Source organism: Bacillus cereus group sp. BfR-BA-01441 (genome assembly GCF_022663075.1).
Taxonomy (GTDB): Bacteria; Bacillota; Bacilli; order Bacillales; family Bacillaceae_G; genus Bacillus_A; species Bacillus_A cereus.
In genome coordinates this window covers 1-51,903 of the sequence record NZ_JAKUEU010000034.1, presented here as the reverse complement: position 1 = coordinate 51,903, position 51,903 = coordinate 1, and the positions used below count along the sequence as shown (strand labels likewise).

Sequence of the window (51,903 nt, the reverse complement as noted above, 5' to 3'; positions counted from 1 at the left end):
GGAAGTACTGGACCTACCGGAAGTACTGGACCTACCGGAAGTACTGGACCTACCGGAAGTACTGGGTCAATAGTTACAACAAACTCTATGTTCGCTAATAATACATTAGGTGGTCCCATCTCTGTGATATTAGGTGGAACTAATATTCCTCTTTCTAATAACCAAAGCCTCGGTAATTTTACAGTTAACGCCTCAAACGATATATTTACAATTCCTGTAACCGGAAGATATTATTTAACCTATCAAGTTAATACGACAACTGCTCTACTCGCTGGAACAAGACTACTATTAAACGCTTCTACTCCACTTCCTGGTTCTATTTTTTCTCCCGCTATATCAACTTCAAATTATAATAATAATTTAATTACTAATTTAATTGCCGGTAATACAATTTCACTTCAATTATTCGGCGTATTATCCATCGTTAATTTGGTTGGAGGTGGTTCAACAGGTGCCTCTCTAACAATTATACGAATCGATTAAAAAATGATTCATTCTTTTTCTAATAAACATTATTAAATACTAAGTCTGTCATAACAAAAATTTCCCAATTATTTCATAAAAGTGATGACGCATTAAAGAACAAATTGCACTATATTCATAGTAGAAACTATCTATACTAAATTTTCCGTATATATATTATCAATTTACACTGACTTCCACCGATGTTACATTAAATATGAAAACAGTTTCTCTTTTACGAACCATCTCAATACGTATTTGAGAAACATACTCCAATCCTATACGCGAGAGCAATACTATGTTGACACTCAGATGAGTGTCTTTTTTTGTGAGTGATAAAAAATAAAAACCATCTCTTATAGATGGTTTTATCTTTTGTTACTATAAATGCACACTCATGCAGTTGGATAATAAATTGTCATGCTTAATCGAGTCAAAGATTCTCCTAAATTATGATAAGAGTGTGATCTATCGGCCTTAAAACGAATTGAATCTCCACTATTTAATGTATATTGACAGTTATTCACTTCTACTGTCAATTCACCTTCAAATACCGTAATAAATTCTTCTGCGCCTTCTTTATGCCCTTCTGAACTTAATTTCCCTTCTGTTTCTATTTCTACTGTATACATTTCAAAATGTCTATCATCTTGAAAAGGAAAAGAAGGATACACTTTATATTTTCCATTGTCTTCAGACAATGCTTGAATATCTTTTCTTAAGATCACTTTCGTATCAGGCTGAGGATTGTTGATTAAAGAGGTAAAAGAAACTTTCAAGCCATTTGCAATCTTCCATATTGTTGTTAGTGTCGGGCTTGATTCGCCTCTTTCAATTTGTCCAATCATCGTTTTACTCACACCTGTTAATTGGGCAACTTTTTCCAAACTTAATTTTTCTTTTTCTCTTATAGTTTTTAAATTTTTCGCCAGTATTAGTTGAATTTCTTCCATAAAAAAACACTCCCATACTATATACAATATAACGACCATTTTGTATAATAAAAAGCATACTTTATATTGTTCTTTTTGATCATTATAACATACACAAATGATTAGGGGGTTTTCACATGCCTATATTTTCTTTTTTATTATTTGTTTTTATAAGTAGCTTCACACCCGGCCCTAACAATTTTTTAGCGATGACATACGCAAATCAACACGGATTAAAACAGAGCATGAAGTTTTGCTTTGGAGTATCTTTCGGTTTTTTCATCCTCACTTCTTTATGTAGTTTCTTTAATGTTGTACTACTTAATATCTTACCCATAATCGAATTCCCTTTAAAAATTTTAGGTGTAGCGTATATGTTATATTTAGCTATTAAAATACTTACTAGTAAAAGCAGTACGAATCCCGGTGAAAAAGATAATAAAAATTTATTCACAGTGGGGATTTCTCTTCAATTCGTTAATCCTAAAGGGATATTATTCGGACTGACTGTAGTATCGACTTTCATAATCCCTTACTACAATTCATATTCAAGTTTTATACTTTTTTCATTATTTTTAGGTGTAGTCGGTTTAATGAGTACATTTAGTTGGAGTTTATTTGGTTCAACATTCCAAAAATTATTAGTGAAACATAACCAATTATTTAACATCATTATGGCCGTTTTATTAGTTTTCAGTGCCGTTTCAATCGTTATACACTAATTCAATGCTCATTTTAGATTTTGCACTTTTTAATACCACTCTTCATCAATCAGACTACTTTATATACTAATCTATCCACATACCCTATATGTTTTAAAACTTTTAAGTGGAAACCTTCTAACAATAGGTTTCCTTCCATATCATATTAAATAAGAAGCAGGTTAAATACGGAGGTGATTTTGATTAAGACTACTCTAATTTCTCATTTTTACAATGAAGAATATTTACTTCCATGGTGGTTAATGCACCATACAAAGCTATTTGATCACGGCATTCTTATTAACCGTGGATCCACTGATCGGTCAGTTGAAATCTGTAAAATATTCGCTCCTAATTGGGAAATACGAAACTCAAAATCACTCGAATTTGATGCTTATTTAGTTGATCAAGAAGTTATGGAAATTGAAAGAGAACTTACAGGATGGAAAATGGTATTAAATACGACAGAATTCCTATGCTGTTATAATAAAGAACAATTTTTTAAATCACTTAACACTATGGGCGGCAATATGTTTTCCATAAGAATGATTATGATGATTGATGAACCGACTCATGACTACACTAATCCAAGATATAGTTCTCCGCTTGTTAAACAACGTTATCATGGCATAATAATTCACCCTAATCCAAATCAACTATATCTTAACGGTAGATTAATTCACAATAATTCGCACGGGAACTATAGAGTCGGAAGACATGGTTCGCATTATCCTTATAGCATTTACATAGAACCTGCTTTTATTTTTAAATTTTTTTATAGTCCATGGAACGATGCAATGAAAAAACGAAAATTACAAATTGGACCGACTCTTTCTCAACACAGTGTACAGCGTGGACTAGGTTCTCATCACTTAACAACAATTGAAAAATTAGAAACAAAATACAAATTCTATGCAACTTTAACTACGGACCTCCGGTTATTCCCAGAATACCAAATTATATTTCCCGACCTTTATCCTTAATGTCATGAATATTTAGTTTCCACATCCATCCGTTTTTTATTAACATACCAACTCCAACTAAATATGTTTCTCTAGTAGAAATCCGAGCTAGGACTCTCGCTGCACGCAGATTCCTCTTATTTAATATCGTATCACCAGCCTATAATCTTTCATACCATTTCATTGAGCACCTGATGTTGGATCAGAAATAAAAAATGGTAATTCATTTGGAAAATTTTAAATTTCAGATTATATACCTTCTAAAACAAAGAATTCAAATAATAGAACCTAAACTAATGTTTTAAGTTATGGCTTTATTTTTTCTTATTATTCACTTTAAAATCTTTTTATAATAATATTGAAAAATACAGTATAATATAAACTACTGTTCTTTGGGAGGGTTATAATGTCTGATAAGTATAAATTTTTCATTCTTATTGTTACCGCATCTTTTTCTTTCTTTTCCTTAATAAAAGATTTCCGAAACACTTCAAAAAGTTTTTTTTGGGGTAGTTTTGTAATTCTTACAAGCTTCATAATACTTTTAACACTCGCTTTAGATTTAAATCAAATACTCCTATATTCAACGCAAATTGCGCTTGAGATTATTACAATACCACGTAAATTATTTCTACCATCTGTCACTGAAGCCGCTATTATTTGCTAAAAAAGTATTTTAATTTTCTTATGTATGCCAAAATATATTTTGGTAAATTTGACACACATTTATATCAAACAAGCATATTTTATTGTATGGTAACTATCTAATAATACAGATTTTAAATTTTTATAAGATTTTTTTATTTTTAATTAAAAATTTACAACATTCTAAAACAGTATGCACATAATATCCTCAATTCCCTTTTTCAACATGAAACTTGTCTCAGAGCGCCTTTAAAAGCGCTCTTTATCTTTAATAAAGGTTTTATTAAAATTTAGGTTAAAAATTAATACCCTATAGTCATGATAGCTATTTACTGTTTCCAAAATAAGTTGCATTAATAATATAGAAATGAAATACCTATAAAAATTATTACTTTACTATTTCTTTAAACATGCTAGTGAGGTGATTTCGATAGATTATCAAAACAAAGATATGTTCATTAACTTTTCACTTTTAGATATTAACCGTATTATTCTCCCACATTCTCCTACTGGACCTACTGGACCTACTGGGCCTACCGGTTCTACTGGTTCTACTGGCTCTACTGGCTCCACTGGACACACTGGCTCTACCGGGACTACTGGGCCTACTGGTTCTAACGGTTCCACTGGACCTACTGGACCTACTGGCTCTACCGGTTCCACTGGGGCTACTGGGCCTACCGGTTCTACCGGTTCTACCGGTTCTACTGGTTCTACTGGTTCTACTGGTTCTACTGGTTCCACTGGTTCCACTGGACCTACCGGGACTACCGGTTCTAACGGTTCCACTGGACCTACTGGGGCTACTGGCTCTACCGGTTCCACTGGGGCTACTGGGCCTACCGGTTCTACTGGTTCTACTGGTTCTACTGGTTCCACTGGACTTACTGGCTCCACTGGACCTACCGGGGCTACTGGCTCCATTGGTTTCACCGGTTTCACTGGTTCCACTGGTTCCACCGGGCCTACTGGGGCTACTGGACATACTGGCTCTACCGGTTCCACCGGGCCTACCGGGGCGGCTAGTGTAGGATTAACAAACTATCTATATGTTTTTGATACTACTAACCAATCAATCGCAGTGGGAAGTAGTGTTACTTTTAACACAAATGGACCTATAACAGGAACTGCTCTTAGTCACATCACAGGTACTGGAAATATTATAATTAATACACTAGGAACATATGTAGCAGAGTTTCAATTACAAGCTTCTCGCGAAAACCAATTCTCCCTCGAACTAAATGGTACACCAATTCCAGGTGGGCGTTTTGGTACGGGGTCACCACATACAATCAATCAAGGTACTGCTGCTTTTACCGTAACAATTGTTCCTTCAACCTTGACTTTAATAAATAACACCTCTTCAGCAGGTACTATCACTCTCTCAAATAGTGATGGTGGCTCTTTAACAAATGTATCTGCAAGTATAAGTATTTTTCAGGTCGGATAATTAATTGGGTTAGAAAAGTGATTCATAAAATTTACAAATATAAAAAATGAGGCTTCTCTTTTCTAGAGAAACCTCATTTTTTATATTAAATTTTAAACTGACTCGTATACAAATCAAAATAAAACCCTTTATCTTCCATGAGAGATTCATGATTCCCTCTTTCTAAAATATTTCCATCTTTTATAACAAGAATTTGATCTGCTTTTTCAATTGTTTTAAGTCGATGAGCGATCACAAAACTTGTGCGACCTCTCATTAAATTATTTAGTCCTGCTTGTATTTGTAATTCTGTTCTTGTATCAATATTTGATGTCGCTTCATCGAGAATTAATATATCTGCATCTGCTAAAATTGCTCGTGCAATCGCAAGAAGTTGTTTTTGTCCTTGACTTAAATTCGATCCTTCTGAAGCAATTTCTGTTTCATATTGATTTGGCAAATGCTTAATAAAAGAATGTGCAGATGCTGCCTTAGCTGCAGTGATAACTTCTTCATCACTAGCATCTAAGCGTCCATAACGGATATTATCCATAATCGAACCAGCAAATAAATACGTATCCTGTAAAACTACTCCTATTTTACTTCGTAAAGAATTAATATCATAATCTTTTATATCTTTTCCATCAATATGAATTTGTCCTTGCTGTATATCGTAAAAGCGAGTTAACAAATTAATGATTGTTGTTTTCCCTGATCCAGTCGGACCAACTAAAGCAATTGTCTCTCCTGGCTGCGCTTTAAGACTCACTTCTTTTAAAATCGTTTTATTTTCTGCGTAGCCAAATGAAACATTCTCAAGTGCAACATGCCCTTGTAAATTTTGTACAACGAATGCGTCTTTTTTATTTTGAATTTCTGGTACCTCATCCATAATTTCAAAAACACGTTCTCCACCAGCAACTGCCGCTTGAATTGTATTCATTAAAGTCGCAAATTGACTTAGCGGTCTTGAGAATTGACGAGAATAATTAATAAAAGCCGCAATAACTCCTACTGTTGTCATTCCGTTTAAGACCATAACTGATCCAGTCCCAATGACAAGGCCCATACCTAAATTATTAATAAAGTTCATACTTGGAAAAATAAAAGCTGAAAATGTATCAGCCTTCGTAGCTGAAACTCTTAGCTGTTCATTAATTTTATTGAAATTTTGTACAGTTTCTTTTTCTTTTCCGTACAACGTTGTAACATCCGCACCTGTAATTGCTTCCTCAATAAATCCATTTAATTCACCTAAATCTTTTTGACGCTTCGCAAAGTTTTTACCACTATATGCAACTAGTTTTTTTGTAACGTAAAACATAATAGGTACTGTAATTAAAGTTACAATTGCTAAAATCCAATTTAAGGCGAACATTGCAATCGTTACACCTATAAAAGTTAATGCTGATGAAATAATTTGTACAACGCTTTGTGTCAAAGCTTGATTCAAATTATCTATATCATTTGTCACACGGCTCATTAAATCACCTTGAGAACGCACATCAAAGAACCGTAAAGAAAGCGTTTGGATTTTCTCAAAAATATCTTGTCGTATTTTTTGAATTGTTTTTAATGCAACGTTAATCATGACAAACGTTTGTAACCATGTTAAAAGTACAGTTACACCATAAATCGCGATAAGTAACATACACATTCTTGCTGTACCACTTAAATCTTTCGGTACAATATATTGATCTATAATAACTCCCATAAAATAGGGACCTAATAATCCAAGTAATGTAGTAACAACGACTAGAAATATAACAAACATAAGAGCAGCTTTTTGATAGCCCATATAGTTCCATACCCGCATTACAGTTCCTTGAGCATTTTTAGCTTTTCCCATCTTTGGGGTGTTTCGTCCACCTTTATTAGCAAATTGCCCTTGAAAATTACGCATGTTCTTCCCCACCTTCTTTATCTAAATTACCACCTTGGGAAAGATAAATTTCCTGATAAACCTCACTTTGTTCTAACAATTGTTCATGTGTACCATTGCCAACTAATTCACCATTATCTAATACAAGTATTTTATCCGCATCCATTATGGAAGAAATTTTAGACGCAATTAATAAAGTTGTTGTGCCTTTATATTTTGTTTTTAAAGCTATTTGAATAGTAGCCTCTGATTTTGCATCAACTGCTGATGTAGAATCATCTAATATGAGAATCGGTGGCTTTCTCACAAGTGCCCTTGCAATTGATACACGTTGTTTTTGTCCACCTGATAGATTTGTCGCGCCTTGTGTTAAATTATATTGATAAGATTCTTCGAGCTTATTGATAAACTCAGTCGCACAAGCTGATGCAGCTGCTACTTCCAGCTCGTCATGTGTTGCATCTTCTTTACCATAACGTAAATTTTCTTCTATACTGCCTGAGAACAACAACGCCTTCTGAGGTACAAACCCTATTGAAGCACGGAGTTTTTGCAAATCATATTTTTTAACATCTATTCCATCTATACATATTTCACCATGATCCACATCATATAGACGTGGTAACAGTTTCGCTAAGGTAGATTTACCACTTCCAGTTGATCCAATAATCCCTACTTTTTCACCTTTTTGTATGCTAAACGAAATATCTTTTAAAACGTATTCATTATTTTTCGTATAGCTATAACTAACATTTTTAAATTCGATATTTCCTTCAATTTTCTCAGGTTCGATCGCATTCGCTTCGCTTATAATATCAACCTCGGTATTTAACACTTGCTGTACACGATCCGCAGATGGAAAAGCTCGCGCAATTTGAATAAATACCATGCTAATCGACATAAGTGACATTAAAATGATATTCAAGTAATTAATAAATGCCAAAATCGCTCCTACTTGAAGCGTTCCATCGAATACTTTTTCTCCACCAATCCATAATGTTGCGACAATCCCGCCACTTACAACTAGCATAATGATTGGCATCATTAAAGAAATAAGTTGCACAGCTCGAATATTTATCTTCGTTAAATTTGTATTTACATTTCCAAATTGAGCGATTTCGTATTTTTGTCTTACATACGCTTTTATAACACGCACACCAGATAAATTTTCTTGTAGCTTTGTATTCACTTTGTCTAATGCCTCTTGCACCTTTTTAAATGTACCACTTGCTTTACTTGCAATTAAAATAATCGCAAGTAATAAAATCGGAACAACTACAAGTAATATTGGAAATAACTCTCGCGCTGTTACAAAAACAATAATTATACTTCCGATAAATAACAGTGGACCACGAACGAGAACACGTAATGTCATCGTCATTGCCGATTGAATGGAAGTGATATCATTTGTCACGATCGTTAATAATTTACCTGTTCCAAATGAGTCCCGATTATTACTAGAAAATGTTTCTATTTTCGCAAACACATCTTTTCGTATGTCTGTAGCGAAATTAACAGCTGCTTTTGTAGAATACATCATACACCCAAGCCCTCCAACTAAACCGAGTGCTGCTGCTCCTATCATAAGAAGCCCCATTTTTATTACATAATTTAAATCCCGATTTGCAATCCCAACATCAATGATATGTTGCATAATAGTCGGTTGAATTAAGTCCATCGCAACCTCAAGTACCATAAATAGCGGCCCAATAATAGCGAAGAACATGTATGGTTTTAAATACTGTAATAACTTACGAAATGATTTCATACATAATCTCCTTTTTCCATGAAATTACCACTGAATAATTCATATCCTTCCTTATTTAAGCTATATATTTTGTAATTTCTTTATTACTTCTATTATATTATGTAAATTAATATTTAACATTATTAAATGATAAGTATTAATGACTTTCTAGTCAATAAATGTGCTTTATATTATATAAATACAAAAACCGCATTCTTAATGAAAAGAATACGGTTTTTCATCTATATTTCTTCAATTGTAAAATGTAAAAACTCAGTCTCAAATCCCTTATTTTTAGAAGGACTACACGTGTAAAAACCTATTTTAACAGGCTCCTTCCCTATATCCTCCATTAAATGAGCGATTCTTATTTGTTCCCATTGATGACCCTTTTTCACATATATTGTATAATCACCGCTTTTTCGAATAATTCGAAAACGAAGTTGTTGCTTAGCTGCTTCAGTTGGATAATCTTGCGTTGACCAGTCAGAATATCCATTATTCGTTACGACAGCACCTAAGTGAGATGGCCCTTCAGGGATATATTCTAAAGATGTTTTTAGCCAACAGTTCTCCGAAATCATAACAAAAAGACCTGCTTGATCGAATTTTGAATTTGGATTCATACGTAACTGAACTTCAGCTTGAAAGTCTGTCATCATCTCATTATAAAATACATGACCATTCATTACTTCAAAACCATAATGTGTTTTAAGCCAAAAATCAGTTTCTGCTTTCGAACGGACAATAAACGCATGATTATCATTAATTTTATAGTATTCAGGTACATTCATTATAGTGAGTTGCTCAATATGTTCTGGTATATACGATATATTCATAGCTCCTCCATAATAAAGCATTTATATAGACATTTAAAACTCCGCTAATACTGGGAATTTATAACCTTTAAAATCTAACTCTTTATCACTTCGAACCATTAAATACTTGCTAGACTGTACTTCTGTAAACTGTACATCCTCAACCCCTAATTGATCCGGAGAAAAATAAAATTCGATTTCCGTAAACCTTTCATTGATTTCTCCACATAATTCATCTAAAACCGGAAGTACTGGCGCAAATACTCCAAATAATTTCAACTTTTCATTTTCTACTTCATAAACGATTAGAGCATCTAGTTTCTCTGAATAATACAATTTCTCATTCCATTCCGAATCATACATATTCAAATAAAATGAAGGATGGAAGTTTAAAGTTGAAAAACTATTTGAAAGTCTTTGGCTACTATCAATAGTTTCATGTATTAACTGTCTATTCTCTATATTATAGTAATCTAACTTTTTAAGTAGTGAATCGTTATTATTAATATTTTTATCATATGGTATAGTCATCAAATATTCCTGCACAACTTTAAATCCAAATGCTGTATATAGTTCAGGGTTTTCCGTAAACAATAATGCACATTCACATTTCTTATCGATTTCTTCTATCATTTTACCCATTAATTGTGTCATTAACCCTTGTCTACGAAAATTAGGGTGTGTCATTACTGATTGAATACCCGCTGCATTTATTTTTTCACCATTAATTAATAATGGGAGTGAAAATGCCGCAACATTTGCAATCACTTTATCTTCTTGTAAAAATGATAAAGCTTTATATGTATCATCCCAATATCCTTTATCCGAAAAATCATTCAATGTTTGAGTTGTAATTCCAAACACTTCTTCAAATAAAGGAAATAACTGCTCTCTTTTCGGTTCTTCTATTAGAAGACTTGCCAATTTTTCAACATTCCCCATGTTGTACCTCCAAATGTTAAATTCCATTAAATTAGATATACTTATATGACCTACTCTTAAAAATAGAGGTCTTACCAATCAATATACTATCACAAAACATAAAAAAAAAGTCTAATTAATTTTATGTTTTGACTATTTGAAAATAAGTCGAATAAAACGATATTAAGATTTCTGGATATTAATTAGTTTATTATACAAAAATAGCGCTTTCTAATTAGCTTTTACTAATAGAAATACACTATTTATAATAAAATATTTTTAGTCTTTTATTCCTTCAAGTCTTTCCTTCGTATTAATTTCTTCTCCACTTATACGCTTTTCAAAAGACTTTCTCCAACTACATGAAAGTGCATTTACTTCTAATATCCTTTTTACCCCTTCAATATTTTGTTTTTCCTTATGCATGATACGATTAGCAAACGCTACTGAAACACCTTTTGGATCAGACTGTAGTTTTTTTAAGGTATCGACTGATGATACCCATCCTTCTTTTAATACACGAAAATAAAATCCTGTATATCCTGTTTCTTGAAAATATAGTGGTAACTTTGGAATATTATATTTTTTTGCTAATTTAAAACAAGGTTGCCTTGGTTGTGTTACCTGTACGATTGCCTGTCCTAGCTCAAACGTATCACCAATACAAACATCCTCTTCGCGCATACTACTAACTGTTATATTTTCTCCGAAAGCCCCATATACAAAATCTTGATTCAATTCTTTTTCCCAATATGGATAGTGATCACCAGTATAAACACAAACTGCTTTATCTACTCCTCCATGATGAACTAAGTCAGCTTGTCCATCCCCATTAAATTTTACAAAGGATAAATATACCGGTTCCTTTACTTGTTTCTTATTTATGCCTGTATGAATTACTTTTCCGCCGTATGTAACCTCTTTTGGTAATCCTATATTTAAAGATAATAATTGATATTCATTAGCCATTCTATTTCCTCCTTTAAAGGTGTTACATGTATTTTCTCTCGATTAATTTTTACAACCCTCTCTGTTACATAAAGATGATTATAAAACCTCTAAAATCATTGTTCAATTCAATTATTTATATAATAATGATAGGTATAACCTATCATTATACTTGAGGTGATTCCAATCGAATTACGACAACTTGAATACTTTTTAGCTGTTTCAAAAGAATTACATTTCACAAAAGCGGCTGAAAAATTAAATATTTCACAGCCTTCACTAAGTCAACAAATACGTGCATTAGAGCATGAAGTAGGAATGCCACTTTTCGATCGAATTGGTAAAAAAATATCATTAACTGAAGCAGGGAAGATTTTATTATCACATAGTAAAACCATTTTTCATGAAGTCGAACAAGCTCGTTCAGCTATTCAAGACCTAAACGGATTACAGCAAGGTTCCTTAACAATAGGGGCTTTGTTAACCGTCGTAAATTATTTACTACCACCAGCTATTTTAAATTTTAATAATTTATATCCTAATATAGAGCTTTCTGTATTAGGGCTTCGTACAGGAGATATTCGTGAAAAATTATTACAAAACGAACTAGATATTGGAATTACATTTCTCCCGGTGCAAGATAAAGAGATTATCTCCATCCCTCTATACAAAAGCGATCTTACATTGGTCGTGCCCACTGGTCATCGATTAGCTGAACGTAATCATGTATCTATTGCTGAATTACAGAACTACCCTTTAATTCTTTTACCTAAAAATTTCTTTTTAACCGAACTAATTACATCTCATTGTCAAAAGTTAAACTTTAAACCAAGGCCAATTTTAGAAATTAGTACGATGGAATCTTTAATCCAAATGGTTTCCAAAGAAATGGGAATTACAGTGTTACCCAAACCATATATAGACTTTTTACAAAATAAAAACATTCAAGCTATTAAAATAGAAAACCCTACTCCAATAATTGAAATAGGGCTAATTTATAGAAAAGATAAATATATGTGTGCTGCAACTCGAGAATTTATTGAGCAACTAAAAATCACAGTACGTTCTTTCCAAAACTAAACAAAAGAGATTATCCTATGAAACCGTTTCACAACAATTTAGTAGAATAATCTCTTTTCAAAACAAAGTAAACATTATATTTAACTCTTATAAACTTTAATGTACCTTTTTAGATATTGGAATATATTTAGTAAAATATGCACCAACTAGCAATAATACAATTGAAAATAACCAAGTAAAAGCACCGCCAAAATGAAACCAATATGCAAACATATTTAAGATTGCAAGTGAAAAGAAGCAAATAGAAGTTACCGCACTTTTCAATCCTTTTATCCCAGACTTTTTTCTCTTTTGATAAGCAATATACATCGCAATGACAAGAAAAAAGATAAGAACAAATGGTAACATAACTTTCAGCATTGGTAATCCCTCCAGTGTAAATGCACTCTTTACATCACCATCTTATCCCATTTATCTTTTAGGTATCAATTCATTCTTATCTTCCTTCCAAAAGTCAGTATAAGTTTTATTTTTAAAGTTCACGTTCACCTCAGAAAACGGCATACTTCCTCCAACTTTCAATGAATACCAGTCGTTTAAAAGTGGTGATCCGAAACAAATCTTCATTGTACGATCATGTAAATCGAATAATACAGAATGTAAAGTTCCAAACCATTCTTCATAGTTATGCACAGTAAGTCCAGCAGGATATTCTTCTTCTACTAACTTTTTTAAAGACTCTATGCTTACTTGTTCACATCTATTTAAATGCTCATGTAAAAGGTAATATCTCTTTGTTGATTGTTCTAATTTCCTATTATTTAATTTCTGAATTGATGAACTAACTGCATGGTTTGTTGATACAATAAAAGCTTGTTTTTCATCATCAATCGTTATTGTGGATTTATGACCGTCCAATATTTCAATATATGCTGCATTTAAAGGATCAGCTATTATTAAATTAATATTACTAGCAATTGGGATTTCTTCTATTAGTAACTTAGCTTCCTGCACATTTTTACATTTCTCCAACAACAATCGAATTACCGCAAAACATTGTAAACCACTCACCATTGGCTTTCTTAAACCTGCAATATTTCCTACTGGTTGACCACATGCTGAAAATGTAACAGCTAATCCATGCTCGTTAACCCCTTCCGTTCGGCCAAAATATTGAGTAGAAAAGCCACTATGTGCATACGCACCTTCAACATGAGTTGAACAAAAACGCATATCATCTATTACTGGTGACAAATCATAATTCCTTAATACATATGTGTGCTCTAAATCGGTCTTTTTAGGTAATACTGCACAATGACTACAACCTGCTTTCAATAGTGTTTGATAGTAATACATCATATTTTTTGAAGGAATTTTTAACACTTCACAAAACCCCTCAATTTCTTCATTTATGCCTGGACAATGTTTGTTTAGTATATTTCTCGATTCTGTCCAATGGTTATTAGATATTACATTTTCTTCGTGTATAAATTGCGGGATGAGATACGGATTTTGTTTCACGAATTCCCCTTGTTGCTTTCCAATCTCATAATAACTTCCTTTTAATGATGAAAAATACCCCTTTACTTGATACATCAAACTCCCCCTCACATTGGATATATCCATATCGTACCAAATGGATTTCATTCATCCTTGATGTTTTTTACTATCTTTCTTTAACACCATCCCATTTTAATATCTCCACTAATAATTATTTACTAGACAATTAAAGTTTTGTTAATATTGCTGTAATAGCTTTATTTCAAAATAAAGTAGTTTGGATATCAAATGAGCAAAATACTTTGTTAAACCCACTTATAAGCAATCATCTAATTCATGAAATCAAAAAACTTATTTATCAAAATAAAAGGAGAATTTATGTATGAGTAGTTGCAAACCAATTGATAAATTAACTATTGAGGACCTAAAACAAAACCCCATTTGGGAATGGGCAATAGATGAAGAGGAAAACGAAGAACATGACGAAACATGGGTAAAACCAGCGACAACTACTAATTTTACAGAAGAATTAAACGGTTCAATCGTACTAGGCGAATTATTCTTACATAATGGTGAAAAATTCCCTATGATGTGTGAAATTGATATTGAAGGTGACGAGGCCGTAATTCGTTCTGTTGTTTATTATAAGGAAGCAAAAAATGAGTATATTGCTATAGAAGATATTGTGAAAACGGTCGAAATGCCGTTATCGATTATTATTAATCTTACAATTCATGCAGAATCCAAAACCTTACGCTTCACTGCACATAAAGTAGACATTTATAAAAATTCAATAACGACTAATTTTAATTAAAGTCGGCCGAAATAAAGAAAACAATTATGAAATACAAACTGGGGAGTCATTAACGATTCCCCAGTTTTTTAAACTATATTAAAGTATCCCCTTTTCCACTAAAGTCTCTGCAATTTGAACTGAATTCCAAGCCGCACCTTTTAATAGGTTATCGGAAACAATCCAGAGGTGGAATCCGTTTGGCGTATCAGGATCTTTACGTATTCTTCCGACAAATGTATCTATTTTCCCTTCTGCATATAATGGCATTGGATACAGCTGTTCACTAGGGTTATCCTGCAAAATAACACCTGGTGCATCCATTAGTATTCCCTTGATTTCCGCAACGCTTGCTTCTTTTTCCAGTTCTATATAAACCGATTCTGAATGCCCCGATACAACTGGAACACGTACACAAGTAGCTGCCATTTTCAAGTTTTCATCTTCTAATATTTTCTTCGTTTCTTGAATCATTTTGACTTCTTCAAAAGTAAAATCATTGTCTGTAAATATATCTACTTGAGGCAGTACATTAAATGCTATTGGATAATGTTTTTTATCTTTTTTCACCGGTAATATATCACTCTTCACTTCTTCACCTGCAAGTATAGACTTAGCCTGCTCTCGTAATTCATGAATCGCATGAATGCCAGAACCCGATACAGCTTGATATGTTGAAACGATAATTCTTTCTAAACCAAATGATTTTCGAATCGGCTGAAGTGCTGTTACCATCTGTAGTGCTGAACAATTTGGAACTGCAATGATACCTTTATGCTGTTTTAAAGTGTGCGCATTCACTTCCGGAACAACGAGCGGTACACCTTGTGCCATTCGGTACTCACTTGTGTTATCAATTACAATCGCACCACTAGAAACTGCATGAGTTACAAATTGTCTAGATACTTCTCCCCCAGCGCTAAAAAAGGCAATATCTACACCTTCAAAGCTAGTTGTTTTTGCCTCTTGTATAATTATCTCTCGTCCTTTGAATCTTACTTTCTTACCAGCGGATCGTTTTGACGAAAGCAATGTAACTTCAACTATATTAAACTTCATTTCATTCTCTAACAGTTCAATAATTTTTTGCCCTACCGCACCTGTAGCCCCAACAACAGCTACATGATAGCCCTTTTTGATCATCTTTTCTCCTCCAATATCACCTGAATGAATATTTCTACAATTTCATTTTATACAGAATTTAATCATTTGGAAAATTAAAATACATGATATAATCATTCACAAATCATGATAATAAAAGAGGGATCGCTTATGGAAATGAGACATGTTAAAACATTTTGCGCCATTGTGAAGTATGGTAATTTTTCTAAAGCTGCGCACGCGCTAGGTTATGCGCAATCTACTGTTACAGCACATATGAAAGCTTTAGAGAACGATTTACATATTCCTCTTTTCGATCGGTTAGGGAAAAAAGTGCTACTTACAAAAGCCGGTCATCAATTTCATCCTTATGCATTAGAATTACTTTCAATATATGAAAAAGCGCAAGAAATCCCCCAAAATACAGATTATTTAGAAGGTACATTAAGTATTACATCTAATGAATCATTAGCGGTATACCGATTACCACAATTATTACGTACTTACAAACAGAAAAATCCGAAAGTAAATATCGTACTTGAAACGAACACAAATGAACAAGCATTACAAAAATTACGTGAAGGAGAAACAGACGTTGTCTTCATAATTGGAGAAAGTATAGAACATAATGATTTTATTACGCGTACTTTTAGTAATGAAACATTTGGATGGATTTTACCAGCTTATTCCGCTGCACATACAAATCCATTCCAGTTATTACAGGAAACCCAGTTCATTTTTACAGAACAAAGCTGCGGCTATAGGACAATGGTAGATCGTTTTTTACGTCAAAGCGGAAATATTCCAGCTAAAACATTTGAAACTTCCAATGTTGAAGTCATTAAACAATCCGTCATGTGTGAGTTAGGCATTTCAATTCTTCCTTATATCGTTGTACAGGAAAGTTGTCAAAAAGAACAACTATGTTTTCAGCCTATCGAAACTCCATCCGTTATTCAAAGTCATGTAATCTATCATAAATCCAGATGGATTTCCCCGGTGTTACAGTCGTTTCTTTCCTTACTTGAACGAGATTAAGATATTAAGAAGTACATTTAAAAAGAGTAATTGCCTAATAAGCAATTACTCTCTTACATTAATTAGTATATTATTTATTAGTCTGTCCGCCACCTGCAATTAATTTACTACCTGAATATGTACCTTTGTTCATAAACACTTGATTAATTAATTCTTTTTGCTCAGCTTCCGACATTACTCCTTTTCCTTCTCCTAAATTCCCACTTTGTAATTTCCAAATCTTATTGTGATCCCCATCAACCTTTTCATATTTTCCTTGTTTCCATCGTTCTAAAATTTCTACATATGTACTTCCCTGCACAAGATCATTACTCTTTACAATATCAATTAAGCTTTCAATCCGCTCTTGTGTAATAAAAATATAGCCCCACTTTTGATCAGCTTTCGCTTTTTGATGTGCCATTTCATGTAATGCTGTCTGTATGTTCTCATCTGTCCATTTAAAATTTTTATTAAAACCACTATTTGGCAATGAATAATTGCCATTTTCTAAAAGCTTTGCATCTTCTGCTTTTACGTTACTATCAGCTAATACTTCTACTGCTGGAGCAGCTGGTGATGCCTTTTTCGCAGCTGGTTTACTATTATTTAAATAATGCAGCATACCATATGTTAAACCTACTCCGATTACCGCCATACCAGCTATAACACCTATTATTTTCAAAAATGTTTTCATCTCGCTTGTTTCCTCCCAAATATCTCTGTTCTGACTACCTAATTATTTCTTATATAAAAACTGTTACTTCATTCAAAATATCGCATCGCATCCCCTATCATATTATTTATATATACTTCCTCATATTGTATTTCTTTTTCTTTAAAATTGAAAGATTATTCTGTTAAATAATGAAAATATTCTACAAATTTTTCCTTTATATTTATAAAGAAACAAAAAAAACAACGAGCGCGTTCTACAACACTCGTTGTTTTTACTTTATGCACGATTTTCTTCTAACCACTTCGTAATAGCATCTAACCTCGAAACATCAAAACGTCTTTCTTCACACACATTCAAATTTTTTGAGTTTCTCACTATTTCTAATTCATTATTTCTTACACTTTTCGCCTCAATTAATTTACAATACCCATCTGTAACAGTATTTAAATTTTCATAATAACGCTGAAACGATTTTGATATATGTAAATGTTTTTTAAAGTTTCTTCTTCTTTTCGTCTCATCAGATACTTTCCGCTTTCTAAGTTCTTCATCGTTCGTATATAAATAAAAATATTGATCCGGAAAACCAATTTCCCTATTTATCATCTTTTCTTTATAAAAATTTTCTATTAAAGATAATGGCTGATTAAATATATCAAAATGAAAGCACCAATTATAACTAAGTGGTTGATATATATCCCCATCGAGTATTACTAATTCATATTGCTCTGACTTCTGAACAGCTATATTCCAGCGCTCAACTTGTTTTTCAAAATACCATGTTCTATGTTCATTTTTTGGCCTTTCAAATAAAGAATTCACTTCAGGTATTATATAAGCACCATAATTCTTTTCTAATTCACGGCACGTGGTACTTTTACCAACAGCGCTTGCTCCCTCAAATGCTATTATCCCCATAGTTTCCCCCTCTTTCATTAACTAAAATTTCGTTGTTTCGCTTTTCTTCCCCATAACTTTCTCCATAAAACAATTGAAGCGATAGTGAGCATGATTGTTGTAATGATACTACCTTCAATTCCGAACGTGCCTCCATGAAGGAATTCCGATCCAGTTGTTACAGGTTTAAAAAGTGGTGTAGAATACATTGTCATTCCACTAACTGCAAAACCAAATACGTTATATTGTGCCCAATTCCAAATGGAATGCCATGCGCATATCCCCCAAAGACTACTATCTTTCAAAACGTAAAAAGCTGCAAACACACCAACTAATATTATATTCGATATTGAAAGAATTGTAATACCTGGATTTAGTAAATGAAGAAAACCAAATAAAAATGAAGTTACAACAATACCGATCCATATACGGCTTCTAACAGAAAGAACTGGAAATAACCAACCCCGAACAACAATTTCTTCTGTTGCACCTTGTATTAAAAAAGCAACTAAAGATCCCACAATTCCAAGTATAGCGGTTGGTGTAATGTGTTGCATTTGTAGTTGTACATTTCCAGTTAATAAAAGTAGCATGACTGGTATTGAAATGAAAACAAATCCTATTAATGTACCTCTCAAATATTTTCTTATCCATTGATTTCTCCAAAAACCAATGGATGAAAATGATCTTTTCTCTACAAATCTAATCCATAAAAACACAAAAAATATTGCGCCGCCAAACATTAATATCATCTCAATGTCGCTATAAATCGCCTTCATAAAAGTTGTTTCTGCTTTCGGTAAAATCAGCATAAACAACATAAATAATTCACCTAAAGTTAAAAATATAATCGCGAGTATGACAGCAAAAACAGGATGAACTTTTCTTCTTCCTTCTTTTGCTGCTTCAATTATTTTAAATTGTTTATTTTGCAATATTCTATCCTCCTAATTATGGTACTCATCAGCAATATTAAAATAATATTTAGCCTTTTATTTAAACTTATTTTTTCATATAAATGATTTTTGTTTGGAATAAATTCAAATTAGGAATAATATATAAATAAAAGAGGTGCCTTTGTGCCTTTACTATTATCACCCAGATTACTCAGTGGTATTACCAGCACTTGCTATTTCCAACCATTTGTTGTAAGATAGTAATTAAGGTCAATTTAACACTATATTTTCTTTGCATATTATCAAGTATCAATCAGGGACATTTTGTACTCCTTATGGGTTTTTGATAATATGTGAACTTTTATTTTCATTCAAATAAGGCCGATCATATTGTAATTTTTCTACTTTTAGGAGGCATTACCATGACATTAACAGGTAAAGTAAAATGGTTTAACAGCGAAAAAGGTTTCGGTTTCATCGAAGTTGCAGACGGTAACGACGTATTCGTTCACTTCTCAGCTATCACTGGCGACGGTTTCAAGTCTCTTGACGAAGGTCAAGAAGTTAGCTTCGAAGTTGAAGAAGGTAACCGCGGACCTCAAGCTAAAAACGTTGTAAAGCTATAATTCAAACAATAAAAAGGTTGTTACCAGCAAGGTTAACAACCTTTTTAATATATAACTAAAATTTTTTACATAAAAGGAGTGGTTACATGTATCGCAATCGAAAGAACGATGTAGCAGAAGTACCACCAGAACAAACCCCTGTTTGGGAATGTGAATCAGAGGATTGTTTAGGATGGATGAGAAAGAACTTTTCATTTGAAGAAGAGCCTAAATGCCCTTTATGTAAAAGTAGCATGAAAAGCGGAGAACGTTTATTACCTAAATTAGGTTAATTTATAATAAAAAAAACCTCTTTTAATTAAGAGGTTTTTTTTATTATAAATTTATGTTCTCAATATCAGTTCGTACTATAGAATACAATAATGCATCGTGTTGCTTATTTCCTTGATGAATATATCCACGCAATAGACCTTCCTTTTGGAAGCCAATTTTAGATAACATTCTACAAGAAGTATCATTTTCAGGATATGTAATAGCTCCAATTCTAAACAAACCTAAATCTTTAAATCCATAATCAATAATTTCTCGAGCTGCTTCCGAAGCGTAACCATTTCCCCAATAACGAGGATGCAGATCATATCCAATCTCAGATCGTTTACTCCATAATTGTAAATTGTTTAGTCCAATTGTTCCTATTAAAACGTTCGTTTCTTTTAACACAATTCCCCATCGTATTGCCTTTTTCTCAAAGTAATTTTTTGAAAAAGATTCGATCATACGTGAAGCTTGTCCAAACTCCGTAAAAGAATTCATACCGTAATAACACGTCACTTCATCCAATGAAAAGATTTCATATATTTTTTGACAATAAGATTGTTCTATTTCAACTAAACGTAAGCGTTCTGTTTCTAATATAGGAAATGCCATAGGATCACTCCTTTCTCTCTACTCATTCATTATATCAGAAAAAATATGTATAATTAGTAAAGTCCTTATTGTTCCATAAGTCAAACATTTCTAATGGCGCATTCCCTCTTTATTCTATATACACGAATTGGATACCTTCTGATTGCGACTCAAACATGACGCTATAATTTCCATAAATCAAATTTTAAATTATAAAGAACTGTAAAGAATTTGTTCCTTCATTTTTTCCTTCTAAACAACCACCCTAACCCATACATTTATGGTAAAATATAGTTAATCCATTTTACGCTATGGAGGTGTAAAAATCTATGTATATATTCATCGGCTTATCCCTCTTACTCATATTACTTATTTTTTTATTCGCAAAAAAATTCACACCAAACTCATTCATGATGACTAGCTTTAAAGGCAATAGCTTTAAGACATTTTCAATCGGTATTTTAATCGCTGCCATACTCTCACTTTCATATGGAACTTATCATGCAGTAACATATCAACCTAGTTATTTAGATATTAAATTAAAAAATCAAAACTATACTGTTTTCGGTAATGTAGGCGAATTCGGTTATTTCTCCGAAGAATTATTAAAAAAAGATACAGAAGTACAACTATATTTCGTCTCTTGGAAAAAAATGCAGTTAAAAAATCCGGTAATACTTATAGAATATCCTTCAGGAAAACAAGAAACATGGAAGCCAAATATCGTATCAATACCGGTAAATAAATTACAAGAAAAACTTGATATAAAAGATATTTATCAACTATCACCGTATTCATTTAAAGAGTCTGGAGAAATAATATTAACAATAAAAGAAAACAATGTAAAAAACAATACAATTTCCATTCAAATAAAATAAATAAAAACTGTTCCTCCATTTTGCTGAAGGGACAGTTTTTATTTATTCTACAGTATTATTTATTTAATGTATCCATTATTTCATTGGCTATATTCTTTCCATTTCCAATACACGCACCAATTCCAACACCATAATATGAGGCACCAGCTAAATATACATTTGGATAAAGATTCATCATTTTTTCTTGTAATGCTTGAACCGCTTGATTATGTTCTAAATGATATTTCGGCATTAAATCTTTCCAATTTGTAACTTCAACTACTTCTGGTTCACCTTTAATTCCAAGACTCTTTTCAATATCATATAAAGCGACTCGTACTAATTCTTCTTCATTGTAATCCTTGATTGTTTCATATACCGGATTGGTACTCTTATAAAACATTCTAACTAATAATTTTTGTTTACCCGATGTATGTTTCCACTTTCGACTTGTCCATGTACAAGCATCACAATGTAAATCACTGTTTTCCGTTACAATAAACCCCGTACCGTCAGCTGGTAGTTGTTCATCTAGTATGTCAAATCCTAAATAAATACTAATAAGAGATGAGTTTTTAAATGTATTAAACTGCTCATTTAACTCATTAGACTGTAATAAAGTTTGCGCTATATCATGTGGAGCTGCTAAAACAACATAATCTGCTTGTATTGTTTCATGATTTGCAAAAGAAATCTCATATCGATCTTCTTGTTTACTTACAGCCGTCGTTATAGCACCTTTTTTTACGACAGTTTCAGTCAGCACTTCTTCTAAGCGATTAATTATCGTAGATAGTCCACCCTTAAATGATACGAATTTTTTATTTCCTGCTGATTGAAATTGTTTTTTATTCTCTTCAAAACCTTTAATAATACTTCCATACTTATTTTTATAATCCAGTAAATACGGTAATGTAGATGCCATTGTAAGCTCATTCAATTTACCAGAATATACGCCTGAAAGCACAGGAGCAATTTGTCTTTCCACTAACTCTTTCCCTAAAAAGCTTTCTAAAAATAGAGCAAGTGATGTATCTTTCGTAAACTCTTTATTTTTCGTTATGAAATCTTTTAAAGCTACGATTTTCCCCTTCGTTGAGACTAGCGTACTGCTAAACAACGACCGGGCGCTCATCGGTATCCCAAATATAGTATCAGAAGGAATCGGATGTAACATGTTTTCAGAATATATGTAAGAAATACCCGTTTCATTATATACCATTTCATTTTCTAAATTTAAATCTTTTACAAGTGGCATAACATGTTCATTACGAGCAACTATTGAATCCGCCCCTGACTCCATAATGAAATCCTTTTCTTCCACACTATGGATTTTACCACCTAAATACTCTTCTTTCTCAATAAGAATTAAATTTAAATCGATATTATAATCCTTTTTTAATTTTTCTAAATAAAACATAGTAGAAAGTCCCGTTATACCTCCACCGATAACAACAACTGTTTTCATATGTGCTGCGCTCCTAACCGATACAATTAATAATTCCTTTTTATTATAACCAAAAGTCCTTATATTCGACTAGCAAGTTGCGCATTCTGTAAGAAATTAGACAATATATTTTAATATATTGTCTAATTACCTAATAAAAAAGAACTATAACATTTACAAACCCCGTCATAGTTCTCTTTATTTTAAAAACATAAAGTAATTGATTAATTTGTCTAGTTCTTGACTCAATGCCAATACTTTTTCATGTTGAATTCCATAATCCGATACTAAATATAAAAGTTCTTCTTTTTTTATTTCAATTACTTTTTCCAATTTCGCTAGTTCCATGTCGTTTTACATCTCTCCAAAAATAAAATGTATGTATTTCAGTATAGCCTACTTACATAATTAGTAAAAGTAAAATACGCATGTAAAATCTTACATATTTGAAAAAATAATATACTACTAACAAAAAAAGAAACTAGATTAAACATCCTTTTACAGATCATTAACGTTCATTAAGAATGAATAACATAACGGAATTTTTCTAATGTGATATCTTTATAATTTGGAGCTCTCTGTATATGATTAAAATAACTATATGAGAATTTAAATACATGACCAAAATCCCAATCGAATTCACTATAGTCTTTTATCCAAAATATATTTTCAGTTGGTAAAATATTTGCACGTTTAGATTGAATTAAAGGTAATCGATCTATAGGTGAGTGTAAAGTTATTTCCGTATTCAGCTTGAGCTTTTGGCTAGCTCTTAGTACGTATACTAGTTTTAACAGCGGACGTATCCCTCGTTGAAATATATCTATATGTCCTAAATCGTACATTATATTAATTGCGTGGGAGTATGTAAGCAAATGCCCAATTAAATCATGATGTGATTCCGCTCGATAAATACTATTAAATTTCGATAACTCATTTAAAATGAACTGAGATACTTGTGTTGGATTACTCAATTCACTTTGTATCTCCTCTTCAAAACTTAATTGTTTTACTTCTTTCGTCGTATAACCAATCCACGATCTACCTGGAATTGTTTTTCGAAATGATAAAATAAGAGTAGTAATCCCTTCAATTGCTTGATTATCACCCCATTTTTGTAGCTCTTTCATAGCTAATAAACTTAATGACGCATAAATGACGTTATGCCCCACCCAATGAAGCTCATCAATCGTTTGTTCTAAAGATTTTATAATCATATTTTCCGCAATTTTAAAATCTATTTCTTTTTTATCATCAATCATCTCACCAATTTTTTTCTTGTTCAGCATCATCCTTGTTTGCGAATACATATTACGAGCTGTTTCTTCATCAATATTATTATCTTTCATAAAAAAATAACTAGCAATTGCAGCTGCTCCAAAATGTGCATGCCAAATATCATTTGTTTCTTTTTTACATTGAGAAATAATTGAAAGACCGCCTTTCAAAATACTTTTTTCCATTTTCTTTCTCCCCTATTAAAAATCACTATATTTTCATCCTAAAGATGGTGTCAGTACAAATAAAATGTGATTCGATTCATCACTTTTATTCAAAAATCGATGCTTCACATTTGGTGGAATACGTACAACATCGCCTTCTTCTAAAAAATATTCTTTCCCCTCCAATTCCACATACACTTCCCCTTTCATAATAACAGCAATCTCTTCCTTATCTTCATGGGAATAATGGCTTTCTGTTGTGTTTGCTTGTTTATTTAAATCCATCATTAACATTTCAATACGTGCTTTCATAAAATCAGGTGTTAATACATCATATACAATGTGATCATTGTTTTCCCGATATACTTTTTTTCGATCTTTTTTCTTAGAAATGAGCGAATCTGTATCGATATCGTTAATAAAAAGTGTAAACAGCGGTACATTTAATGCTTTTGCAATTAACTCCAAAACATTTAAAGAAGGATTAGCATGTCCTCTTTCAATTTGGCTAATTAGTGATGTACTAATTCCTGCATAATCAGCGAATTCACGAATTGTCATATTATTTTTCTTACGATAACTTAATACTGTTTGTCCAAGCCTATCATGTATCATAGTAAAACTTCCTTTCATCCATCATAATGCATATTTCATTGTCTTTGTGCTGACATACTAAACAAAGGCAAATAATCCTTTCCTATTATCTCCGGGACTTATATACTTACCTTTGTACATTATATCGTATTAAGTTTATTATAATAAACACTCTATCGGAGGGACAAACTTTGAAATCACCTATTCTTTCATATTTCATCTTATTTTTTGGTGTATTCGCCTTATCAACTTCAGCAATCTTTGTAAAATTGGCAGATGCTCCTGCGACAATCATTGCTTTTTACCGATTATTCTTTGCCACACTAATCCTGTTACCGTTATTACTATTTAATAAAAATAGTCGAAATGAGCTAAAAACTTTAACGAAAAAACAATGGACATTCGGATTCATATCTGGGCTATTTTTAGCTGCACATTATGTACTATGGTTTGAATCATTACAATATACTTCTGTAGCAAGCTCTACAGTTATCGTAACGTTACAACCTTTGTTCTCAATGATTGGTGGTTATTTTTTATTTAAGGAAAGATTTACGAAAGGAGCGGTTATTGGTTGCCTCATCGCTATTTCAGGTAGTATCATCATTGGCTGGCAAGACTTCCAAATTAGTGGAGAAGCTTTATATGGAGATATTTTAGCATTTATTGCTGCCGGTATCATTACTGCTTATTTTTTCATTAGCCAACACGTTCGTAAAGATTTGTCACTTATACCCTATTCAGTAATTAGTTATGGAAGTAGTGCTGGCTTTCTTGGCATATTTGCTTTCACGCAACAAGAATCTTTCATCCATTATTCTACACAAACTTGGTTGTGTTTTATTGGATTAGCTTTCATTGCTACAATTTTAGGACAAACCATTTTTAATTGGTTATTAAAATGGATGAGTGCTACTGTAATTTCAATGAGTATTTTAGGTGAAACAATTGGCACTTGTATACTAGCGTACTTTATATTACATGAGACCATTTCTTTACAACAAGGACTAGGAATTACCGTTATTTTTATTGGTTTAGTATTATTTTTATTGCAGCCAAGTTCTAATAAAAAAGCATGACAGTATACTGTCATGCTTTTAACTATTCATTATGTACAATTAAACCATTCGGTCTAAAACGACTCATCATAATTTCATTAATAAACTTTCCATGAGCTTTCAAATTCCCTATCTTTACTCCCTCTTCTACAAATCCAAATTTTTCATATAAAGCTTTTGCTTTTGGATTCGTTTCTAACACACCTAGTTCTACTCTCTCTAACATTAACCAATTATCAGCCAGATCAAGCATCTTCGTAAGAAGTGCTCTCCCAATTCCTTTATTATGATATTCACTGTCTACTCCAATGAATAAATCGCCTGAATGAGATCTTCGGCCCGGACTTTGTGTTAAACCTACAAACCCAACAACTTCTCCATCATATTCTGCAACAAATTCAAATTGATTTGGTGCTAAATTTCGAATTCTATTTTCCATAGCTTCTACACGCATGCTAGGTAAGAAAACCATATACGGTAAAACGTCATCCTGTATACATATACGATGAATTGCTCTAACATCTTGTATTTCTACTGCTCTAACGTTGATTCCCATCTTTCTCTCCTCCATATAAATAACAATATATTTGTGTGTATTCTAGAAACGTTCACGAATGACCTTCTCGCCCGTATTTCTTTATGTCATTTTTACATAATTATTTCGATATAATACTTAATTTCCAAAAATATTAACGACTATATGGATTTGGTTAACTTTTCACCTTGTTATATAAATCAAGCAAATTTTCAATCAGAATACCATTTAGTTTCATGCCGACTATATCACAATTTTCTATTTCAATATTTTTCAGATTACTATTACTTATAGTGCTACCTTCCAAATCACATTTATCGAATACAATAGGTTCCTTCTCATCTCCGAGACTTGTATTTTTAAATTGCACTCCACCTAAAGTCACCAAATTAAATTTACTGCCAGAAAGATTTAAATCTGCATATGATGACCTTCTAAAATTTATATTTCTAAACTTGGATTGACTTACATTACAATTACTCATATTCATATTCATTATATTGCTACCAACAAATGAACTGTTTTTTAAATTCACTTGATAATACTCTGTATTTGCTAAATTACAGTTTTCGTATTGACTATTTTTCATATCTTTATTTGTAACTACACTCGCTTTGTTTGAGCTTGTTTTTATTCTTTTCACGTAACAATACTCATCTTCCGATTCAAAAATCATTTGGTAACCCATCTTTTTATAAAAGTGATGATTGTTAATTTGTCTACTAGATGTTTCGAGATCCCAAATCTTTATGTTCGGATATTCCTTTTCTATTAATTTCATAACATATGATCCAATTCCTTTTCCTTGATAAACAGGATCTACAAAAATACGATCAATTCGACCGTACGACTTACCAGAAATCGTAACTATTATCCCTCCGATTATTTCTTTATCCATTACAACTTTGAAAGAATCCAATTCTTCAATGGAATATTCCATCATTTCAACTGAAGAATATCCTGGCGGTTGAATGTTATAATCAATGACATCATCTTGGCCGTATAGCCATTGTTTTGCTTCTGCATCAAATGTTCTTTTCATTATTTCTGTTAATTTCTCAGCATCTAAAATTGTAGCTTTTTCTATAGATATTTTCGTCATTTTCGTTTTCCCCTTCATTATTACAAACCAACCATTTTTGTGAATGGCATAATTATCAATTCACTTTATTACCCCCTATTAAAACATTTATATTCTTAATTTTTAAAAAAAAAGAAAATTAACACTAATCACCCTCTTTACTATTAAACTACAAATCACCCTACATTTTCCACGATTACTTAGTATTAATGAATAATAAAAAGAGACCATGTAATATAAACATGTTCTCTTCTTTTATTCATTTTCAATTTTATCCCGCTATTTGCCGGGCAGTAGGACCCCCACCTCAAAATTCAGCGAAAGCAAAGAAATTAGGTGGGGGTCGGGCTAATAATCAGCGGGGGCTGACACCCCACTGATTAAAGTTTCACTTTATATAATTAAAAATTAGATATTACTTAAGCCACTCGTTGCAAGTATTACTTAACTGCTGTAAGTCTTCTATAAATTGACTCCCATCATATCCATCACAAACCGAATGATGTACTTGTAATGAAACTGGTAGCATAACCTTGTTTCCTTCGTTAAAATATTTCCCACAAGTTATAATTGGCAATAGAAAATTTTCATCATTATTAATATTAAGATTAAATCCAGTAAAACTAATCCAAGGTATGCTAGAAATCGGAAATACATTAGGCGGAATATTTTCTTTCGTGAAAAGACCATGAACATTAGCATAGCATCTCATATCGTCTTCATAATTATTATAGAAAGTGCGGAAATCACTTGAATAATCCGTCCATATACTTGAAAAAGACTTATCATCTTTATGAAAGATTGTATAACTCGGTATCATTTCCTCCCAATAGCCTAAAACTCCTTCATCGTTAAAACATGTTCGAAATTTTTTATGATTATTTACTACTCTAGAAATTAAATATATAAAAACGGGATAAAATTTTATTCCCTTTTGATATACTTCCCCTAATAACATCGTGATATCAACATTCACAGTCATACTAAATGTACATTTCAACTTTAAATAATGCTCAAAATACCGCTCTCTATTCCAATCTTCTCTATCAATTACATGAAACTTCATTCTAATAGCCTCCTAAAATTTTCTTTTTATTTTAGAAGGCTAATTCCCTTGCTTTCACCATAATTGTTCACTCCTAACAGTTTACAATTCACCCTAATTATTTATTTAATTATATAACATATGTAAGAATAAATTCACATATTTCTGGAAATCCATCCACATACTATAGATAAATCAAATGAAATTTGGAGGATCCATACATGAATAACAAAAATATGAATAAAAAAGAAAATGTTACTGAAAACACTACATCTATTCAAAATAATAATACTGCAAATCTTACTATCGAAGAACAAGCAATGAACGGCTTATACGGGATGCCCGAAACAACAATTGAAGATGCTGATCACGCTGCAGCTGATGATTTGACTTCAAAAAATTAATTAACTACATTGAAAAAAGCCAAGGAAAATATCCTTGGCTTTTTTAACTATGCATCCACCTTTTGTGTTTCTTCACTCTTTCTTGAAAGTTTACCTGGCCAAAAAGCAAATCGGCCTAAAACTACTGTAATCGCGGGTACAAGTAACGGTCTTACGATAAACGTATCTAATAATACTCCAATTGCAGTTACAATACCAAATTGAACTAATACTTGAATTGGAAGTGTACCTAACACTGCAAAAGTTCCTGCTAAAATTAAACCTGCCGATGTAATAACACTACCTGTTTGTATTACACCATTTTTTACTGCATCCAAGTGATTTTGTGTCTTTCTGTTTTTCCATATTTCTGAAACCATAAAGATATTATAATCTTCACCTAAAGCAACTAAAAATACGAATGCGTACAATGGTATCGCACCTTGAATGGCCGGCGCTCCCATACCGTAATGAAGTAATATCCATCCTGCTCCTAACGCTGAGAAGAATGATAAGACAACAGTTACAATTAAATAAACCATTGCAACAACTGATCGTAAATAGACAAGTAATAGTAAAGCGATAATGCTAATCATTACTGGAATAATTACTGATTCATCACGTTCAGTAATTTGCTTTGTATCATATAATGAAGCTGTTTCTCCACCAATCCACAATTGCTCTTCAGCATTACTAATCCCAGCATCTTTTAATACTTTTTCTACACTGTTTTTCAATTTAGGAATTTGATCTAATGCTTCAATTGCGTATGGATTTTCCGCTAAAGAAACTTCATACATTTGTATTTGCTTATTTTCTTTTCCCTCTTTTGGCTCTTTCACTGTATTTACGAAAGAAAATTTCTCTAGTTCTTGTTTAACAGGAAGCTCTTTGCCTTTCGTATCAACAACAACTTTTATTGGTGCTAGTTCACCAGCTGAGAAATGATCACTAATTAACGTAAACCCTTCACGAGAAGGCATATCCTTTGGAAACGACTCTAATAAGTCATATGTGTATTGAATACGTGGTACGAATGAAGCCAATCCGCCTAATACAAATACAGTTAGCATAATTATTGTCCATGGTCTTCGTGCTACAATATCTCCAAGTTTTTTACTAAAGGAGCCTTTTGATTTTTTAACTTTTACAGCCCTCTTTTTCTTTCTTGCAAACTCCTCATTCATTGAAGTTGTTCTCGGTATAAACGGGAAAAATGCAATTCTACCGAAAATTAATAATAGTGCTGGTAAAATTGTTAAAGCCGCGATTCCCATTATAAATACAGCAACACTAAATGGTACTGCAAATCGATGAAAGGCACCATAATGAGCAAATAGTAATGTTCCTAATCCAAGTACAACAGTTAACGCACTCATTATTATTGCACCGCCAGATGCTTTAATCGCAAGTTGCAATGCTTTATATTTACTTTCTTCTTCTAACAAGTACTCTCTATATCTCGAAATTAAAAATAGACAATAGTCCGTTCCAGCGCCAAACAATAATACTGTCATAATTGATATCGCTTGGGCATCTACTTTAATCCATCCGTGATCAGCTAAAAAACCGAGTGTAGGACTAATAATACCGTATGCAAAGCCAACAACAAGTATAGGTAAAATCGCTAAAATTGGTGAACGATACAGTAAAATTAACAAAACTAACACTAGTAGTACAGTAGCCACTAACAATTTCACATCTGCTTGACTAAATAAACTAACTGCATCCGTTTGAATACCTACAGGTCCTGATAATCGAACATGTAAACCAGATTCACTTATTTTTTGTTTAAATGGATCTTCATCCACCTTACTATTCACTATTTTTCTAAACTCTTCAAGATTTCCTTTTAATATATCCGTACCAGCAGATTTATTAAAAAATACCGGTGTAACAAATGATGTACCATCTTTTGACGCACTTTTTGATAATACTTGCTCTGGGATTGTATCAAATGGTGGTAACGTTGATTGTTCTTTTAAAGGACTAGCTTTTAACTCCTTATAAACATCTTGTATGAGTTTATAATCCTGTGACTGTAATCCACCATCTCTATACCATACTACTAACAACGGATTCCCTGCATTATTCGGAAACTCTTTTTTCATAAGCGCTTCCGCTTGCTGTGACATAGCTGTTTCAGGTAAATTTTTCGGATTCGGTTCTTTCGTACTGTTTACTTGTGGTAACGTAAATGAAAGTAATAATGTAATAAAAATCCACACCAATAAAGTGATCCACTGCGTATTTCTCCCTGCTACAAGCCTCCCTAACATATGTAACGGGTGCTTTTTCATAAAAACCCACCTTCCTTTTTTCCTCCATTATTAATTATATATACTGGTCGGTTAATTAATCAAGAATGATTGAAAATTATGTTATAATTATCTCAATCATAAATGTCAGGAGCGAATGTATTTGGAACAAAAACAACGTCCTCTCGGAAGACCGCGTCAAAATAAAAATACAAAATCTACAAAAGAAACCATTTTAGAAGTAGCAACCCGCTTATTTCTTACACAAAATTATCAAGTCGTTTCTATGGATGAGGTCGCAAAAGTTTGTGGTGTTACGAAAGCAACTGTCTACTATTACTATTCAACAAAAGCCGATTTATTTACTGCTACTATGATCGAAATGATGGTACGTATACGTGAGAATATGTTTCAAATACTCTCTACAAACAAAACGTTAGAAGAAAGATTATTAGACTTCGCTAAAGTTTACTTACACGCAACGATGGATATTGATATGAAAAATTTTATGAAAGATGCAAAACTGTCGTTATCTGAAGAACAATTGAAAGAATTAAAAAATGCTGAAGATAATATGTATGAAGTACTAGAAAAAGCACTCGATAATGCGATGCACATCGGAGAAATCCCGAAAGGAAACGCTAAATTTGCGGCTCATGCTTTCGTATCTTTATTATCAATTGGGAATTTTAAAGATGAAAATTACAATCCTATTCTTGCAAATATAGATGAATTATCACAAGAAATCGTTTCTTTTTATTGGAACGGATTAGGTCATTCATATTAAACTGATTTGCTTTAATAAAAGAGCATGTTTGAATTTTTTCAAACATGCTCTTTTATAATTTATTTATATACTAATAATCAGATTATACTTCAATGCTGTTTAACAAAAAAATTTCACTTTAACTTTTACAAATTTTGAAGTTGAATTTTTATATTCCCCATGCTTAATCCCCCATGGTAACAAACTACAGATTCAATATCTAGATTTAAATACTTCTTCAAAGACTGCCGTGCTTCCATAATATTTAAAGTTGTTGGGGCATGAACTCCTCCTAACACTCCATTCACACTATACATCGAGTCTCCAGCGACAAGAATTTTGCTTTGTTTCAAATATAAACTAATATGACCTGGAGTATGAAGAATTAGTATTCCACCGCAATACGGAAGTTCTTGCCCATCAATCACAGTATCACTCACTTTTCCTTTTGGTCGGTTCTCTATATTTCCGTCCTTCAATAAAGGTAAATCCCCCTCGATATATGGCTTATCTAGTTCGTGCGCATAAACTTTAATATTACTTCGACAGCGCTGCAACAATTCCGGAAGACTACCTATATGATCAATATCCTGATGCGTCAAAATCACGACTTTTAACTTATCAAATGATACCCCAACCTTTTCCATCTCTACTTGTATATCTTCAATTTGTCCTGGGAACTGCCATTTCATCATCCCATAAAAGAATTGGATGAATAACAAATTCTTGAAATTCAAGTTGTAACATTTCTATCCCTTTAGCAATCTCCATACAGCCACTCTCCTTTATGTTGAAGTTTGAAAATATGTACGAGTAAACTGAAAATATAAAGTGAAACTTTAATCAGTGGGGGTTTTACTGCCCGGCAAATAGCGGAATAAAGCACCTCTATCTTATAATATGTTTTGTCATACCAATAGAGAATGCCTCAAACCCTATAGATTCATAGTAAGATTGCAATTTTTCTACACACATAAGTTGTGGAATAACCTTGTTTTGTTCACAGTGCTGGATTAATCGTTTCACTATTTCTTTTCCGATGCCACTAGACTGATATTTTGGCAATACACCAACTCCACAAATAATGCCTGTTATGACTCCATCTGATATGACACGCCCCATCCCTACTAACCTCTTATCATCAAAAACATAAATTGCATACCAACTTTGCTTACACATTCGTTCTAACTCGTTAACCGTTAATTTAAGAGAATTCCATTCTAAAGATTCGTATAAGGATAATAATCCATTAAAATCTGTAGGTTGTTCACTTGTGTAGCGTATACTATTTTCCATGTAAATACTCCCTATTCTCTGGCTTGTTTATATTTCATAAAATTCCCATTACACAAATCTGATCGATGTAAAAATAACTAGAACAAACTTCAATAAGAAAGATAGAATTCCTTCTCAACATAAAATAAAAAGAAGTTATCTCACTTAAGATAACTTCTTTTATATAAGAATCTCATTATATTATCAACCAAAAAATATACAACTGCATACGATTAGCACAAACAAAACTAATAAACCATTTGAGAAATAACCCATTGAAAACTACCCCTTTATTAAATTATGTAAAAGATTTTATCATAAAATCTTTTACAACTTAATAACTGAAAAAGACATTGTATTCATTAGTTATATATGTTTAGTAATATTTTATATTCGGTTATATTCTCGTTCCCTAAAACCACTTCTCGCACCTCCATAATTCATTCCACATAAATTCAAAAAAAACAGTTATTAGTAAACGTTCATTTACTATAAAGAGTAATTTCAATTGATTTATAGTAAATTTAGTAATAAAATAATAACTAAATTCATAAAGGAATCAAAAACAATGAACCAAAACGAATTATTAAACGAATACATGAATTTATTATTAAATATGTCAGGTACTTTTAAATTACTATCGGAGAAATCCTTAGAATTTACACATTTAGAACAACACGTAGTAGAGTATATCGCCCAGCAAAAGGTGCCTGTAAACTTAAAAATGATTGCTAGTTATTTAAACATCCCTAAACAACAATTAAGTGTAACAGTGCGTAACTTAGAACAAAACGGATACATCATAAAAAAGCAAGATTTGGTAGACAAAAGAGCTATATTAATCTCTCTGACAGAAAAAGCTGAAAAAGTACATTATGAGAGATGGAAACAAATATATAATAATTTCACAGTAAACCTCGAAAAGTTATCTGAAGAAGATAGGCGGGATTTAACTTATGGACTATATAAAACAAATACAATGCTCTCAAAAATGTTAAATAACGACTAAATATATTGTTTATTATTAAACGGAGGATGTTTCATGGTTAAAGAATTAGATTTGCAATCTGTACAAGGTACAATGCTTATTCCACTATGGGGAAGAGCATATGGCAGTGAGAAAAATAAGGATATTTTAGATGATATAGAAGCTATTCGAATAATTAAAGAATGTGATTTTGACTTCTCAACAATAGCAAATACATTTGGCGAATACGGATGTATCACATACATTACCCGTGCACGAAAAATTGACGATACGATAAAACAATTTATAATAAAACACCCGAATGCTACTATTGTAAACATCGGTTCCGGACTAGACACTACTTTTTCAAGAATCGATAACGGTACAATACATTGGTACAATCTTGATTTGCCCGATGCAATCTCTTTTCGCAAAACTTTAATTGAAGATACCCCTAGAAACATTAGCATTGCTAAATCATTTTTTGATACTTCTTGGTTTGACGATATAAAATATAATCCAAACGACGGTATTCTTTTTATATCAGCAGGTGTGTTTTATTACTTTAAAGAAGAAGATTTAAAAAAGATCGTAGTCGCTATGTCAAAACGTTTCCCTGGAGGAGAATTATATTTTGACGCTGAATCAAAGTTCGCACTGAATCTTTCGAATGCTACTGTAAAGAAATCTGGTAATAACGGTGCTATGATGTATTTTTACGTAAATAATCCAAAATCAATAGAAAAATGGTCCTCTACAATAAAAGTATTGAACTGCTCCCCTTTCTTTAAAGATATAGCTACAAATAAAGATTGGGACGGTAGTACGCGTATAATGATGAGAATTGTAAACTTAATAAAAATGTTGAAGTTTGTTCATTTACGGTTCAAAAAATAAAAAGTAAAGAAGAGCTCAATACATTTATACTTAGGTCATAAATGTTAATTTTAATAAAATCAAAGGCAGAAACATAATTGTGAAGTGAAACTTTAATCAATGGGGCTTTGCTCATCCCCCACTGATTATCAGCCCTCACCAATCAGGCTTTTACGGGCAGCCCGCTCCCCACCTAACTTCTTTGCTTTCGCTGAATTTTCAGGTGGGGGTCTTACTGCCCGTTAATGCGGGATAAAATCTTGCATGCGCTTTACGTGGGAGCTAAAATGTTGAATCTCATCGATTTTCAAATCATGTACACCATCTTGCAACATATATTGAATCACTTACTACTATTTATATGTATATGTTCTGACCATTAACAGCTTTTACCTTTAAATTCTTTAAACCCTATCCTTTCTTATATGAATAGCTTTCTTATTCGAAAATAGATTTTTAAAAATCCCTACTCCCACAATTAATAAACCTATACCAACTAATTTATTTACTTGTAATGGAACACTCTCCATTCCAAATAATCCGAATGTATCAATGCATAACGCAACGACCAATTGAGTAATAAGACTAATTAGCACCGTATATGCTGGACCTAAGCTCTTTATTGCACCCATTATACAAATAATTAACCCGATACCAAACAACCCACTTACATAAAACAAATAATTTGTAGTATACACTTTAATGTTAATACTGTTTTCTGTAATGATATAAAATAGAATAGAACTAATGAGACCTATTCCAAGGACACATGTAGTTGTTAACCACTGTCCTACATTTTCATTTACTTTTGCATTAAAAACAGATTGTACGCTAATTAATATTCCTGCTAATATAGCTAAACTAAATCCAATCAAAATCTTCCTCTCCCTTTCATTGCTCATATATATTATCTTTAGCGACTTCCTTCATTCTAGAAAAATCTTTAATTACAATAACTCCATTACTCTTTTCAATTAGTTTTTCATTATAAAATCTTTGTAATACCCGAATTACGTGCCTATAACTTACCCCTATAAAATCTGCAATACTCGTTACTGAAGTTGCATCCAAATCCCCTTTATACATATTCCCGTTACTATCTGTTGAAATTGAAAGCAAATAACTAGCTACACGTACTTCTACAGGATAAAGTAAATTAAGAGCAGTAAAACGAGTCGATATTTTTAACGTGTTGGCAATGTTTTCAAGCAAGAACTTCATAAATATAGGATCATGTAATAACTTGTTTCTAATAACCGTATTAGAAATAGAGATTGCTACAACATCTGAACAAGCTTCAACGACATTATGTGCTTTGCTATTTTGAATTAATTCAATATCACCAACAATTGCGAGTGGATTGATAAAGCGAAGGATTAGTTTCTTCCCTTCAGGTGTAATCGTGTAAACTTTTACTTTACCTTTAACAACAAAATATAAACGATCCATTTCGTCATCTATATTGCAAATAAGCTCGCCTTTTTCAAAGTGATTTAATTGAAAATAAGCTGTATCTATTTCTGAAAAAATCTCGAGCGTTTTATTGGTTCTCAAATAATGCGTAATTAAACCTGATTTATCCGCCATATTCATTTCTCCTTTCATTTACATATTAAATACAACAATACCTATAATCATTACTATTGTTCCCACAATATGATATCTCTCCATCTGTATCTTTTTTATATGAAACAGTCCTTTCATTTCAATAACTGTTGCCGTTAACAATTGAGCAACCATTAGTGTGCCAGCTGTCAATGTAACTCCTAGTGAATATATCGCCATAGTTTCTGCACAAATAATGAATCCACCAAATGCACCCGCTGCTAAATATACTTTTTTCACACTCTTTAAATCTGTTACTTTCTCTTCTTTCTTTAACAAAAATACAGTTGTTGCAATAAGGAATCCAATTAAATGGGTTATAATACTCGTCGACCATATACCGATATGTGAACTAAGTTTCGCATTAAAGGTTCCTTGAAGTGTTATAAATATCCCCGCAAAAACAGCAAATAGAATACCTTTCAAAAAATCATCTCCTCATCCTTTATTTCTGACTTAATTAAAAACCATCATCCTATAATGGCAAAAGGACAAATGTCACATCACTATGAAAATAACTTGGAATGAAAAAAACACACCTCAAAAATGCGAGATGTGTTTTTTATTTATATATAATGTTTTATAAATAAAAATTACGCTACATTAAAAGATTTCTTTTTCATAACAAACTTTGCAAATAAGAAACGTACAAGCGGTCCCATAATAATTAATTGTAATGGATATGCCATTATGAAATTTTTAATAAAAATCGAAAAATAAATTGAAACAAATGAATCTCCTTGTAGTCCACCATGTAAATGCATCATAGCCATACCGAAAAATGACATAAAGAACACCATTCCGATTACCATAGTTGTCGCCATTGCAACGATAATATTTATTTTCTTAGATTTATCAAATGGCAACATGAATACAATTTTTTTCGCACAAGGTCCAACCATACATATTTCAATTAATAGCGCAATAATAAAGCCAATTAATAGTTCTAATGCAATCTCTTTAATATAAATTGATCCTCCTGTTTCATTCATTAGTAAATTGTAAAACGTCATTACGATAACCATTCCAAAGCACATCATCATGCCAAATTGGAAGTTTTCCTTTCTTGTTGTTGGCAAATTTCATCATCCTCTCTCTTTGAGTCTTTGTCATTATATCGACATTGGAAACCCCTTCGTAAGTGAACATTTTGTGAACAAATTTAAAACGTTTTCATGTGTTTTCTTTACTTTCAACTCAAATTCTCACTTTTACTTATAAAGGTTTTATATATTTCAATGTTGAATTACTAAATTTAACATTGCATTACATTATTACTAGGAGGATAACCATGAATGAAGCAGACTTTTACGCATATCACATCGTAACAAGGAAAAGAATGCATATCGGACAAATCATTCCTTTTAAAAAAAATCAACACAATACTCTATATAACTTCTTTTTTGAAAGAGAACAATTAAATGTTAGTGGTGAAGATGGCATACAAATTTTAAATAATCACTATAAAAATGACGAATTACATATAAATAATGAAAATGCTAAAGTAGTTATGAATTATATGAATCAAACAATTAGAGCAGTTAGAGAAACAATTGTAGAAATGGTTAGACTACAAGAATTCCCTGAATACCCTTCCAGGTTATCTTGTTTATACGCTGCTAAAAGCTATGAGGATGCTTTGAAATGGAAAGCGCTATTTGATTCTTACAATCGAGAAGTTTTACAGATTGTTAAACTACGAGTAATCGGAAGTTCTTTTGAAGGTGACGGGAATCTTTTACCGAAAGAAGATGGTATTCCTTTTTCTCAAAAAATCGAACAAGCTAGAAAGTATTGGAAAGGAAATATTAGAAATGAGCTTCCTGAGCTACTGATTAATGGAGAAATTGAAGTGGTGGAAATTATTGATGACTTTTCCTCAATTCATATTTAATTTCTAACTAAATCATATAGGATGGAGATTACAATGAAGAAAAAAGTATACTTCAATCATGATGGCGGCGTAGATGATTTAATTTCATTATTTTTATTACTTCAAATGGAAAACGTTGAACTTACCGGTGTATCTGTTATCCCAGCAGACTGCTATTTAGAACCTGCAATGTCTGCAAGTCGTAAAATTATTGATCGCTTCAGCAAAGATAATATTGCAGTAGCCGCTTCAAACTCTCGCGGGCAAAACCCGTTTCCGAAAGACTGGCGGATGCATGCATTTTATGTAGATGCTTTACCAATTTTAAATGAGTCTGGAAAAGTTGTAGCACCCATGGCAGCAAAGCCTGCACATCACCATTTAATAGAAACACTTCTACAAACGGAAGGAAAAACAACTTTATTATTTACCGGGCCCCTAACTGACCTTGCTCGTGCGTTATATGAAGCTCCCATAATTGAAGATAAAATTGAATGTCTCGTTTGGATGGGTGGTACATTTCTTACAGCAGGCAATGTACATGAACCAGAGCATGATGGAACAGCTGAGTGGAATTCGTTTTGGGACCCTGAAGCAGTAGCTCGTGTATGGGATGCAAAAATTAAAATCGACTTAGTGACACTAGAAAGTACAAACCAAGTTCCGTTAACTATAGACATACGTGAACAGTGGGCAAAAGAGAGAAAGTATATTGGTGTTGATTTCCTTGGTCAATGTTATGCAATGGTCCCCCCTCTCGTTCACTTCTCAACGAACTCTACTTATTATTTATGGGATGTACTAACTACCGCGCTTGTCGGAAACACTAACCTTGCAAAAACTGAAACAATTAATAGTATCATTCATACATACGGACCAAGCCAAGGACGTACAGAGGAAACTGCTGATGGACGACCTGTAAATGTCGTTTACGATGTAAAACACGATGTTTTCTTTGAATATATTACTGAATTAGCAAAGAAAGCTTCTACTTGAACCACTATCTATACGAAAAATAAATAGAATAAAATCACTTCAGACGATGAACCCCTATATTTAGAATTTAGTTGAAACTACATATTTAACTATTGAAAAGAGTATTGAATTAAATTTCAATACTCTTTTTGTGCAATTTAATTATATTGGATTAATGTAGTGTCTTATTGATTATTCATTTCATAACCATTGACAAAATAAGTTATTGTTTCTAACTCATCTTCATTTAATTCCCTATCTAGTTCTTGTTTATACACTGCCTTTATCTTCTCTTCATCGCCTTTATGCATTTCTGTATAAGTTCCTACTGTTTTTAACATACGAATCTCTTGTAAAAACTCCTCTCGATTTATCGCTTCCCCATGAGAAAGAATATATGTCTCAGCATCAAATTTCTCTAATTCATCTATCAATTTAAACGTTCTTTTCGTCGTATAGTTCCACTTCGAAGAAAAAATATCTGCATATATACAGTCTCCTAAAAATAATATCTTTTCTTCTTTCACGTAAATAACAACTGAATCATGTGCATGATCTCCGCCCACATGTTTTAACACGCATGTCACTTCACCAAGATCTAATTCCATTTGATTCTGGAACGTTAAGGTCGGAGGAATAATGTTAATATTTCTCGCTTTTTCTTCAAACTCTTTTTTTATGCAATCCGCACAAAATGCAATTTCAGTACCCTCTTTTACGCGTGCGTCCAAAGCTTCATCTGTCCATTCATAAGAAACAAGTGTACGCATCTCTTTTTTCGTTTCAGAATGTGCAATAGACAATGCATCTTGTAGTACAGGCAATCCAAAAATATGATCCCAATGCCAATGGGTTAGTGCTACGAAATCTGGATTCGATACATTTTGTTCTTTTAACATTTCTAAAAATAATTGTGCATGTTCCTCTGAATTCCCTGCATCGATCATTAAAGTTTTTTCTTTTCCAACAACCATTCCTAATATAGGTCTATCTGTTTCAGAAACTGGTGTCATATACCAAAATGAGTTTCCTATTTTTTTAATTTGTTGCATAACCAATTCCCCTTTTCATTTTCTCACTTAAATTTAATATATAAATTATAACGAATCACTACTTTTTTCTCTATAATCAAACACAATTACTTGGACTAATCTAACTTTCCTTTTCGTAAGCTAAAAATAAGGGAATAGAATCGGAGTGTGATACTATGGAACGTTTATGGATTCCAATGATTGTAACATTTTTTTCGTTCGGTGGATTACTTTTAGGCGGTGCTGTTGGAGTAGCAACACGCCAACTCATTGAAGAAAAGATGCATCGTTTATACGCATTATGTGGCGGAATTTTACTTGGGCTTTTATCCCTTGAAATTATTCCTGAAACATTTTCAAGCTACGAAATGATTGGGCCTATACTTGGTATAGCCATCGGTATTTTAGTTATGAGCTTATTAGATAACTATTGTCACCATCCAATGATACATAAAAAAGATCAACAAGCATGGCAAACCTTCCTTTTTCTCTCTTTCGCTATATTTATTCATAATATACCTAGTGGATTTGCGTTAGGTACAGCTTTTATAAATCATAATGACTCTGCCATTCCCTTTTTAATAGCAATTGTCGTTCACCATATTCCAGAAGGATTAGCTTTAATTATTCCATTTCTTTTTACAAAACATAAATATATTTCCTTTTTATTAACGACTTTATTACTTTCTCTTATTCTCGGTACTGGCACAGTTTTTGGCATTTTGATGGAAGGAAAAGCTCTTCACCTGCAAGGCCTCATTATGGGAAGTGCTATCGGTTCACTTGGATATGTCACAATTCATGAAATGCTTTGGAAAGCTAAGAAACAGCTCTCTTTCCTTACATTTCTAATGTGGGCAACTAGTGGTTTTTTACTAATAACAGTGTTCACTTTATTCGCTGGTCATCATTAAAGTTGCTAAAGTGAAACTTTTGTGCCTCCCACACTGATTCTTAGGTCACAAATAACCAGATAAATTTTCTTATTTGTATATTTTTCCTTTTTATCCAAAACATAATGTTATCTACTTATTATAAGGAGGAACACTTATGTTTGGGAAAACAGCCGGTGAAGCATTAGTTGATTTATTAATTGACTGGGGAGTAGAACACATATACGGTATGCCTGGAGATTCCATCAATTCTATCATTGAAGCTTTAAGAAAAAAACAAGATAAAATTAAATTCATTCAAGTTCGCCATGAAGAAGCTGGTGCATTAGCAGCGGCTGCCTATGCGAAATTAACAGGAAAACTTGGCGTTTGTATGGCAATTGCAGGACCTGGTGCTATTCATTTATTAAATGGTTTATATGATGCGAAACTCGATAAAGCCCCTGTTCTAGCAATTTCAGGTCAAGTAGAAACCGATTTACTTGGAACGGACTTTTTCCAAGAAGTAAATTTAGAAAGAATGTTTGATGATGTTGCGGTTTATAACCAGCGTATTATGTCAGCAGAGCAACTACCTGCCGTAGTGAATCAAGCAATTCGAATGGCTTATACGAAAAAAGGTGTATCCGTTCTTACAATTCCAGATGATGTCCCGAAATTCGAAGTAAAAAATGGTGCTCGTATTACAAATACTTCTTTTACTTTGCCTGAGTTGTTTCCACAAAAAGAAGATTTAGATGCGGCGAAACTCGCAATAAATGAAGCGAAAAAGCCTGTGATTTTAGCTGGAAAAGGAACAAAACATGCGAGAGAATCTTTACTTGCATTGGCAGAACATATTGGTGCTCCAATCGTACTTACATTACCTGCTAAAGGAATTATTCCTGATGAACACCCTCTTTGTATTGGTGGATTAGGATTAATTGGAACGAAACCTTCTTATGAAGCAATGAAGCATGCAGATACTTTAATTATGGTCGGTACTTCTTATCCGTTCACCGGCTTCTTACCTGAAAAAGCAAAAACAATTCATATCGATACAGATCCTGCCCAAATCGGGAAACGTTATGCGACAGATATTGGTTTAGCTGGTGATGCTGATAAAACATTACGATGGTTAATTGAAAATGTTGAAGAACACACAGACCATTCCTTCTTAGAACATCACCAAGAAATGATGAAAAAGTGGGAAGAAAAATTACACGATCAAGAAGAAGACTCTTCCATTCCAATTAAACCACAACGCGTTATGCATGCTCTGCAGCAAGTAGCACATGATGACGCAATTCTATCAGTCGATGTCGGAAATGTAACAGTATGGACCGCAAGGCACTTCCGTATGACAAACCAGCAATTTGTCATTTCTAGCTGGCTCGCAACACTTGGTTGCGGTTTACCTGGTGCTCTTGCTGGAAAAATTGCATTCCCAGATAAACAAGTATTTGCAGTTTGTGGTGATGGCGGATTTGGAATGACGATGAATGACTTCGTAACAGCTGTAAAATATAAATTGCCAATCGTTGTCGTCGTATTAAACAATAATAAAATTGCGATGATTAAATTCGAGCAAGAAGTTATGGGTAATATCGAATTCGAAACAGATTTAACGAACCCTGATTTTGCAAAATATGCAGAGGCGTGTGGAGGTATTGGATACCGTGTTGAGAATTTAGATGAACTCCTTCCCGCTTTCGAAAATGCAGTAAAACAAAATAAACCGTGTATTATTGATGTAGTTGTAGATGCTAACGAAGCACCAATGCCAGCAAAAATCACATTTGGTCAAGCCGCTGGTTATACGAAGCATATGATAAAAGAATTATTTGAAGAAGGTAAGATTGATTTACCTCCACTTTAAACGAAAAAAGATAGCTGAAAACAATTTGTCTTCAGCTATCTTTTTTATTTTTGTATCTCTCTATAAAAAGAAAAGTCATTCATAGTTGGTTGTACTTGTTTCTCTACTTGTAATTCTTTACTTTCCCTCTCTAGCTTTCTCACATTTCCTAACTTAATCGCATCTTGCATGCTATTACTAATTAGATTTCCAGCTAAAATTGTCATACTATAAAAAGCAATCGGTATAAGTACAATCCATGTATGAGTAGTTAAATGACGGAAGTTTTGACCAATTAGGCCGGTCCATTCTTTTGTTACACTATCTGCCTCTGTACCAAAGATAATTGTTCCACCAAAAAATAACTCTAACAAGCCAAGATGCAAGAGAAGTAATAAAGTACTCACAAATTGTTGAGCAACAAGTAAAAAAAATGATGGTAATACGTGTGGCCATACGTGATTTTTCACTCTATGCCATTTACTGCCCCCAAGCACAGTTGCCGCCATCATAAATTCTTCTCTTTTTATCCGACGGACTTCCTGCGCTGTATATAACATAATTGTTGGTACCGCTAAACATGTAAGGATAACCATTTGAAATATTACCCTTAAATGAAACGGCTCTGGTACTGTCCCATTTTCAAACACTAAAACTTCCTTTAACACAAAAAAAGAGATCATAACCATAGGTACAATGCTGAACGGATCAAAAAAAGATGCTATAACTGGAAAAGAACGTTTGCTATACATACCAAGAAGCAAACCAATACCTCCTCCAACTATAACTCGTAGAATCGCTATAATTACGCTCGCACCAACTGTCCATTTCGCTCCTTCTATTATTAACTGGAAAAGATCGCGTCCTTTCTCATCACTACCGAACCAAAATTTATTCGACGGTGAAAATGGAGCAGCCTCTAGTTCTCCTTTTTCGTTATACATCATCGTAAGTTCACGGATATTCCCATCGAAAAATAAAGTATTTCCAATACTAATAATCATAAGTACGCTTAAAAAAGTAACACCAAACCAAAATCTCACATCTCTTTTTACAACTTGCCACATGCTAAACACGCTCCTTTATTACATTTTGTAAAAACGTATGTAATAAACGAAATAGTATAAAAAGCGGTACGTATAATATAATTAAACTTACTGTAAATATTTCTAATTTCAAATTTTCTTTTACAAAAACAAACATACCGTACGTATTAAATATCCATTCAATAATATATAAATTTGATAACATAAATAAAATATTTGTTTTTGCATAATAGATTGTTGTTAACAAAACATTTCTTGAAATATGATTTGTTAAAATATGTCGTAAACTAAGCCCTTTACTTTTAGCAAATATACTATAATCTTTCTCTAATTCTTCTCTGAAACGTAATAGTAGTAGCTTAATAAATAATAGTGTTGTAGGCAAAGTTAGACATATTATTGGCAATAGGCGAGCCCTTTCCTCCCCAATCCCCGCTAGTTTTACTGGCATAAAGCCTGTCTTTTGAAAGATTATTACGACTAGAAGTTGCGATAATAAAATTATTAAAATATCTGGGATGCTTTCAAGTACGACAAAAATCCCATTCCACATTCGTTGCTTTGATTGAGACCGTTGTAATACCCACACAACGAGAACATACGCAATAAGTAATGACAGTAAAAATGCCGAAATAAATACAAACATTGTCTCTAAATAATGAATCCATATTTGCGGAAATAATTTCCTCGAATCTCGAAATCCATATGTAATTTCCCAAGGTTGGAGTAACTTTCCTCCAATAAACACAATCGTGTTCCAAAAACCAATTAAATCAATTTGTAATCCCTTAAATAATCGAGGGAGCGCACCTAAACAGATTATACATAGAATTGCAGCGAATAATTGTAAACAAGTAATCCCATACCACTTAGCAGTTCGCATCAACATAACTATTACCCCTTCACGAAAGAAAGAATATTCAGAAAAAACATCTTCAACCACACCTTGAATTCGCTTTTTTCCACTTAGTAAAATAGCTTGGAATAAACACGTAACAAAAAATAATCAACCAAACACGATAAATCCCAAAAGTAATTTTTTAGAAGTTTCATTTAGGTATATATACCTAATCCCTTCTTTAAACTCTGTTATTAACATCTTCAAATTAACTTCTTTCCATTTTGTTCTACCATTTGGTAAACAAACTTTTTCTGGAATGGAGATTGTTTGAATCAAAATACCACTCATAATAAAAGTGAGCGTATTTACTAAAATGCTCCCGTAAATTCCAAAAGTTCAGTACACCATCGTTGCAATTCCTACACCAAACAAAGCATACAAACTATTTACCATTTGATTAATACCCGCTGCTGCACCGTATTGGTCTGATTCAACTACTCCCTGTATCATCGATTGTTCTGCTGGAGAGAAAAATTGTATACACGCATTTTCCAAAAATAAAAATATAAAGACAAGTATAATCATCCCGTAATAAAGCGAAATTAGGATTCCAATATTACAGAGCGAACAACATATGTTACTTACTGTACATATACGTTGTCTATCAAATCGATCCACTACTGTCCCTACTAATAGAAAAAAGATTAATGCAGGTAATGCAATCATAATTTTTGTCATCGTTGCGTAAACTGGTTGTTTTCCGTATTGATCTAACAAGTAAAACATTAAAGAAATTCCAGCAATCATAGAACCGAGTCGATCTAAAATATTTGCTAGAAAAAACGTGCATACACTTTGTTGCGAAATAACTGTAGCATTTCTTTCATACTTCGTATCCTTCCTCTCGACAAAATAGTATTATTTTAGTCATTTCTTGGAAGTTACATTATATTTTTCGACCATTATCCAATCTTTTCCTTCTTTATGAAAAACATAAAAAAGAGCCCCTATTTTCAAAACAAGGACTCTTTTCATAAACTATTTAGCTACCTCTTCTTTCGGCATTACCATACCTTTATAAAGTTGAACAGTTATCCAGTAATAAATGAAATAAATGACTAAGAAAATTCCTATTGGCACCCACACTTTTACAAACGGGTCAACTAATATAAAGCTGAATAAGTTAAGCCCTACTAAAACGTGAGAAATGCCAATGATCGCTGGGAAGATAAATAAATATGAAATTTCTTTATATATACTTTTCGTTAACATGCTACGTCTTACACCGATTTTTCGTAACATTTCATAACGGCGTACGTCGCGAGAAGCACCTGTTAATATTTTGAACATAAGGGAACTTGCCATCATTGCTAAAAAGGCAATTCCGAGGAAAAATCCCATAAACATTGTTCCGCTCATGAAGCTGTTCATAAACTGATAAATTGTCATTTTCGTAAATAAGTCTACCTTTTCACCTGTTGCTTTTTCAATTTGTGCTTTTTGTCTCTTGTCTATTTCGATCAATAACGGTTTATATTTTTTCATATCATCTACTTTTGCTAATGTTACAGTGTGTTCTGTTCCTTGAATTCCTTTATAATGCTCTTCGTCTGCAATTCTTACTGGTTTTCCGCTAAATTGATTATGCGTAATTTGTATCTCTCTTACAACTGCGTCTTCCCAATCCTTTGGCATACGAGGGAATTTTGCTAATTCAGGAGCCTCTAAAGCTGAATATACAGGTTCAGTTAAAGGTTCAGTCACACGTTTACGAACAGGCTCTTTTAACGTTTTTGTATCAAAATGGTCTGAAACAAGTGGTGGTTTCGCAGTTAAGTCGTTACGTAAATAATAAACGGCTTCTCCATCTACTTTATATTTGTACTTGCTTTCTTCAACAATTTCCATTTCTTTTAAGGCAGCTTTGTCTTGATCATTCGGATCATGAATTACAACATCATATACACGAGAAAAGTCTGTCATAATACCTACATTTTTTTGGAAAGCCATACCTGCCGTCATCGCACCTGCACCTAATGCAATTAACATCGCTACAGTACCTAATACTCTCGATAAACTATTTACTCGAAAGCGTAGCTGTGCATATGTAAAACTATTTAGACCAGTTTCATTTCGTTTTTTATTCCCCTTAATTTTCATCACAAAAAATGGGAGTAATGAACTAAAGATAAAATATGTTCCAAGTGTTGTAACGATGGTTGCTATAATAAAACCTAATTCAGCATATATTTTTACATTGATCATAAAATAGTACCCTATACTTACTAGTAATACACCAAGTACTGTCATTATAATAATGCGAGTTTTACTTTTCTTCACTTCATCTAGTGTTTCATCTTCACGAATTAACTCTAGTTCAGTTTTACGTAACAATCGGACACTGTTCATTAAGCCAGTAATGAAAAATAGTATTAAGAAGAAAATAGCTGTAACTAAAATTGCTGGTGTGTATACAGATGCATAACTACCTTTTGCTGAAATTTCCATTCCATTCATTAAAAAGTTTCCTGCTACACTTGCAAGTAACATCCCTACTAAAATACCGATAATAATACTGACAATACCCATACCGAATGTTTCAATAAATAATAACTGTGCTACTTTTTTCTTTTTCGCACCAAGCATCATGTACATACCGAGTTCTTTTCTTCTTAACGTGAGTAAGAAAGAGTTGGCATATATAATATAAAATACAGTAATGAAAGATAATAGTATTGCACCTACCCAAAAGACGAGTCTAATACTACTAATTAGGCTATTATCTTTCGTAAATTCGCTATTCATCGCCATCGTTTGGAACATATAGAAAATACTAATACTAATAACGAGGCCAATAAGTAAAACCATATAATCTTTTAACATTTTTTTCATACTATGACGTGATAATTTAAATAACATAGTTTCGCCCCCTACTTAGACTCAGCAGCTGAGCCCATATGAGCGAGCACACCTAAAATGTCTTGATAGAAATTCTCTCTAGTGCCTTGACGATTTAATTCTTTATAAAGAAGACCATCTTGAATAAATAAAATACGCTCACAATAACTTGCACTAAATGCATCATGTGTAACCATCAAAATACTTACATTGTGATTTTCATGTAAATCTTGCATTGCTTCTAATAAACTTTTTGCGTTTTTACTATCAAGCGCACCTGTCGGTTCATCTGCTAATACAATTGCTGGATTATGTACTAAAGCTCTTGCCGCCGCTGTTCTTTGCTTTTGTCCACCAGAAACAGCAGTTGGATATTTTGTTAAAATTTCAGTAATCCCTAATTTCTTCGCAACGTCATTTACCTTTCCAGTAATCTCACTTGATGGTACGCCTTGCAGAGAAAGTGGTAAAGCTATATTTTCATAAATTGATAAGTTTTCTAGTAGATTAAAATCTTGAAAAATGAAACCTAATTTTTGAGAGCGAAAATCAGATAACGCATTGCCCTTCATAGAAGTAATATTTGTACCAGCTATCGTCACACTACCACCTGTCGCTTGGTCAAGTGTACTTATCACATTAAGTAAAGTCGTTTTTCCAGACCCAGAAGGACCCATAATCCCGACAAATTCTCCTTCTTTAATACTTAACGATACACCCCTTAATGCTTTTGACTGATTCTCATTTCTTTTTCCATACGTTTTTTCTACACTTTCTACAGTAACTACATTTGTTGACATCTCTTTCACTCCATCCCTTTTGTATAAAATTAATTTCTCACATATTTCTTATTATTTTGTCATGTAAATCCTTAAGATTTTTTAATTATTCATTCAATAAGAGTTACACCTGTAACATGAACCTATTTCCTACTTCATATTCTCATTTTTCTACAACTCGTTCCCTCGATTTCGCTTACATTTACCTTACATTTTTGTAAGATAAAAAAGAAAACACACTAATTTCTAATAGTGTGTTTTCTTTACAATCAATATTTTCTATTCTTTATTTCTTCTTCAATAGTTGCCACAAATACATCTAGTGCAATAACTTCTGACTTCTCTTCCCCATATTTACGTACATTTACAGCTTCGTTTTCCATTTCCTTATCTCCAATAACAAGAACATACGGTACTTTTTGCATTTGTGCTTCTCTTATTTTATATCCTAATTTTTCATCTCGTGCATCTTGTTCAACACGAACTCCAGCTTGTGCTAATTTAAGTGCAATCTCATTGGCATATTGTTCATGTACTGCATTTGAAACTGGAATTACTTTCACTTGAACTGGTGCCACCCATGCCGGGAACGCACCTCCAAAGTGCTCAATTAATATTGCTAAGAAGCGATCTAATGACCCTAAAACTGCCCTGTGAATAACAACTGGTCTTTTCTTTTCATTATTTTCATCTATATAATTTAAATCAAATTTCTCTGGCATTTGGAAATCAAGCTGGATTGTTCCGCACTGGTGACTTCTATTTAAAGCATCTTTAATATGAAAATCAATTTTCGGCCCGTAAAATGCACCGTCACCTTCATTTAGTCTATATTTATAATTTAGCGATTGTAATACATTTTCTAATGCTGCTTCTGCTTGCTCCCATAATTTATCATCACCCATTGAGTCTTCTGGACGAGTAGAAAGCTCTACTTCATATTCGAATCCAAAAGTTTTATATACGTAATCAATTTGCGCCATTACTGATTTAATTTCATCTTCAATTTGTTTTGGAGTTACAAATAAATGTGCATCATCTTGGCAGAAAGTACGTACTCTTAATAATCCGTTTAAGGCACCACTAAATTCATGGCGATGTACTTGACCAAATTCACACATACGAATCGGTAATTCACGATAAGAATGCAATTTATTTTTAAACATAAGCATGTGCCCTGGGCAGTTCATCGGTTTTAATGCAAAACTTTTATTATCTACTTCAGAGAAATACATATTATCTTTATAATGTCCCCAGTGCCCTGATCTCTCCCATACTTCTTGGTTCATCATGAACGGAGTGCGTACTTCTTGATAATTGTACTCTTTTTGAATTTCTCTTAAAAATGCTTCCAATTCGTTACGAATCATTTGTCCTTTCGGTAAATAAAATGGCATTCCCGGAGCCTCTTCAGAAAACATAAATAACTCAAGCTCACTGCCTAACTTACGATGATTTCTTTTTGCTGCTTCTTCAACGAAATGTAAATACTCTTCTAATTCTTTTTGAGAAGAGAATGCAACACCATATATGCGCTGAAGCACTTGGTTATTACTATCACCTCGCCAATATGCACCGGAAACGTGAGTTAATTGAAATGCTTTCAAATAACCTGTAAATGGTAAATGTGGCCCTCTACATAAATCGACAAATTCACCTTGTTTATATAGTGTTACACTTTCCCCACTAGGAATTGCTTCTAAAAGTTCTAATTTCAAGCGATCGTTCATTTCTTGAAACAGTTTTGCTGCTTCTTCTCGAGAAACCTCAACTCGTTCTATCTTTATATTTTCATTTATAATCTTTTTCATTTCTTTTTCTATTTTCCGTAAATCTTCTACGTTTACACTACTTGGAAGATCCATATCATAATAAAATCCATTTTCAATAACAGGCCCTACTCCAAGATTTATATCACCATACAATCTTTTTACAGCTTGCGCTAAAATATGTGCCGCAGAGTGTCTTGCAATTTCTACACCTTCATTTGAATCTATAGTAATGATTTCTACTTCCGCATTTTCTTCAATCTTTCGGCGTAAATCATATAATCCATCATTTACTTTCCCCGCGACTGCTTTCTTTTTCAAACTACTGCTAATGGATCCCGCAATTTCTTCTAAAGTAACTCCATTTACAAATTCTTTCACGCTACCATCTGGAAATTTAATTTCAATCATTTGTTCTTTCATTTTTCATCTCTCCATTTCATAATAAAAAGCACACTCATCCCTAACATAGGGACGAGCGTGCTTTTACCCGTGGTTCCACCCAGATTCCCATCACAAAATGCAATGGCTTCTTTTACGGTAACGTCGTTTATACGGCACTAGATACTTAATTTCCCCAGTGCAGCTCTAAGGTGGTAAGTTATTTTTCTGCGTTAGGAAGTTCTCAGCTTTCCTTCCTTCTCTGTATAACCGGGGAAAATAACTCGTGTCCTTTTCTTCGCTTTTTATGAAATTGAATGCAAAAAAGCATATTCATCCCTAAATATAGGGACGAATATGCTTATATCCGTGGTTCCACCCAGATTCCCATCACAAAAAACATAATGGCTTCTTTTGCGATAACGTCGCATACACGGCACTAGATACTTAATTTCCCTAGTGCAGCTCTAAGGTGGTAAGTTATTTTTCTGCGTTAGGAAGTTCTCAGCTTTCCTTCCTTCTCTGTATAACCGGGGAAAATAACTCGTGTCCTTTTCTTTGCTTTTTGT

Annotated in this window: 52 protein-coding genes, 2 pseudogenes and 2 other annotated features; of the genes and pseudogenes, 20 read left to right on the top strand and 34 right to left on the bottom strand. The window is 32.8% G+C overall.

Annotation, left to right across the window (positions count from 1 at the left end):
• Positions 1-483: BclA C-terminal domain-containing protein (locus MR107_RS15940; RefSeq protein ID WP_242292514.1), on the top strand; the 483-nt coding region annotated here is incomplete at its 5' end.
• Between the two features lie 374 nt (positions 484-857).
• On the opposite strand, the gene MR107_RS15935 is transcribed toward MR107_RS15940, so the two are convergent.
• Positions 858-1,415: a helix-turn-helix domain-containing protein gene (locus MR107_RS15935; RefSeq protein WP_048657281.1), complete on the bottom strand. Its 558-nt coding sequence runs from the start codon at positions 1,413-1,415 to the stop codon at positions 858-860.
• Positions 1,416-1,531: 116 nt separating this feature from the next.
• Here MR107_RS15935 and MR107_RS15930 point away from each other — a divergent pair, with 116 nt between their 5' ends.
• The 4 genes from MR107_RS15930 to MR107_RS31990 all read left to right on the top strand — a co-directional run bounded on the left by MR107_RS15930 (position 1,532) and on the right by MR107_RS31990 (position 5,152).
• Entirely contained in the window at positions 1,532-2,116 is a 585-nt protein-coding gene (locus tag MR107_RS15930; RefSeq protein ID WP_242292513.1) for a LysE family transporter, read from the top strand.
• Positions 2,117-2,295: 179 nt separating this feature from the next.
• Positions 2,296-3,078, top strand: coding sequence for a glycosyltransferase family 2 protein (locus MR107_RS15925; protein WP_211478113.1), 783 nt, complete (start codon positions 2,296-2,298; stop codon positions 3,076-3,078).
• 385 nt (positions 3,079-3,463) lie between these two features.
• Positions 3,464-3,724, top strand: coding sequence for a hypothetical protein (locus MR107_RS15920; RefSeq protein ID WP_048657278.1), 261 nt, complete (start codon positions 3,464-3,466; stop codon positions 3,722-3,724).
• A 429-nt stretch (positions 3,725-4,153) separates the two neighbouring features.
• Positions 4,154-5,152, top strand: a complete 999-nt coding sequence (locus MR107_RS31990) for a collagen-like domain-containing protein (protein ID WP_472926405.1) — start codon at positions 4,154-4,156, stop codon at positions 5,150-5,152.
• 85 nt (positions 5,153-5,237) lie between these two features.
• On the opposite strand, the gene MR107_RS15905 is transcribed toward MR107_RS31990, so the two are convergent.
• The 5 genes from MR107_RS15905 to MR107_RS15885 all read right to left on the bottom strand — a co-directional run bounded on the left by MR107_RS15905 (position 5,238) and on the right by MR107_RS15885 (position 11,468).
• The gene (locus MR107_RS15905) at positions 5,238-7,034 is read right to left on the bottom strand and encodes an ABC transporter ATP-binding protein (protein ID WP_098128087.1); all 1,797 of its coding nucleotides are present in this window, start codon (positions 7,032-7,034) and stop codon (positions 5,238-5,240) included.
• Entirely contained in the window at positions 7,027-8,781 is a 1,755-nt protein-coding gene (locus MR107_RS15900; RefSeq protein WP_000834774.1) for an ABC transporter ATP-binding protein, read from the bottom strand. The genes MR107_RS15905 and MR107_RS15900 overlap by 8 nt, the downstream gene beginning before the upstream one ends.
• Positions 8,782-9,002: 221 nt before the next feature.
• Positions 9,003-9,599 (bottom strand): DUF1349 domain-containing protein, encoded by a 597-nt coding sequence (locus MR107_RS15895; protein WP_001027675.1) that lies wholly within the window; start codon positions 9,597-9,599, stop codon positions 9,003-9,005.
• A gap of 33 nt (positions 9,600-9,632) precedes the next feature.
• Entirely contained in the window at positions 9,633-10,520 is an 888-nt protein-coding gene (locus MR107_RS15890; RefSeq protein ID WP_000528673.1) for a GNAT family N-acetyltransferase, read from the bottom strand.
• A 258-nt stretch (positions 10,521-10,778) separates the two neighbouring features.
• Positions 10,779-11,468, bottom strand: a complete 690-nt coding sequence (locus MR107_RS15885; RefSeq protein WP_001262993.1) for an MOSC domain-containing protein — start codon at positions 11,466-11,468, stop codon at positions 10,779-10,781.
• A gap of 156 nt (positions 11,469-11,624) precedes the next feature.
• On the opposite strand from MR107_RS15885, the gene MR107_RS15880 reads away from it, so the two are divergent.
• Positions 11,625-12,527, top strand: a complete 903-nt coding sequence (locus MR107_RS15880; protein ID WP_000612237.1) for a LysR family transcriptional regulator — start codon at positions 11,625-11,627, stop codon at positions 12,525-12,527.
• A 96-nt stretch (positions 12,528-12,623) separates the two neighbouring features.
• Here MR107_RS15880 and MR107_RS15875 read toward each other — a convergent pair whose 3' ends face one another.
• Together MR107_RS15875 and MR107_RS15870 are read right to left on the bottom strand one after the other, a co-directional pair.
• On the bottom strand, positions 12,624-12,887 hold the full coding sequence (locus MR107_RS15875; RefSeq protein ID WP_000921859.1) for a hypothetical protein: 264 nt from the start codon (positions 12,885-12,887) through the stop codon (positions 12,624-12,626).
• A 51-nt stretch (positions 12,888-12,938) separates the two neighbouring features.
• The gene (locus tag MR107_RS15870; protein WP_000285233.1) at positions 12,939-14,063 is read right to left on the bottom strand and encodes a C45 family autoproteolytic acyltransferase/hydrolase; all 1,125 of its coding nucleotides are present in this window, start codon (positions 14,061-14,063) and stop codon (positions 12,939-12,941) included.
• 286 nt (positions 14,064-14,349) lie between these two features.
• Between MR107_RS15870 and MR107_RS15865 the strand changes: the two genes are divergently transcribed.
• Positions 14,350-14,781: a hypothetical protein gene (locus MR107_RS15865; protein ID WP_000093109.1), complete on the top strand. Its 432-nt coding sequence runs from the start codon at positions 14,350-14,352 to the stop codon at positions 14,779-14,781.
• A 78-nt stretch (positions 14,782-14,859) separates the two neighbouring features.
• Here the strand turns inward: MR107_RS15865 and MR107_RS15860 are convergent, their stop codons facing one another.
• Positions 14,860-15,903, bottom strand: coding sequence for an aspartate-semialdehyde dehydrogenase (locus MR107_RS15860; RefSeq protein ID WP_000591709.1), 1,044 nt, complete (start codon positions 15,901-15,903; stop codon positions 14,860-14,862).
• Between the two features lie 129 nt (positions 15,904-16,032).
• On the opposite strand from MR107_RS15860, the gene MR107_RS15855 reads away from it, so the two are divergent.
• Positions 16,033-16,899 carry a LysR family transcriptional regulator gene (locus MR107_RS15855; protein WP_000425898.1) on the top strand — a complete coding sequence of 289 codons (867 nt, stop codon included), beginning with the start codon at positions 16,033-16,035 and terminating at the stop codon, positions 16,897-16,899.
• A gap of 70 nt (positions 16,900-16,969) precedes the next feature.
• Here the strand turns inward: MR107_RS15855 and MR107_RS15850 are convergent, their stop codons facing one another.
• The 3 genes from MR107_RS15850 to MR107_RS15840 form a co-directional block, all read right to left on the bottom strand.
• Positions 16,970-17,575, bottom strand: coding sequence for a PRK06770 family protein (locus MR107_RS15850; protein WP_000846982.1), 606 nt, complete (start codon positions 17,573-17,575; stop codon positions 16,970-16,972).
• 258 nt (positions 17,576-17,833) lie between these two features.
• Entirely contained in the window at positions 17,834-18,493 is a 660-nt protein-coding gene (locus MR107_RS15845) for an AAA family ATPase (RefSeq protein WP_140158357.1), read from the bottom strand.
• On the bottom strand, positions 18,493-19,389 hold the full coding sequence (locus MR107_RS15840) for a CPBP family intramembrane glutamic endopeptidase (protein ID WP_048519261.1): 897 nt from the start codon (positions 19,387-19,389) through the stop codon (positions 18,493-18,495). Before MR107_RS15840 ends, MR107_RS15845 begins: the two co-directional genes overlap by 1 nt.
• A 383-nt stretch (positions 19,390-19,772) precedes the next feature.
• Here MR107_RS15840 and cspD point away from each other — a divergent pair, with 383 nt between their 5' ends.
• Both cspD and MR107_RS15830 read left to right on the top strand, forming a co-directional pair.
• A complete protein-coding gene (gene cspD / locus MR107_RS15835; RefSeq protein WP_000176366.1) occupies positions 19,773-19,976 on the top strand; it encodes a cold-shock protein CspD in 204 nt (67 codons plus the stop codon).
• A gap of 86 nt (positions 19,977-20,062) precedes the next feature.
• Positions 20,063-20,248: a cold-shock protein gene (locus MR107_RS15830; protein WP_000286203.1), complete on the top strand. Its 186-nt coding sequence runs from the start codon at positions 20,063-20,065 to the stop codon at positions 20,246-20,248.
• A gap of 43 nt (positions 20,249-20,291) precedes the next feature.
• On the opposite strand, the gene MR107_RS15825 is transcribed toward MR107_RS15830, so the two are convergent.
• Positions 20,292-20,843, bottom strand: a complete 552-nt coding sequence (locus MR107_RS15825) for a GNAT family N-acetyltransferase (RefSeq protein WP_000885397.1) — start codon at positions 20,841-20,843, stop codon at positions 20,292-20,294.
• Between the two features lie 308 nt (positions 20,844-21,151).
• Here MR107_RS15825 and MR107_RS15820 point away from each other — a divergent pair, with 308 nt between their 5' ends.
• A complete protein-coding gene (locus MR107_RS15820; protein ID WP_000275236.1) occupies positions 21,152-21,700 on the top strand; it encodes a hypothetical protein in 549 nt (182 codons plus the stop codon).
• 55 nt (positions 21,701-21,755) lie between these two features.
• Here the strand turns inward: MR107_RS15820 and MR107_RS15815 are convergent, their stop codons facing one another.
• The 4 genes from MR107_RS15815 to MR107_RS15800 form a co-directional block, all read right to left on the bottom strand.
• Complete coding sequence (locus tag MR107_RS15815) at positions 21,756-23,147, bottom strand: protoporphyrinogen oxidase (RefSeq protein ID WP_075676988.1); 1,392 nt, start codon at positions 23,145-23,147, stop codon at positions 21,756-21,758.
• Between the two features lie 177 nt (positions 23,148-23,324).
• On the bottom strand, positions 23,325-23,474 hold the full coding sequence (locus MR107_RS15810; RefSeq protein ID WP_000417698.1) for an aspartyl-phosphate phosphatase Spo0E family protein: 150 nt from the start codon (positions 23,472-23,474) through the stop codon (positions 23,325-23,327).
• Positions 23,475-23,644: 170 nt separating this feature from the next.
• On the bottom strand, positions 23,645-24,589 hold the full coding sequence (locus MR107_RS15805) for a hypothetical protein (RefSeq protein WP_000415694.1): 945 nt from the start codon (positions 24,587-24,589) through the stop codon (positions 23,645-23,647).
• A 33-nt stretch (positions 24,590-24,622) separates the two neighbouring features.
• Positions 24,623-25,183 carry a helix-turn-helix domain-containing protein gene (locus MR107_RS15800; protein ID WP_000581029.1) on the bottom strand — a complete coding sequence of 187 codons (561 nt, stop codon included), beginning with the start codon at positions 25,181-25,183 and terminating at the stop codon, positions 24,623-24,625.
• A gap of 170 nt (positions 25,184-25,353) precedes the next feature.
• On the opposite strand from MR107_RS15800, the gene MR107_RS15795 reads away from it, so the two are divergent.
• Positions 25,354-26,241: a DMT family transporter gene (locus MR107_RS15795; RefSeq protein WP_000841810.1), complete on the top strand. Its 888-nt coding sequence runs from the start codon at positions 25,354-25,356 to the stop codon at positions 26,239-26,241.
• Positions 26,242-26,263: 22 nt separating this feature from the next.
• Here MR107_RS15795 and MR107_RS15790 read toward each other — a convergent pair whose 3' ends face one another.
• The 3 genes from MR107_RS15790 to catA form a co-directional block, all read right to left on the bottom strand.
• The gene (locus MR107_RS15790) at positions 26,264-26,776 is read right to left on the bottom strand and encodes a GNAT family N-acetyltransferase (RefSeq protein ID WP_242292511.1); all 513 of its coding nucleotides are present in this window, start codon (positions 26,774-26,776) and stop codon (positions 26,264-26,266) included.
• 154 nt (positions 26,777-26,930) lie between these two features.
• Complete coding sequence (locus MR107_RS15785; RefSeq protein ID WP_140158356.1) at positions 26,931-27,875, bottom strand: GNAT family N-acetyltransferase; 945 nt, start codon at positions 27,873-27,875, stop codon at positions 26,931-26,933.
• A gap of 376 nt (positions 27,876-28,251) precedes the next feature.
• Positions 28,252-28,902: a type A chloramphenicol O-acetyltransferase gene (catA, locus tag MR107_RS15780; RefSeq protein WP_086404658.1), complete on the bottom strand. Its 651-nt coding sequence runs from the start codon at positions 28,900-28,902 to the stop codon at positions 28,252-28,254.
• A gap of 200 nt (positions 28,903-29,102) precedes the next feature.
• On the opposite strand from catA, the gene MR107_RS15775 reads away from it, so the two are divergent.
• The gene (locus tag MR107_RS15775; protein ID WP_001060657.1) at positions 29,103-29,285 is read left to right on the top strand and encodes a DUF4021 domain-containing protein; all 183 of its coding nucleotides are present in this window, start codon (positions 29,103-29,105) and stop codon (positions 29,283-29,285) included.
• Between the two features lie 47 nt (positions 29,286-29,332).
• Here MR107_RS15775 and MR107_RS15770 read toward each other — a convergent pair whose 3' ends face one another.
• Positions 29,333-31,564 (bottom strand): MMPL family transporter, encoded by a 2,232-nt coding sequence (locus MR107_RS15770; protein ID WP_242292510.1) that lies wholly within the window; start codon positions 31,562-31,564, stop codon positions 29,333-29,335.
• Between the two features lie 121 nt (positions 31,565-31,685).
• Here MR107_RS15770 and MR107_RS15765 point away from each other — a divergent pair, with 121 nt between their 5' ends.
• Positions 31,686-32,309 (top strand): TetR/AcrR family transcriptional regulator, encoded by a 624-nt coding sequence (locus MR107_RS15765; RefSeq protein WP_140158355.1) that lies wholly within the window; start codon positions 31,686-31,688, stop codon positions 32,307-32,309.
• Between the two features lie 125 nt (positions 32,310-32,434).
• Here the strand turns inward: MR107_RS15765 and MR107_RS15760 are convergent.
• Both MR107_RS15760 and MR107_RS15755 read right to left on the bottom strand, forming a co-directional pair.
• Positions 32,435-33,059 (bottom strand): annotated as a pseudogene (locus tag MR107_RS15760) (MBL fold metallo-hydrolase).
• Positions 33,060-33,176: 117 nt separating this feature from the next.
• The gene (locus tag MR107_RS15755) at positions 33,177-33,584 is read right to left on the bottom strand and encodes a GNAT family N-acetyltransferase (protein WP_017657653.1); all 408 of its coding nucleotides are present in this window, start codon (positions 33,582-33,584) and stop codon (positions 33,177-33,179) included.
• Positions 33,585-34,131: 547 nt separating this feature from the next.
• Between MR107_RS15755 and MR107_RS15750 the strand changes: the two genes are divergently transcribed.
• Positions 34,132-34,572: a MarR family winged helix-turn-helix transcriptional regulator gene (locus MR107_RS15750; RefSeq protein ID WP_086404655.1), complete on the top strand. Its 441-nt coding sequence runs from the start codon at positions 34,132-34,134 to the stop codon at positions 34,570-34,572.
• A 33-nt stretch (positions 34,573-34,605) separates the two neighbouring features.
• Positions 34,606-35,427 (top strand): class I SAM-dependent methyltransferase, encoded by an 822-nt coding sequence (locus MR107_RS15745; RefSeq protein WP_086404654.1) that lies wholly within the window; start codon positions 34,606-34,608, stop codon positions 35,425-35,427.
• 383 nt (positions 35,428-35,810) lie between these two features.
• Here the strand turns inward: MR107_RS15745 and MR107_RS15740 are convergent, their stop codons facing one another.
• From MR107_RS15740 to MR107_RS15725, 4 genes are all read right to left on the bottom strand, one after another.
• Positions 35,811-36,281, bottom strand: coding sequence for a DMT family transporter (locus tag MR107_RS15740; protein WP_086404653.1), 471 nt, complete (start codon positions 36,279-36,281; stop codon positions 35,811-35,813).
• 16 nt (positions 36,282-36,297) lie between these two features.
• Positions 36,298-36,993 (bottom strand): Crp/Fnr family transcriptional regulator, encoded by a 696-nt coding sequence (locus MR107_RS15735; protein WP_134208046.1) that lies wholly within the window; start codon positions 36,991-36,993, stop codon positions 36,298-36,300.
• An 18-nt stretch (positions 36,994-37,011) separates the two neighbouring features.
• Positions 37,012-37,437 carry a DMT family transporter gene (locus tag MR107_RS15730; RefSeq protein WP_063536324.1) on the bottom strand — a complete coding sequence of 142 codons (426 nt, stop codon included), beginning with the start codon at positions 37,435-37,437 and terminating at the stop codon, positions 37,012-37,014.
• 167 nt (positions 37,438-37,604) lie between these two features.
• A complete protein-coding gene (locus tag MR107_RS15725; protein WP_086404651.1) occupies positions 37,605-38,090 on the bottom strand; it encodes a DUF2798 domain-containing protein in 486 nt (161 codons plus the stop codon).
• A 212-nt stretch (positions 38,091-38,302) separates the two neighbouring features.
• Between MR107_RS15725 and MR107_RS15720 the strand changes: the two genes are divergently transcribed.
• Positions 38,303-38,905: a DUF2441 domain-containing protein gene (locus MR107_RS15720; protein ID WP_078386560.1), complete on the top strand. Its 603-nt coding sequence runs from the start codon at positions 38,303-38,305 to the stop codon at positions 38,903-38,905.
• A gap of 21 nt (positions 38,906-38,926) precedes the next feature.
• Positions 38,927-39,880: a nucleoside hydrolase gene (locus MR107_RS15715; RefSeq protein WP_134208048.1), complete on the top strand. Its 954-nt coding sequence runs from the start codon at positions 38,927-38,929 to the stop codon at positions 39,878-39,880.
• Positions 39,881-40,044: 164 nt separating this feature from the next.
• Here the strand turns inward: MR107_RS15715 and MR107_RS15710 are convergent, their stop codons facing one another.
• Positions 40,045-40,911 carry an MBL fold metallo-hydrolase gene (locus tag MR107_RS15710; protein ID WP_242292509.1) on the bottom strand — a complete coding sequence of 289 codons (867 nt, stop codon included), beginning with the start codon at positions 40,909-40,911 and terminating at the stop codon, positions 40,045-40,047.
• A 155-nt stretch (positions 40,912-41,066) separates the two neighbouring features.
• On the opposite strand from MR107_RS15710, the gene MR107_RS15705 reads away from it, so the two are divergent.
• Positions 41,067-41,804 carry a ZIP family metal transporter gene (locus tag MR107_RS15705; protein ID WP_000440626.1) on the top strand — a complete coding sequence of 246 codons (738 nt, stop codon included), beginning with the start codon at positions 41,067-41,069 and terminating at the stop codon, positions 41,802-41,804.
• A gap of 136 nt (positions 41,805-41,940) precedes the next feature.
• The gene (locus tag MR107_RS15700; RefSeq protein ID WP_086404648.1) at positions 41,941-43,641 is read left to right on the top strand and encodes a pyruvate oxidase; all 1,701 of its coding nucleotides are present in this window, start codon (positions 41,941-41,943) and stop codon (positions 43,639-43,641) included.
• Between the two features lie 44 nt (positions 43,642-43,685).
• Here MR107_RS15700 and MR107_RS15695 read toward each other — a convergent pair whose 3' ends face one another.
• From MR107_RS15695 to thrS, 6 genes and pseudogenes are all read right to left on the bottom strand, one after another.
• Positions 43,686-44,687, bottom strand: coding sequence for an ABC transporter permease subunit (locus MR107_RS15695; RefSeq protein ID WP_063245808.1), 1,002 nt, complete (start codon positions 44,685-44,687; stop codon positions 43,686-43,688).
• 1 nt (position 44,688) lies between these two features.
• Positions 44,689-45,555 carry an ABC transporter permease subunit gene (locus tag MR107_RS15690; protein ID WP_140158354.1) on the bottom strand — a complete coding sequence of 289 codons (867 nt, stop codon included), beginning with the start codon at positions 45,553-45,555 and terminating at the stop codon, positions 44,689-44,691.
• Positions 45,556-45,675: 120 nt separating this feature from the next.
• Positions 45,676-46,394, bottom strand: a pseudogene (locus tag MR107_RS15685) (MFS transporter); the annotation flags it as partial.
• Positions 46,395-46,545: 151 nt separating this feature from the next.
• Positions 46,546-48,426: an FtsX-like permease family protein gene (locus MR107_RS15680; protein ID WP_086404647.1), complete on the bottom strand. Its 1,881-nt coding sequence runs from the start codon at positions 48,424-48,426 to the stop codon at positions 46,546-46,548.
• An 11-nt stretch (positions 48,427-48,437) separates the two neighbouring features.
• On the bottom strand, positions 48,438-49,205 hold the full coding sequence (locus tag MR107_RS15675; protein WP_000106426.1) for an ABC transporter ATP-binding protein: 768 nt from the start codon (positions 49,203-49,205) through the stop codon (positions 48,438-48,440).
• Between the two features lie 248 nt (positions 49,206-49,453).
• Entirely contained in the window at positions 49,454-51,376 is a 1,923-nt protein-coding gene (thrS, locus tag MR107_RS15670; RefSeq protein WP_086404646.1) for a threonine--tRNA ligase, read from the bottom strand.
• Between the two features lie 44 nt (positions 51,377-51,420).
• Positions 51,421-51,642 (bottom strand) — a binding site (T-box leader).
• 36 nt (positions 51,643-51,678) lie between these two features.
• Positions 51,679-51,902 (bottom strand) — a binding site (T-box leader).
• Position 51,903 lies beyond the last annotated feature (1 nt).

Coding starts and splice junctions, on each gene's coding strand:
- thrS (WP_086404646.1), bottom strand. CDS start 51,376: ATGAAAGAACAAATGATTGAAATTAAATTTCCAGATGGTAGCGTGAAA.
- cspD (WP_000176366.1), top strand. CDS start 19,773: ATGACATTAACAGGTAAAGTAAAATGGTTTAACAGCGAAAAAGGTTTC.
- MR107_RS15715 (WP_134208048.1), top strand. CDS start 38,927: ATGGAGATTACAATGAAGAAAAAAGTATACTTCAATCATGATGGCGGC.
- MR107_RS15890 (WP_000528673.1), bottom strand. CDS start 10,520: ATGGGGAATGTTGAAAAATTGGCAAGTCTTCTAATAGAAGAACCGAAA.
- MR107_RS31990 (WP_472926405.1), top strand. CDS start 4,154: ATGTTCATTAACTTTTCACTTTTAGATATTAACCGTATTATTCTCCCA.
- MR107_RS15755 (WP_017657653.1), bottom strand. CDS start 33,584: ATGGAAAATAGTATACGCTACACAAGTGAACAACCTACAGATTTTAAT.
- MR107_RS15790 (WP_242292511.1), bottom strand. CDS start 26,776: ATGGGAATCAACGTTAGAGCAGTAGAAATACAAGATGTTAGAGCAATT.
- MR107_RS15775 (WP_001060657.1), top strand. CDS start 29,103: ATGAATAACAAAAATATGAATAAAAAAGAAAATGTTACTGAAAACACT.
- MR107_RS15700 (WP_086404648.1), top strand. CDS start 41,941: ATGTTTGGGAAAACAGCCGGTGAAGCATTAGTTGATTTATTAATTGAC.
- MR107_RS15745 (WP_086404654.1), top strand. CDS start 34,606: ATGGTTAAAGAATTAGATTTGCAATCTGTACAAGGTACAATGCTTATT.
- MR107_RS15930 (WP_242292513.1), top strand. CDS start 1,532: ATGCCTATATTTTCTTTTTTATTATTTGTTTTTATAAGTAGCTTCACA.
- MR107_RS15710 (WP_242292509.1), bottom strand. CDS start 40,911: ATGCAACAAATTAAAAAAATAGGAAACTCATTTTGGTATATGACACCA.
- MR107_RS15695 (WP_063245808.1), bottom strand. CDS start 44,687: ATGTGGCAAGTTGTAAAAAGAGATGTGAGATTTTGGTTTGGTGTTACT.
- MR107_RS15735 (WP_134208046.1), bottom strand. CDS start 36,993: ATGGCGGATAAATCAGGTTTAATTACGCATTATTTGAGAACCAATAAA.
- MR107_RS15900 (WP_000834774.1), bottom strand. CDS start 8,781: ATGAAATCATTTCGTAAGTTATTACAGTATTTAAAACCATACATGTTC.
- MR107_RS15680 (WP_086404647.1), bottom strand. CDS start 48,426: ATGTTATTTAAATTATCACGTCATAGTATGAAAAAAATGTTAAAAGAT.
- MR107_RS15870 (WP_000285233.1), bottom strand. CDS start 14,063: ATGTATCAAGTAAAGGGGTATTTTTCATCATTAAAAGGAAGTTATTAT.
- MR107_RS15855 (WP_000425898.1), top strand. CDS start 16,033: ATGGAAATGAGACATGTTAAAACATTTTGCGCCATTGTGAAGTATGGT.
- MR107_RS15850 (WP_000846982.1), bottom strand. CDS start 17,575: ATGAAAACATTTTTGAAAATAATAGGTGTTATAGCTGGTATGGCGGTA.
- MR107_RS15860 (WP_000591709.1), bottom strand. CDS start 15,903: ATGATCAAAAAGGGCTATCATGTAGCTGTTGTTGGGGCTACAGGTGCG.
- MR107_RS15935 (WP_048657281.1), bottom strand. CDS start 1,415: ATGGAAGAAATTCAACTAATACTGGCGAAAAATTTAAAAACTATAAGA.
- MR107_RS15895 (WP_001027675.1), bottom strand. CDS start 9,599: ATGAATATATCGTATATACCAGAACATATTGAGCAACTCACTATAATG.
- MR107_RS15830 (WP_000286203.1), top strand. CDS start 20,063: ATGTATCGCAATCGAAAGAACGATGTAGCAGAAGTACCACCAGAACAA.
- MR107_RS15675 (WP_000106426.1), bottom strand. CDS start 49,205: ATGTCAACAAATGTAGTTACTGTAGAAAGTGTAGAAAAAACGTATGGA.
- MR107_RS15920 (WP_048657278.1), top strand. CDS start 3,464: ATGTCTGATAAGTATAAATTTTTCATTCTTATTGTTACCGCATCTTTT.
- MR107_RS15785 (WP_140158356.1), bottom strand. CDS start 27,875: ATGAAGGGGAAAACGAAAATGACGAAAATATCTATAGAAAAAGCTACA.
- MR107_RS15905 (WP_098128087.1), bottom strand. CDS start 7,034: ATGCGTAATTTTCAAGGGCAATTTGCTAATAAAGGTGGACGAAACACC.
- MR107_RS15875 (WP_000921859.1), bottom strand. CDS start 12,887: ATGCTGAAAGTTATGTTACCATTTGTTCTTATCTTTTTTCTTGTCATT.
- MR107_RS15820 (WP_000275236.1), top strand. CDS start 21,152: ATGTATATATTCATCGGCTTATCCCTCTTACTCATATTACTTATTTTT.
- MR107_RS15815 (WP_075676988.1), bottom strand. CDS start 23,147: ATGAAAACAGTTGTTGTTATCGGTGGAGGTATAACGGGACTTTCTACT.
- MR107_RS15810 (WP_000417698.1), bottom strand. CDS start 23,474: ATGGAACTAGCGAAATTGGAAAAAGTAATTGAAATAAAAAAAGAAGAA.
- MR107_RS15845 (WP_140158357.1), bottom strand. CDS start 18,493: ATGAAAGAGGGGGAAACTATGGGGATAATAGCATTTGAGGGAGCAAGC.
- MR107_RS15690 (WP_140158354.1), bottom strand. CDS start 45,555: ATGTTGATGCGAACTGCTAAGTGGTATGGGATTACTTGTTTACAATTA.
- MR107_RS15885 (WP_001262993.1), bottom strand. CDS start 11,468: ATGGCTAATGAATATCAATTATTATCTTTAAATATAGGATTACCAAAA.
- catA (WP_086404658.1), bottom strand. CDS start 28,902: ATGAAGTTTCATGTAATTGATAGAGAAGATTGGAATAGAGAGCGGTAT.
- MR107_RS15865 (WP_000093109.1), top strand. CDS start 14,350: ATGAGTAGTTGCAAACCAATTGATAAATTAACTATTGAGGACCTAAAA.
- MR107_RS15770 (WP_242292510.1), bottom strand. CDS start 31,564: ATGAAAAAGCACCCGTTACATATGTTAGGGAGGCTTGTAGCAGGGAGA.
- MR107_RS15800 (WP_000581029.1), bottom strand. CDS start 25,183: ATGATACATGATAGGCTTGGACAAACAGTATTAAGTTATCGTAAGAAA.
- MR107_RS15825 (WP_000885397.1), bottom strand. CDS start 20,843: ATGGCATTTCCTATATTAGAAACAGAACGCTTACGTTTAGTTGAAATA.
- MR107_RS15705 (WP_000440626.1), top strand. CDS start 41,067: ATGGAACGTTTATGGATTCCAATGATTGTAACATTTTTTTCGTTCGGT.
- MR107_RS15750 (WP_086404655.1), top strand. CDS start 34,132: ATGAACCAAAACGAATTATTAAACGAATACATGAATTTATTATTAAAT.
- MR107_RS15720 (WP_078386560.1), top strand. CDS start 38,303: ATGAATGAAGCAGACTTTTACGCATATCACATCGTAACAAGGAAAAGA.
- MR107_RS15805 (WP_000415694.1), bottom strand. CDS start 24,589: ATGGAAAAAAGTATTTTGAAAGGCGGTCTTTCAATTATTTCTCAATGT.